This window comes from uncultured Aquitalea sp., assembly GCF_945957525.1.
In the GTDB taxonomy this organism is placed as follows: Bacteria; Pseudomonadota; Gammaproteobacteria; order Burkholderiales; family Chromobacteriaceae; genus Aquitalea.
Map to the genome: position 1 here is coordinate 56,172 of NZ_CAMFLA010000010.1, position 57,671 is coordinate 113,842.

Annotated in this window: 51 protein-coding genes and 2 tRNA genes (2 of these 53 cut by a window edge); 29 read left to right on the forward strand and 24 right to left on the reverse strand. The window is 60.9% G+C overall.

Annotation, left to right across the window (positions count from 1 at the left end):
- From Q0P52_RS11240 to Q0P52_RS11270, 7 genes are all read right to left on the reverse strand, one after another.
- Positions 1-93, reverse strand: partial view of a fimbria/pilus periplasmic chaperone gene (locus Q0P52_RS11240; protein ID WP_293762376.1) — the 5' portion only. 660 nt of this gene lie to the left of the window's left edge; 93 of the gene's 753 nt are visible here — the first part of the coding sequence; the start codon lies at positions 91-93; its stop codon lies off the left edge, out of view.
- A gap of 69 nt (positions 94-162) precedes the next feature.
- On the reverse strand, positions 163-690 hold the full coding sequence (locus Q0P52_RS11245) for a fimbrial protein (protein WP_293762374.1): 528 nt from the start codon (positions 688-690) through the stop codon (positions 163-165).
- Between the two features lie 766 nt (positions 691-1,456).
- Positions 1,457-1,533 (reverse strand) — tRNA-Met (locus tag Q0P52_RS11250).
- A 372-nt stretch (positions 1,534-1,905) separates the two neighbouring features.
- A complete protein-coding gene (locus Q0P52_RS11255; RefSeq protein WP_293762369.1) occupies positions 1,906-2,520 on the reverse strand; it encodes a VC0807 family protein in 615 nt (204 codons plus the stop codon).
- Between the two features lie 132 nt (positions 2,521-2,652).
- Positions 2,653-2,838 carry a hypothetical protein gene (locus Q0P52_RS11260; protein ID WP_293762367.1) on the reverse strand — a complete coding sequence of 62 codons (186 nt, stop codon included), beginning with the start codon at positions 2,836-2,838 and terminating at the stop codon, positions 2,653-2,655.
- Positions 2,839-3,076: 238 nt separating this feature from the next.
- Positions 3,077-5,137 (reverse strand): methionine--tRNA ligase, encoded by a 2,061-nt coding sequence (gene metG, locus Q0P52_RS11265; RefSeq protein ID WP_293762365.1) that lies wholly within the window; start codon positions 5,135-5,137, stop codon positions 3,077-3,079.
- Between the two features lie 164 nt (positions 5,138-5,301).
- Positions 5,302-6,549: an MFS transporter gene (locus Q0P52_RS11270; RefSeq protein WP_293762363.1), complete on the reverse strand. Its 1,248-nt coding sequence runs from the start codon at positions 6,547-6,549 to the stop codon at positions 5,302-5,304.
- Between the two features lie 341 nt (positions 6,550-6,890).
- Between Q0P52_RS11270 and apbC the strand changes: the two genes are divergently transcribed.
- The 4 genes from apbC to Q0P52_RS11290 are packed head-to-tail and all read left to right on the forward strand — an operon-like array spanning position 6,891 to position 9,559.
- Complete coding sequence (gene apbC / locus Q0P52_RS11275) at positions 6,891-8,045, forward strand: iron-sulfur cluster carrier protein ApbC (RefSeq protein ID WP_293762360.1); 1,155 nt, start codon at positions 6,891-6,893, stop codon at positions 8,043-8,045.
- A 10-nt stretch (positions 8,046-8,055) separates the two neighbouring features.
- Positions 8,056-8,841, forward strand: coding sequence for a glutamate racemase (gene murI / locus Q0P52_RS11280; protein WP_293762358.1), 786 nt, complete (start codon positions 8,056-8,058; stop codon positions 8,839-8,841).
- The gene (locus tag Q0P52_RS11285; protein WP_293762356.1) at positions 8,838-9,290 is read left to right on the forward strand and encodes a ribonuclease domain-containing protein; all 453 of its coding nucleotides are present in this window, start codon (positions 8,838-8,840) and stop codon (positions 9,288-9,290) included. Before murI ends, Q0P52_RS11285 begins: the two co-directional genes overlap by 4 nt.
- Positions 9,281-9,559: a barstar family protein gene (locus Q0P52_RS11290; RefSeq protein ID WP_293762354.1), complete on the forward strand. Its 279-nt coding sequence runs from the start codon at positions 9,281-9,283 to the stop codon at positions 9,557-9,559. Before Q0P52_RS11285 ends, Q0P52_RS11290 begins: the two co-directional genes overlap by 10 nt.
- 117 nt (positions 9,560-9,676) lie before the next feature.
- Here the strand turns inward: Q0P52_RS11290 and Q0P52_RS11295 are convergent, their stop codons facing one another.
- The gene (locus Q0P52_RS11295) at positions 9,677-10,828 is read right to left on the reverse strand and encodes a pyridoxal phosphate-dependent aminotransferase (RefSeq protein WP_293762352.1); all 1,152 of its coding nucleotides are present in this window, start codon (positions 10,826-10,828) and stop codon (positions 9,677-9,679) included.
- A 436-nt stretch (positions 10,829-11,264) separates the two neighbouring features.
- Here Q0P52_RS11295 and Q0P52_RS11300 point away from each other — a divergent pair, with 436 nt between their 5' ends.
- From Q0P52_RS11300 to Q0P52_RS11335, 8 genes are all read left to right on the forward strand, one after another.
- On the forward strand, positions 11,265-12,494 hold the full coding sequence (locus Q0P52_RS11300) for a dicarboxylate/amino acid:cation symporter (RefSeq protein ID WP_293762349.1): 1,230 nt from the start codon (positions 11,265-11,267) through the stop codon (positions 12,492-12,494).
- Positions 12,495-12,570: 76 nt separating this feature from the next.
- Positions 12,571-12,660: transfer RNA gene (locus tag Q0P52_RS11305), tRNA-Ser, on the forward strand.
- 265 nt (positions 12,661-12,925) lie between these two features.
- On the forward strand, positions 12,926-14,290 hold the full coding sequence (gene mauJ / locus Q0P52_RS11310) for a methylamine utilization protein MauJ (protein ID WP_293762346.1): 1,365 nt from the start codon (positions 12,926-12,928) through the stop codon (positions 14,288-14,290).
- A 585-nt stretch (positions 14,291-14,875) separates the two neighbouring features.
- Positions 14,876-15,865, forward strand: coding sequence for a ParA family protein (locus Q0P52_RS11315; RefSeq protein ID WP_293762343.1), 990 nt, complete (start codon positions 14,876-14,878; stop codon positions 15,863-15,865).
- A gap of 762 nt (positions 15,866-16,627) precedes the next feature.
- Positions 16,628-17,401, forward strand: coding sequence for a hypothetical protein (locus tag Q0P52_RS11320; protein WP_293762341.1), 774 nt, complete (start codon positions 16,628-16,630; stop codon positions 17,399-17,401).
- 210 nt (positions 17,402-17,611) lie between these two features.
- The gene (locus Q0P52_RS11325) at positions 17,612-17,812 is read left to right on the forward strand and encodes a hypothetical protein (RefSeq protein ID WP_293762338.1); all 201 of its coding nucleotides are present in this window, start codon (positions 17,612-17,614) and stop codon (positions 17,810-17,812) included.
- A 120-nt stretch (positions 17,813-17,932) separates the two neighbouring features.
- A complete protein-coding gene (locus Q0P52_RS11330; protein WP_293762336.1) occupies positions 17,933-18,727 on the forward strand; it encodes an alpha/beta hydrolase in 795 nt (264 codons plus the stop codon).
- Positions 18,728-18,729: 2 nt separating this feature from the next.
- Complete coding sequence (locus tag Q0P52_RS11335; protein WP_293813713.1) at positions 18,730-19,332, forward strand: GNAT family N-acetyltransferase; 603 nt, start codon at positions 18,730-18,732, stop codon at positions 19,330-19,332.
- 8 nt (positions 19,333-19,340) lie between these two features.
- On the opposite strand, the gene Q0P52_RS11340 is transcribed toward Q0P52_RS11335, so the two are convergent.
- Entirely contained in the window at positions 19,341-21,566 is a 2,226-nt protein-coding gene (locus tag Q0P52_RS11340; protein ID WP_293762330.1) for an EAL domain-containing protein, read from the reverse strand.
- Positions 21,567-22,069: 503 nt separating this feature from the next.
- Between Q0P52_RS11340 and Q0P52_RS11345 the strand changes: the two genes are divergently transcribed.
- The 3 genes from Q0P52_RS11345 to alkB all read left to right on the forward strand — a co-directional run bounded on the left by Q0P52_RS11345 (position 22,070) and on the right by alkB (position 24,981).
- Entirely contained in the window at positions 22,070-23,098 is a 1,029-nt protein-coding gene (locus Q0P52_RS11345) for a porin (RefSeq protein ID WP_293762327.1), read from the forward strand.
- Positions 23,099-23,260: 162 nt separating this feature from the next.
- Positions 23,261-24,337 carry a bifunctional DNA-binding transcriptional regulator/O6-methylguanine-DNA methyltransferase Ada gene (gene ada, locus Q0P52_RS11350; RefSeq protein ID WP_293762326.1) on the forward strand — a complete coding sequence of 359 codons (1,077 nt, stop codon included), beginning with the start codon at positions 23,261-23,263 and terminating at the stop codon, positions 24,335-24,337.
- The gene (alkB, locus tag Q0P52_RS11355; RefSeq protein WP_293762325.1) at positions 24,334-24,981 is read left to right on the forward strand and encodes a DNA oxidative demethylase AlkB; all 648 of its coding nucleotides are present in this window, start codon (positions 24,334-24,336) and stop codon (positions 24,979-24,981) included. The genes ada and alkB overlap by 4 nt, the downstream gene beginning before the upstream one ends.
- A 45-nt stretch (positions 24,982-25,026) precedes the next feature.
- Here alkB and Q0P52_RS11360 read toward each other — a convergent pair whose 3' ends face one another.
- The 8 genes from Q0P52_RS11360 to Q0P52_RS11395 form a co-directional block, all read right to left on the reverse strand.
- Entirely contained in the window at positions 25,027-26,253 is a 1,227-nt protein-coding gene (locus tag Q0P52_RS11360) for a beta-ketoacyl-[acyl-carrier-protein] synthase family protein (protein ID WP_293762324.1), read from the reverse strand.
- Complete coding sequence (locus Q0P52_RS11365; protein ID WP_293762323.1) at positions 26,250-26,489, reverse strand: acyl carrier protein; 240 nt, start codon at positions 26,487-26,489, stop codon at positions 26,250-26,252. Before Q0P52_RS11365 ends, Q0P52_RS11360 begins: the two co-directional genes overlap by 4 nt.
- Before the next feature lie 225 nt (positions 26,490-26,714).
- Complete coding sequence (locus Q0P52_RS11370) at positions 26,715-28,142, reverse strand: HDOD domain-containing protein (protein WP_293762322.1); 1,428 nt, start codon at positions 28,140-28,142, stop codon at positions 26,715-26,717.
- Positions 28,143-28,192: 50 nt separating this feature from the next.
- On the reverse strand, positions 28,193-29,293 hold the full coding sequence (aroC, locus tag Q0P52_RS11375; RefSeq protein ID WP_293762319.1) for a chorismate synthase: 1,101 nt from the start codon (positions 29,291-29,293) through the stop codon (positions 28,193-28,195).
- A gap of 64 nt (positions 29,294-29,357) precedes the next feature.
- Positions 29,358-29,999 (reverse strand): 2OG-Fe(II) oxygenase, encoded by a 642-nt coding sequence (locus Q0P52_RS11380; RefSeq protein WP_293762316.1) that lies wholly within the window; start codon positions 29,997-29,999, stop codon positions 29,358-29,360.
- 59 nt (positions 30,000-30,058) lie between these two features.
- The gene (locus Q0P52_RS11385; RefSeq protein ID WP_293762313.1) at positions 30,059-30,979 is read right to left on the reverse strand and encodes an alpha/beta fold hydrolase; all 921 of its coding nucleotides are present in this window, start codon (positions 30,977-30,979) and stop codon (positions 30,059-30,061) included.
- Positions 30,980-31,128: 149 nt separating this feature from the next.
- Positions 31,129-33,753, reverse strand: a complete 2,625-nt coding sequence (gene pepN, locus Q0P52_RS11390; protein WP_293762310.1) for an aminopeptidase N — start codon at positions 33,751-33,753, stop codon at positions 31,129-31,131.
- Positions 33,754-33,890: 137 nt separating this feature from the next.
- Complete coding sequence (locus tag Q0P52_RS11395; protein WP_293762308.1) at positions 33,891-35,672, reverse strand: PDZ domain-containing protein; 1,782 nt, start codon at positions 35,670-35,672, stop codon at positions 33,891-33,893.
- Between the two features lie 457 nt (positions 35,673-36,129).
- Here Q0P52_RS11395 and ccoN point away from each other — a divergent pair, with 457 nt between their 5' ends.
- From ccoN to Q0P52_RS11430, 7 genes are all read left to right on the forward strand, one after another.
- The gene (gene ccoN, locus Q0P52_RS11400; RefSeq protein WP_293762305.1) at positions 36,130-37,557 is read left to right on the forward strand and encodes a cytochrome-c oxidase, cbb3-type subunit I; all 1,428 of its coding nucleotides are present in this window, start codon (positions 36,130-36,132) and stop codon (positions 37,555-37,557) included.
- Positions 37,558-37,576: 19 nt separating this feature from the next.
- Complete coding sequence (gene ccoO, locus Q0P52_RS11405; protein ID WP_293762302.1) at positions 37,577-38,191, forward strand: cytochrome-c oxidase, cbb3-type subunit II; 615 nt, start codon at positions 37,577-37,579, stop codon at positions 38,189-38,191.
- 3 nt (positions 38,192-38,194) lie between these two features.
- Positions 38,195-38,389 (forward strand): CcoQ/FixQ family Cbb3-type cytochrome c oxidase assembly chaperone, encoded by a 195-nt coding sequence (locus Q0P52_RS11410; RefSeq protein WP_293762299.1) that lies wholly within the window; start codon positions 38,195-38,197, stop codon positions 38,387-38,389.
- Entirely contained in the window at positions 38,386-39,300 is a 915-nt protein-coding gene (ccoP, locus tag Q0P52_RS11415; protein ID WP_293762296.1) for a cytochrome-c oxidase, cbb3-type subunit III, read from the forward strand. Before Q0P52_RS11410 ends, ccoP begins: the two co-directional genes overlap by 4 nt.
- A gap of 150 nt (positions 39,301-39,450) precedes the next feature.
- The gene (ccoG, locus tag Q0P52_RS11420; RefSeq protein ID WP_293762293.1) at positions 39,451-40,905 is read left to right on the forward strand and encodes a cytochrome c oxidase accessory protein CcoG; all 1,455 of its coding nucleotides are present in this window, start codon (positions 39,451-39,453) and stop codon (positions 40,903-40,905) included.
- Between the two features lie 3 nt (positions 40,906-40,908).
- The gene (locus Q0P52_RS11425) at positions 40,909-41,436 is read left to right on the forward strand and encodes a FixH family protein (protein WP_293762290.1); all 528 of its coding nucleotides are present in this window, start codon (positions 40,909-40,911) and stop codon (positions 41,434-41,436) included.
- A gap of 23 nt (positions 41,437-41,459) precedes the next feature.
- On the forward strand, positions 41,460-41,828 hold the full coding sequence (locus Q0P52_RS11430) for a YbaY family lipoprotein (RefSeq protein WP_293762287.1): 369 nt from the start codon (positions 41,460-41,462) through the stop codon (positions 41,826-41,828).
- A 78-nt stretch (positions 41,829-41,906) separates the two neighbouring features.
- Here the strand turns inward: Q0P52_RS11430 and Q0P52_RS11435 are convergent, their stop codons facing one another.
- The 4 genes from Q0P52_RS11435 to Q0P52_RS11450 all read right to left on the reverse strand — a co-directional run bounded on the left by Q0P52_RS11435 (position 41,907) and on the right by Q0P52_RS11450 (position 45,777).
- Complete coding sequence (locus Q0P52_RS11435; RefSeq protein WP_293762285.1) at positions 41,907-43,298, reverse strand: tryptophanase; 1,392 nt, start codon at positions 43,296-43,298, stop codon at positions 41,907-41,909.
- Between the two features lie 470 nt (positions 43,299-43,768).
- Positions 43,769-44,272 carry a TPM domain-containing protein gene (locus Q0P52_RS11440; protein ID WP_293762282.1) on the reverse strand — a complete coding sequence of 168 codons (504 nt, stop codon included), beginning with the start codon at positions 44,270-44,272 and terminating at the stop codon, positions 43,769-43,771.
- Complete coding sequence (locus tag Q0P52_RS11445; RefSeq protein ID WP_293762279.1) at positions 44,272-45,126, reverse strand: TPM domain-containing protein; 855 nt, start codon at positions 45,124-45,126, stop codon at positions 44,272-44,274. The genes Q0P52_RS11440 and Q0P52_RS11445 overlap by 1 nt, the downstream gene beginning before the upstream one ends.
- Before the next feature lie 3 nt (positions 45,127-45,129).
- Positions 45,130-45,777, reverse strand: a complete 648-nt coding sequence (locus Q0P52_RS11450) for a LemA family protein (RefSeq protein ID WP_293762277.1) — start codon at positions 45,775-45,777, stop codon at positions 45,130-45,132.
- A 215-nt stretch (positions 45,778-45,992) separates the two neighbouring features.
- On the opposite strand from Q0P52_RS11450, the gene Q0P52_RS11455 reads away from it, so the two are divergent.
- The 5 genes from Q0P52_RS11455 to Q0P52_RS11475 all read left to right on the forward strand — a co-directional run bounded on the left by Q0P52_RS11455 (position 45,993) and on the right by Q0P52_RS11475 (position 51,351).
- Complete coding sequence (locus Q0P52_RS11455; protein WP_293762275.1) at positions 45,993-47,369, forward strand: peptide MFS transporter; 1,377 nt, start codon at positions 45,993-45,995, stop codon at positions 47,367-47,369.
- A gap of 296 nt (positions 47,370-47,665) precedes the next feature.
- Positions 47,666-49,141, forward strand: a complete 1,476-nt coding sequence (locus Q0P52_RS11460; protein WP_293762273.1) for a glycosyltransferase family 39 protein — start codon at positions 47,666-47,668, stop codon at positions 49,139-49,141.
- A 13-nt stretch (positions 49,142-49,154) separates the two neighbouring features.
- Positions 49,155-50,162: a glycosyltransferase family 2 protein gene (locus tag Q0P52_RS11465; protein WP_293762271.1), complete on the forward strand. Its 1,008-nt coding sequence runs from the start codon at positions 49,155-49,157 to the stop codon at positions 50,160-50,162.
- Positions 50,159-50,545 (forward strand): GtrA family protein, encoded by a 387-nt coding sequence (locus Q0P52_RS11470; protein WP_293762269.1) that lies wholly within the window; start codon positions 50,159-50,161, stop codon positions 50,543-50,545. Before Q0P52_RS11465 ends, Q0P52_RS11470 begins: the two co-directional genes overlap by 4 nt.
- Positions 50,542-51,351 (forward strand): ChbG/HpnK family deacetylase, encoded by an 810-nt coding sequence (locus Q0P52_RS11475; protein WP_293762266.1) that lies wholly within the window; start codon positions 50,542-50,544, stop codon positions 51,349-51,351. The genes Q0P52_RS11470 and Q0P52_RS11475 overlap by 4 nt, the downstream gene beginning before the upstream one ends.
- Before the next feature lie 43 nt (positions 51,352-51,394).
- Here the strand turns inward: Q0P52_RS11475 and Q0P52_RS11480 are convergent, their stop codons facing one another.
- Together Q0P52_RS11480 and Q0P52_RS11485 are read right to left on the reverse strand one after the other, a co-directional pair.
- Positions 51,395-52,084, reverse strand: a complete 690-nt coding sequence (locus tag Q0P52_RS11480; protein WP_293762263.1) for a TIGR01621 family pseudouridine synthase — start codon at positions 52,082-52,084, stop codon at positions 51,395-51,397.
- A gap of 105 nt (positions 52,085-52,189) precedes the next feature.
- A complete protein-coding gene (locus Q0P52_RS11485) occupies positions 52,190-52,678 on the reverse strand; it encodes an acyl-CoA thioesterase (RefSeq protein ID WP_293762260.1) in 489 nt (162 codons plus the stop codon).
- A 74-nt stretch (positions 52,679-52,752) separates the two neighbouring features.
- Here Q0P52_RS11485 and Q0P52_RS11490 point away from each other — a divergent pair, with 74 nt between their 5' ends.
- Together Q0P52_RS11490 and Q0P52_RS11495 are read left to right on the forward strand one after the other, a co-directional pair.
- A complete protein-coding gene (locus Q0P52_RS11490; protein ID WP_293762257.1) occupies positions 52,753-54,504 on the forward strand; it encodes an ABC transporter ATP-binding protein in 1,752 nt (583 codons plus the stop codon).
- Between the two features lie 350 nt (positions 54,505-54,854).
- Positions 54,855-55,484, forward strand: a complete 630-nt coding sequence (locus tag Q0P52_RS11495) for a putative metalloprotease CJM1_0395 family protein (RefSeq protein ID WP_293762255.1) — start codon at positions 54,855-54,857, stop codon at positions 55,482-55,484.
- A 38-nt stretch (positions 55,485-55,522) separates the two neighbouring features.
- Here Q0P52_RS11495 and Q0P52_RS11500 read toward each other — a convergent pair whose 3' ends face one another.
- A protein-coding gene (locus Q0P52_RS11500) for a heavy metal translocating P-type ATPase (protein ID WP_293762253.1) crosses the window boundary here: on the reverse strand, positions 55,523-57,671 show its 3' portion. Its footprint extends 209 nt past the window's final position; the window shows 2,149 of its 2,358 coding nt (coding positions 210-2,358); its start codon lies off the right edge, out of view; the stop codon is at positions 55,523-55,525.

Sequence of the window (57,671 nt, forward strand, 5' to 3'; positions counted from 1 at the left end):
GGAAAGCACTACGCCCGCAGACGCCGAGCCGGCTCCCAGAAGGGAAATGGCCGTCAGCAACACAACTACCCCGTTAACTGCTTTTTTTCTCATTTTTCAACCTGCTTTTATGGGATGGAACCGGTTGGCCGCGCCAGTCATGCGGCCAACCGGACACATCGATTACTGGTAGGTCATCGAGTACTGCACGCTGGTGCTCACGGTACCGGCAGTAGATGCGCCGCCAGTAGCGATGTACTGGGCGTAGTAGTTCATGGTGGCCGCGCCGCTGCTGATCGGGACCAGCTGCGAGTTGGTGTTGGTGGTCACGTTGATGGCCTGGAAGGTGTTGTTCAGCAGCTGGACTTCCACGTTGGTGGCGGAGCCGGAGGCGGTGCTGTTCAGCAGGTTGCCGGTAGCCGGATCAACAGTGGGGCCAACTTCAAAGCGGGTTTGCGCCTTGTTCAGACCAGCCGGGCAGCTGCTCAGGCTGATGGCGAACGGGGTGGCGCCGGCAGTTTGGCCGGCGGTGGCCAGTGCGGCGGTACCGACGGTCGGCAGGGTCACGGTCACGTTCTTGCCGGAAGTGCCGGTGATGGTGCAGGTATTGGCCACGATATTGCCGTTGATGGTGATGGTGCCGTCAGCAGCCATCGCACCAGCGGAGTAAAGGCCCAGCCCGATAACCAGTGCGGATACGATCTTCTTCATTTTGTAAGGCTCCATTGCGATTTGCGTGCCCGAATCCGGGCGGACGTTCAACGATCTGCCGGCCAGCCTGGCGCTGTCTTCGGCAAACTTGCTTGCCAGCCGTCCCAGAGGGTGGCTGCTGGTCAACCTGAGAAAAGATCCTGTAGTCACATCAGAATATTCAACAGATTCTTTAATCAGATTTCAGGTTGTATTTTCAGACAAGTCCGATGCCATTGCAAGTTTAAATGTTTAAATACCTAAAACAAATAATTTAAGATGTGGATACAATGTGTCCGCACCCAAGGCATGAATTGCGAGAAAAGCCAGACAGGACGGGCGTTTTAGAGATATTCCCAGGTCGTGCCATCCCCTGTTGCGCCAGTGCAAATGGGGGCAAAAAAGCCGATTGCAGGACAGTCCAACGCCTGAATCCAGGCTCTATTGGCAGCAGCACGCCGGCCGAACTGACAAAGTTCGACAAGTGACCGACCAGTGGTCAGCTAACGGGAATGAAAGGCAAAGTAGTGCTAATCAGTACAAAAATGCGGCCAGGCTCAAAACAAATGACCGGCAGACACCCAACAAAACAACCAAGCACAGGAGAGGGAAACCGAAGAGAACGCAGGCGAGAAGTGAGAAGCCGCTTGCCGTGCCATGCCCCCAAGCAAAGCAAGAAAACTTCAAAGAGATGAACAGCGACATGAGGCAGCACGCGCGTATTGCGTTTCTGGCGTACAAATGCAAAAAAGCCAACTTCGTGTGAAGTTGGCTTTTTTGTTCTTGCTGGTTGCGGGAGCAGGATTCGAACCTACGACCTTCGGGTTATGAGCCCGACGAGCTACCAGACTGCTCCATCCCGCGTCTGTTCTGTCGCTTGCTGCGTTGCAGCGAGGAATCGAATATTACCCTTGCCTGCCAACCTCGTCAACACATTTATGAAAAATATGCTCAAGTCGATATCGGGGCCGAAAACGAAAACATATTCATTAACATTTAGCCCTCTGCAAGACACAACTTCACAACACCCGGCATCTATAGTTGAACACAGGTTATCGCGAAACGGTTTCGCCCCACGAATCGTTTTCGTCTCTCTTCGGTGTGCTCCAGAGCGGGACATAGCCTGTGTAGTCTGAATCGTGCAGAAACCACGCCGCAAGGCGAGCTTGATACACGTATTCTCCTAAGTGTTCATCACGGAAATTAAGGGCCGCCCAGCGCGGCCCTCTTTTTTTGTCAGGCGGACACCCGGCCGCGCATGGTGCGGCGCATAAGCAGCGTCCCGCCAACAAGCAAGCCGACAAAACCATAGCTGACGATGGGCGACAGCACCAGAAAGCGGTCTGCCGACATATTCCAGGCCATCCAGGCGCGAATCGCGGTTTCCGCCACTAGCCCCACACCCCACAGGCAAGTCATTCTGCGCAAACCCCGACGGAAGATTTCCTGCTCCCACAAAGTATCGAAACGCGTCCGTCCGGCGCTGGACTCCCGCTCCAGGGTGGCCCGGGCCAGATAGAACACCAAGGGTTTGCCGAAGCACAGCGAACCAAGAAACACCAGCCCGATCAGCCCTGATACCAAGGACTCCCGCATCAACAGCATTCGTGCGTCGCCCCCCAGCAGCATGACCAGCAAAGACAGCGCGATGCCGGCCACAACCGTCAGACTCAGGGCATCCACTTTGCGTGTGTGCCACAGTTCCCACAGGCTCCAGACGATGGGCGGCAGCGCTGAAGCGATCAGCCCCCCGCTCTCCCCCCATGACGGCGCAGCCAAACGGTACGCGGCCCACGGCAGGACAAAATTGACGATGATTTCAAGCAGCAGGCGCGGCGACAGTCTCGGCATGAACGTTCCAGCCATCACAAGAGGCGGATCAAAAGGCGGATTGTAATGCAAGGGGTTCGTGGAATGCGAAACCCCGCCGGTTGGCGGGGTTTCTGTTGTGTGGCGAAGGTCCCGTGAGATGGACCGTCCGGATCAGGCAGCAGCGCTGATAAAGGCGTTTGCCGGATAAAACGCGCTGGCAAGACCCAGCACGGAACGGAAGGTTACTTCAAACATCTTGCCTACCTGGCGGATGCTGACCACTTCGTAGTGGATCACATCGCCGCTGTCTTTATGCTCGAGAATGGTGTAACCCGGTTTCAGTTGAGAAATTTTCATTTGATTTCACTTTCTTTGTTGTTGTTTTCATTGCCAGTACGGAAACGATAAAATTGATTCAATGTAAAGATTTACCACGCAATGGACTGATTTGCCAATCATTAGTTCCGATTTGTTTAGCAGAACTCTAGCAGCGGCACATGACAGGTCTGTGAAGCTTTACCGCCATTTACCTTGCGCAATGAAAAACGCCCCGCCGGCAAAACACCGGCGGGGCGTTCTCGCACAAGGGTCGGGCTTAGCCGATGCGCATGCCCGGCACGGCGCCTGCGTCCACGTCCAGCAGGAACAGGCCGCTGCCGTCATCCACGCCGGAGGCGCAAACGATCATGCCTTGCGATACGCCAAAGCGCATCTTGCGCTCGGCAAGGTTGGCCACCACGATCACATGGCGCCCCACCAGCTTTTCCGGTTCCTGATAGGCAGAACGGATGCCGGAGAAGATATTGCGCTGTTCAAAGCCCAGATCCACTGTGAACTGCAATAACTTGTTGGAGCCTTCCACAAACTGGCAGGCCAGCACCTTGCCCACGCGCAGGTCGATCTTGCCGAAATCGTCAATCTTGATGGTCTCGGCCAACGGTTCGTAAGCGGCGGCGGCCGGAGCGTCTTGAGTAGCTTGCATATTCTGTTTGTTCGCTTCGATCAGTTTGTCGATGAGGATGGGGTCGATGCGCTGCATCAGGTGCTGGTAGGGCTTGATCTCCTTGCCCAGCAGCAGGCTGCGGCTGTCGTCCCAGGCCAGCGGGGCAACGTCGAGGAAGGCTTCCACGCCTTCGGCCAACTTGGGCAGCACCGGCTTCAGGTAAATGGTGAGCAGGCGGAAGGCGTTGATCAGCACGGTGCAGACTTCCTGCAGCCGCGCGTCCTGCCCTTCCTGCTTGGCCAACTCCCACGGCTTGTTCGCGTCCACATAGCCGTTTACCACGTCGGCCAGCGCCATCACATCGCGCAGGGCCTTGGCGTATTCGCGGGCTTCAAACGCGGCAGCCAGCTCATCGGCAGCCGCCTGCAGGCGGGACAGGATGTCGGCATCCGCCACGCTGTCGGCCAGTTTGCCGCCGAAGCGCTTGCTGATGAAACCGGCGGAACGGCTGGCGATGTTGACGAACTTGCCCACCAGGTCGGAATTCACACGGGCAACGAAGTCATTGAGATTGAGATCGATGTCTTCGATGCGGCCATTCAGCTTGGCCGCCATGTAATAGCGCATCCATTCCGGATTCAGGCCGCAATCCAGATAGCTCTTGGCCTGGATAAAGGTGCCGCGCGACTTGGACATCTTCTGGCCATCCACGGTGAGGAAGCCGTGGGCGAACACGCCGTTGGGGGCGCGGATGCCGGAATAGTGCAGCATGGCCGGCCAGAACAGCGCATGGAAATACAAGATATCCTTGCCGATGAAGTGGTACATCTCGGCATCGGAGTCCTGCTTGAACCAGGCGTCGAAATCCATGCCGGTGCGATCGCACAAATTCTTGAAGCTGGCCATGTAGCCGATGGGGGCGTCCAGCCAGACATAGAAATACTTGCCCGGGGCATCCGGAATCTCGAAACCGAAATACGGCGCGTCGCGGCTGATGTCCCAATCCTGCAGGCCGCCGCCGATCCACTCGTTCATCTTGTTGAGAGATTCCGGCTGCAAATGCGCCTGGCTGACGCCGTCGGCCCGCACGCTGCTGCCGCTGGTCCAGGCCTTGAGGAAGTCGGCGCATTCGCCCAGACGGAAGAAGTAATGCTCGGAGGTTTTCAGCACCGGCTTGGCGCCGGACACCGCCGAATAGGGGTTCTTCAACTCGGTGGGGTTGTAGGTGGCGCCGCACACTTCACAGTTGTCGCCGTACTGGTCCTTGGCGCCGCACTTGGGGCACTCGCCCTTCACGAAACGGTCCGGCAGGAACATCTGCTTTTCCGGATCAAACAGTTGCTCGATGGTGCGGCAGGCAATCTTGTCGTCGGCGCGCAGCGCCTTGTAGACGCGCTCGGCCAGTTCCTTGTTTTCCGGGCTGTTGGTGCTGTAGTAGTTATCGTGGCCGATGAGGAAGCCCTGCGAATCCGCCACGTGCAATTCACGCACGTTGTTCACCAGCTGTTCCGGAGTGATGCCCTGCTTTTCGGCGGCCAGCATGATGGGCGCGCCGTGGGTGTCATCCGCGCAGACGTAGTAGCACTCGTGGCCGCGCATCTTCTGGAAACGCACCCAGATATCGGTCTGGATCTGTTCCAGCATGTGGCCAAGGTGCAGCCCCGCGTTGGCGTAAGGCAGCGCGCTGGTCACCAGAATCTTGCGTTTGCTCATTGGGAAGTCCCTGTAAACGATCTTGTGCGGGCAGCCGGAACAGCTGCCGAAAGCCCATGATTATAAAGCCGGATGCAGACGCGGTCACGGCAATGGGCGACAAAAAACCTGGCGGAAGACGTCGTCGACATCCTCCAGCCAGGCTTGGCTGGGTCAAGACGGCGTCAGGCGCTTTGCGCGGCCAGTTCGCCCACGGGCTCGGCGCGCTCCGCCATGGCTTGCGGCACAGTGCGGCGCGCCAGCACAACGAACAACAGCGCGGTACACACCGAGGCCACGGCAAAGCCGGCCATGCCGCCCGCCACATAGGCCAGACGGAAGGCTTCGATGCCCACTGCGTAGCCCGCCATCGACAGCATGCTCATGCCGGCCGACACCGTGCCCTTGGCGATATCGGACGCCATCAGGGCAAAACGGTACAGCACGCCAAAGCTCATGCCTTCGCCGAAAGTCATCAGGCTCATGCCCGCCACCATCAGCCATACCGGCTCTTCGGCAAACAGTACGCCGGCCAGCATCAGCGACAGGCCGCCGACGATGGGCAACATGCCGACAAACACCGAACGGCCAAGCGGCCAGCGGTCGGCCAGAAACACCAGCGCCAGATTGCCGGCGATCAGCCCGCCGAACACCGGCAGCTGCATCAGGCCGTAAGCCATGGTGCTCATGCCCAAGTCTTTTACCAAGAGCACCGGCGACAGCGCGATCCAGCCCATCAGCGGCAGCGCCAGCAACGGAATGCACAGCGCGGATTGCACAAAGCGGCTATCGCGCAGCAAGGCGAGGTAAGCACCGCCCATACGCAGCAGCGGGGTCTTGTCGGCGCCGGCTTGCACGGTTTCCGGCATTTTCCACCACAGCCCCACCAAGGACAGGCCGGACAGGGCGGCAATCACCACGAAGCAACTGCGCCACGGCGCAACTTCCACCAGCGCGGCGCCGGCCAGCGGGCCGACCAGCGGCGCAATCAGCGCCACATTGGCCATGAGGGCGGTCACCTTGACGGCGGCCTTCTCTTCAAAGGCCTCCTGCACCGCCGCATAACCCACGGCATTGATAAAGCACAGACCCACACCCTGCAGCACGCGCAGCAGCATGAAGGACTCGATGGAGTTGACCCACCAGGTGGCAAGGCAAGCCAGGGTGAAATACACCACGCCGCCCAGCAACACTGGGCGACGGCCGATGCGGTCGGACAAGGGGCCGGTCAGCCAGGGCAGCAAAGCGCCGCCGATGAGAAAGGCGGTCATGGCGGCAGGCACCCAGGAGGCATCCACCAGAAACTCGCGGGTTACCATCAGCATGGCGGGCTGCACCATGTCGTTGGCGATGTAAACGGAAAATTCGAACAGCACCAGCGCCAGGGGAAACAAGAGGTTGGCGGGACTGAGCACGGCATGACGGGACTGCATGGAGGGTAAAGCCTTTCGTAACCTAAAGATCGTGGCCTGCGGCCTGACGGGGCCGAGCCTGACGCCGCGCAAACGCTATCGCGTCGCGGAAGAAAAAACGATCAATTCTACGCGTCTGCGTCCGGCCCGGCAAGAAAACTCCAGATGAAGCTATTTGGCGAGAGCATGAGCAAGGCCAATAGCCATGCCGGCAGCGCGGGAGTAACATGGCGCATCCGACCGACGGAGAACCGATGCCAAACCGCGACTGAGCGACCTCTGCGGCGGCTTGGCCGGCGCCTGCCAGGACGACCGGCGAAAAACAGATTAAAATAGTCGGGTATTCACCCGGAACACCCACCATGCTTTCCAAATTGACCCAATGGTTCGGCGGCAAGCCGGACTCAGCCAGCGACAATACCGCCATGAACCTGACCGACGCTCAAGTGATCGAGGCCGTCTCCAGCCTGATCGACGACAACACCGGCAAGCCCTACACCGCCGCCAAGGCCGTGCGCAACATCAAGCAGAGCACCGACGCGCTCTCTCTGGACGTGGTGCTGGCCTACCCCGCTAACAGCCAGTTCGACAGCGTGCGCCAGCGCTTCATTGACGCGCTGACACCGTTGGCCGAAGGCCGCCGGGTGGAAGTGACGGTCAGCAGCCAGATCACCAGCCATGCCGCCCAGCGCGGCGTGCCGCTGCTTGACGGTGTGAAAAATATCATCGCCGTGGCGTCCGGCAAGGGCGGCGTGGGCAAATCCACCACCGCCGTCAACCTGGCGCTGGCTTTGGCCGCGGAAGGCGCGCGCGTGGGCATTCTGGACGCCGACATCTACGGGCCGTCGCAACCCTTGATGATGGGCCTGCAAGGCCAACGCCCGGAAACGACGGACGGCAAAAGCCTCAAGCCCATCGAAAATTACGGCATCCAAACCATGTCCATCGGCTATCTGGTGGACACCGACCAGGCCATGGTGTGGCGCGGCCCCATGGTTAGCCAGGCATTGCAGCAGCTGCTCAACGACACCCGCTGGGACAACCTCGACTATCTGGTCATCGACATGCCGCCAGGCACCGGCGACATCCAGCTGACGCTGTCGCAAAAAGTACCGGTTACCGGCGCGCTGATCGTCACCACGCCGCAGGACATCGCCCTTCTGGACGCGCGCAAGGGCGTCACCATGTTCAACAAGGTAGGCGTGCCGATTCTCGGCATGGTGGAAAACATGGCCATTCACGTCTGCAGCCAGTGCGGCCATGCCGAACACATCTTTGGTGAAGGCGGCGCGGCGCGCATGGCGGCGGATTTCGGTGTGGACGTGCTGGGCTCGCTGCCGCTGGACATGGGCATCCGCCTGGCCGTGGACGAAGGCAAGCCCACCGTGGCTGCCGATCCGGATGGCGCCGTGGCCGCGCTCTACAAAGACATCGCCCGCAAGGTGGCGGTGAAAGTGGGCGAGAAGGCGCAGGATTTCTCCAGCAAATTCCCCAAGATCGTCATTCAGAACAACTGATCGCCGCCGCATGATCGCAATGCACGACTCGGGCCTGGGCGGGCTTTCCATCTGGCGCGCGGTGCGCGCCGCCCTGCCCCGCTGGCCCATTACCTATCTGGCCGACCAGGCCTACTGCCCCTACGGCCCGCGCAGTCGGCAGGAGATCATCGACCGCAGCCTGGCCATCGGCCATTACCTGATGAGCCAGGGGGCCACCATTCTGGTGGTGGCCTGCAATACCGCCACCACGGCGGCCATTACCGCCTTGCGGCGCGAGTTGCCCATCCCCATCGTTGGCGTGGAGCCGGCCATCAAACCGGCCGCCGCCGCCAGCCGCACGAGACGCATCGCCGTGCTGGCCACCCAGGCCACGCTGGCCAGCGAGCGGGTGCAAACCTTGCTGGACACCCACGCCAACGGCGTGGAAGTGTTGCGCCGGCCCGGCCACGGCTGGGTGGAACAAGTGGAAGCCGGCGAGCTGGACAGCCCCCTCACCCGCCAAGTGGTGGCCGAGGTGGTATCGCCGCTGCTGGCGCAAAACATCGACCACATCGCACTGGGCTGTACCCATTACCCCTTTCTCGCGCCTTTGATCCGCGAGCTCACCGGCGACGCCATTGCACTCTACGACCCGGCCGAGGCTATCGCTCGCCGTGTGGTGTCGCAGCTGAAACAGCATGCCAGTGACAGCCAGGCCGATCATTGCTACCGTTTCATCACCACCGCCGACGATGCCGGGCCGATGGCGCGCATGCTGCCCATCCTGATCGGTCGACACGACGCGGTGGAATCCCATCCTCTGGAGACGCCATGACACGCCTGCCCGCCCTGATCGCCTCGCTGATGCTGTTTTGCCTGCCATTGACGCCGGCGTTTGCCGCCAGCTGTACAGACGTGGCGGTGGACGTGAACCGGCAAGCCGGCAACCGGCTGGACAACCAAGAACTGGCCAGCGTGATTGCCAGCCTGGGCAAAACCGGTCGCCTGCCGGACAAATTCGTCAGCAAACGCCAAGCCCAGGCCGCCGGCTGGCAGCCCGGCCGCAGCCTGTGGAGCGTGCCGGGCCTGCAGGGCAAGTCCATCGGCGGCGACCGCTTCGGCAATTTCGAAAAACGTTTGCCGAAAGGGCAATGGCAAGAGGCGGACCTGAACTATAAAGGAGGCAAGCGCGGCGCTTACCGCATCGTCTTCTCCCGCGACGGCCAGCGCTTTGTCACCGTCGACCACTACAACCGCTTCATCGAGGTGCCGGCATGCCAATGACCACCTGCCACTTGCAGCACATCGCCACCATCGACCAGTTCTATGATGAACTGACCAAACAGCTCAAGCTGCCGTCGCACTTCGGCCGCAATCTGGACGCGCTGTACGATAGCCTCATCGCCGACGTCAAAGGCCCGTTCGAGCTGGTATGGCGCGAAACCGATGCCTCGCGCCAGTCGCTGGGCATTGATCTCTACTCCACCTTGCTGGAGATTCTGGAATCGGTCGCAGAAGAACGCGGCGACGTGATTCTGGACATCCATCACTAAGAGCCGCCAACCAAGCTTCGCCGCACGCCTGAGCCAAGGCAGGCCCAAGCCGCCGTCCATCTTCCCCCTCCATGCAAAAGGCGCCTTTCGGCGCCTTTGGTGTTTCATGCCCGGCAATCAAGCCAGCTTGCCGATGCGGGCCACCGCTTCGGCCAACCTGTCGATGCCGGTGGTGTAGGCCACCCTGACATAACGCTCCGGCTGATTAAAGCCAAAATCCGCACCCGGCGTTATCGCCACATGCCCCTCTTCCAGCAAGCGCCGGCAATAGGCAAAGCTGTCGTCGGTCACTGCGCTGACATCCGCGTACACATAAAACGCGCCTTCCGGCGCGGCAGGCAAGCGCCAGCCCAGTTGCGGCAAGGCCTGCAGCAGGTAATCACGCCGCCGGCCAAACTCCGCACGCCGCGTTTCCAGCTCGTCCAGCACCTCTGGACTGAAGGCCGCCAATGCTGCGCGCTGCGCCATGGACGGCGGGCACAGAAACAGGTTTTGCGCCAGCCGCAGGGCCGGCTCCACCAACTCCGGCGGCACCACCAGCCAGCCCAACCGCCAGCCGGTCATCTGGAAATATTTGGAAAAACTGTTGATGACGATGGCGTCCGGCGCCACCGACAACGCCGTAGGCGCGTCGCAACCATATGTCAGCCCGTGGTAGATCTCGTCCACGATCAAGGCCCCGCCTCGGACGCGACACGCCTGCGCCAACGCCGCCAGTTCACCAGCGGACAACAAAGTGCCGGTGGGGTTGGCCGGGCTGGCCACCATGGCCGCCACGCTGCGCGGCGTCCATGCCTGCGCCACATCGCTGGCCAGCAACTGGAACCGTTGTTCCGACCCCACAGCCACGCCCAACGGCCGGCCACCAAGCAGGCTGACAAAATGGCGGTTGCACGGATACGTGGGGTCGGCCATCACGACCTCATCGCCCTCGTCCACCAACAGGCTCAACGCAATCTGCAAAGCGCCCGAAGCGCCGGGAGTGACAATCACCCGTTCCGGCGCCACCGCCACACCGTAACGTTGCTGGTAAAAACCGGAGATGGCCTGACGCAGCTCGGGCAAGCCTTGCGCCGCCGTATAAAAAGTATGGCCGTCGCTCAGCGCCTGGCGACCAGCATCCACGATGGCTTGCGGCGTGGGGAAGTCGGGCTCCCCCACTTCCAGATGAATGACGTCATGACCATCGGCCTGCAACTGGCGGGCACGCTCGAGGATGGCCATAACCTGAAAGGGCCCGATATCGCCCATGCGGCTGGAGAGTTTCACTGATGACTTTCTTTGTCCTGGCGACAGCCGGCTGCGGCATTCCGGCAACGCTTTCGCGCCCGCTGTCTGTCTTCTGATCCCGCCTGCCAGTTTACCCCCCGCCCCAGCCCCGCTCCAGTCGGCAAGCCGGCGCGCAGCCTGCGCTTGCCCGCACGGCATGCGGCTTCTCGGCAAGGCGCGCCAGGACAAATCCGAACCGCAGGTTTCGAAAAATGACATTTTAAGGCAGACAGCTTGTCCCACCTTCTCTATAATCACGCCCTTCTTTAGCTCATTGTCTTTTAATAACAATGAGATGCAGAAAAACGGCTCACGATTTCACAGAAAATCAACACAACAACAAAGCCGGTTTCGAATCCAACGGCATCGTTTTCGATCAGACAACACGCCGCGGATTCCTTGACGCTCCCCCTTACAAACACTGCAGAGACACTCTATGAAGTCCAAGAAACTGACTACCTTCATTCTGCTGGGCATGGTGCTGGGCATTCTCACCGGCTATCTGGTGCGCGAACTGGCAGGCACCGAATCCGCCATCAAGTCTTTCGCCGACACCATCTCCATCCTCACCGATATCTTCCTGCGCCTGATCAAGATGATCATCGCCCCGCTGGTATTCTCCACGCTGGTGGTGGGCATCGCCAAAATGGGCGACGGCAAAGCAGTAGGCCGCATCGGCGGCAAAACCATGCTGTGGTTCATCTCCGCCTCGCTGATGTCGCTGACACTGGGTCTGATCATGGTGAACCTGCTGCAACCGGGCGTAGCGCTCAACCTGCCCTTGCCGGACCTGCACGCGGACAGCGGCATCAAGGCCAGCGCCATCTCCCTGAAGGACTTCGTCACTCACGCCATCCCCAAGAGCGTGTTTGAAGCCATGTCCAACAATGAAATCCTGCAAATCGTGGTGTTCTCCGTCTTCTTCGGCAGCGCTATGGCCGTGCTGGGCGACGTGGCCAAGCCGCTGATTCACATCATCGACGTGGTGGCCCACGTGATGCTGAAGGTGACGTCCTATGTGATGAACTTCGCCCCGCTGGCGGTATTCGGCGCCATCGCCGCCACCGTGGCCAAGGAAGGCCTGGGCGTGCTGGGCGTGTACGGCAAATTCATGGCCGAGTTCTACCTGGCCATCGGCGTGCTCTGGCTGCTGCTTATCCTGGCCGGCGCCATGTTTGTCGGCCGCCGCGTCTGGAGGCTGATCGGCATGATGCGCGAACCGCTGCTGCTCTCCTTCACCACCGCCAGCTCCGAAGCCGCCTACCCCAAAACGCTGGAACAACTGGAACGCTTCGGCTGCTCCAACAAGATCGCCAGTTTCGTACTACCCATGGGCTACTCCTTCAACCTGGACGGCTCGATGATGTACTGCACCTTCGCCGTCATCTTCATCGCCCAGGCCTACGGCATCGAGCTGACGCTGGCGCAAGAAGTCACCATGCTGCTTATCCTCATGCTCACCTCCAAGGGCATGGCCGGCGTGCCGCGCGCCTCGCTGGTGGTCATCGCCGCCACGCTGGCGCAATTCAACATTCCGGAAGCCGGCCTCTTGCTGCTGCTGGGCATCGACCACTTCCTGGACATGGGACGCTCCGCCACCAACGTGGTAGGCAACTCCATCGCCACCGCCGTGGTGGCCAAGTGGGAAGGCGAGCTCAAGCACTGAGCGGCGCCGGCAGATTCTCTTCGGCCAACGTCTTGACAGCCGACGGGACCCTGCCTACAATCGCCTGCTCTGAGTCGGAGAGGTGGCAGAGTGGTCGAATGTACCTGACTCGAAATCAGGCGTAGGTGCGAGCCTACCGAGGGTTCGAATCCCTCCCTCTCCGCCAGACCACGCAATTAAGCCCTTGAGAAATCAAGGGCTTTTTTGTTTTCCAATCTCAAGAAATTTACAATTTCTGTCGCAGACTCCCTTCTACAAAACGCATTTTTCTTCTACAAAACCACTTCATTGATGACTTACATGTAGCTGATTTCTTTGAAATTAGTCGCTGAAATCAGTCAGGTAGATACGATCCGTTTTTTGTAGAATGCCAATTGGATCACCCTACCCTACTTGACCTTTGAACTCTCTACTCGAGGATGCGAATAATATTGGGCACGGCTAAATTCAAGACTCCTTACATTCCGCATTACTTCAAAGATAAGGCTCAGGAGTTCATCGGCAATCGCCTTGGGTGGTTTACCGCAGGAGTCTCCTCGTCCATCGCATGGCCACAAGAGGATGTTCTTGTTGTCTACGACGGAACAGAGTTCTTGTTGCGTGGTTGTGCGGTAGGTGGCAAGCAGGAACCGCCCTGCATCAGCACTCCTTGCCCTAGTGACAACTTCGACGATGCCTTTGCCCGAATACTTCGATTTGTGTCAGTTCTGGGCTGGTTTAAAGGTGGCTATGTTGATGTGTCGGGCTACACATGGAGTACCCATCCTATTCGCTATGGCCACCTACAAAACTCCTTCACAACTATGACTCAGGGTGGTCCACATTGCTTCGACTGTACCTACATGCCCATCATCGAGGACGACCGGGTCCGCAAAGCGCTGGCGTTTTGTAGGGAAGGTCGCAGACTAAGGTATGCGCACGAGGCGTACTCATTCCTGAGTTTTTTCAAGGTGCTGGAATCGCAGTTCAAGAAAAAGGAAGCAAAAGATAGAGTTGCTTGGATCGAACGCAATCTCGACAAACTAGATGGTCATGCAGCAAAGCGCGTCGCCGAATTACGATCTCAAGGTGTCAACGTGAGCAAGCATCTCTTCGACTCAGGACGCTGCGCGGTGGCGCATGCCAGCCTTGATGGGGACATTGTTGACCCCGACATTCCAGCAGACCGCAGGCAAATCGGCGCAGATCTTGACATCATCGAAGGCTTAGCCAATCGGTATCTCGCTGAGGAAGTCTGCGTGCCCACAGAGATGACGGTCTACCGCACGCGTGACAGATTGGAACCTTGGTACCCCCTGATGGATGCTGATGGACTGGTGAAGCTGAAGGCTGGCGAGGAAATCACTGACGCAGCTGAGCTTGGGCAATTGGCGGGTGCCAAAGTCACTGTTCGACTTTGGCCGCGTGAGCCTGATGAGAACCTTAAGGACATGACCATAATTCCTTTCGAATCTGGGCCTAGCCTAGTGAAGTTCTACGCCGTTAATCAGCGAGAAACAATTCTCCTGACATTCGGCCTAGATGCAAACGAAACACGTATGCATGCGCTACTTGATGAAGGAGGAATAACCGAACAGACCAATGAACTCACAGAGGATGAGGTTGCCACATACACCCGCTACTTGCACAGCGTGGTGGGTAATGCGCAAGTTGAACTGTTGATTGATGGTGTCGAACCAGTCCGCTGTGAAATCATCATCCCCACGAACATCTTCCCACGCAACCCAGAAGAGGCCGTGCTAGAGTCGGTTGAAGCCTTTCGGCACAAACGAGGACACCAAAAATCCCAAGCCTAAATTCCTTGCCAGACCCTTCTACAAAATTTAGCGCACCCACGCAAAATAAGGCAGAAATAGGTAGCAAAGGTGGTATTTTGTAGAATGAAAATTGAGATAACAACCTGATTCTGTTGAATTTGCAACCAAACTCGAAATCAGGCGTAGGTGCGAGCCTACCGAGGGTTCGAATCCCTCCCTCTCCGCCAGACCACACATCTAAGCCCTTGAGAAATCAAGGGCTTTTTTGCTTTTCCCGCTCCAGGAAACGCCGGTTTCCGTCCCTAATTCCGTTCTACAAAATCTACAAATGTTCTACAAAAACTGTTCGTAGCCACCATTCAAGGCATTGATTTTCAAGAAATTGTTACCTGAAAATCAGTCAGGAGCATGCATCAGGCACAGACAACAAGAAAAATCAATCCTTTGCATGCATCCAATCACCCGCCCTTAAGTTCAAATCAGTCATGCCAATGCGCCATCATGGCAGCTCTCGGCCAGCAGTAGTCATTCCTAGAATTTGTGGTTAATAGAAGGCCGCCCCATGATGTCTTATTCGTTTTTGGTGCTAAGCTTGCGCTTGTCATTAACATGCAAGGAGCGTCGATGCACACCCTAACCTTCTTCAACCACAAAGGAGGGGTCGGCAAGACTACCCTCACGCTAAATGTCGCAGATATGTTGGTGGATCTTGGACTACGTGTCTTGATGATCGATGCTGACCCACAGTGCAACCTGACATCGTTTTACTTGACTGAAGACGAGCTTGACACCCTCCTTGGCGAATCAGACGACGTCAACGGAGGAACGTTGTGGTCAGCCATTAAGCCAGTCGTAGATGGTAAAGGCCCCATCAAACAAATCGATGCATACGAGATTAGGTCGGGCCTATACCTGTGCCCAGGTGACGTACTACTTGCTGATTACGAGGAAGAACTTCCCGCAGCCTGGACCGGTTCTTTTGCGCGCAAGGAGCGAGACTATGACGTCATGTGCGCGCTGTCCCGAGCAGTACGAGAGATGGGGGAACGCTACAACGTCGACATCGTCATGTATGACATAGGACCAAATGTCGGGCCACTGAACCGCGCAGTTCTGCTTGACTCGGATTTCTTTGCTACGCCTGTTGCGGCAGACTTATTTTCACTCCGAGCCCTGTCAACCGTGGGACGATCCGCCACACGCTGGATCACCGATTGGAAGACTATTCGCGGCCTAGCAACACCCGACAACCAGAAAACACTATTGCACGGCAACCCCGTCTACCTCGGCTACATTACTTCGGCCTACAAGGTCTCTTCTGGTAGAAGCTCCACTCGCCCACACGAGTATTGGGAGAGCAAAATTGCGCCACGCGTAAGTACGCGAGTTGTCAGCGCACTCCATACGATCGATCCCGCTCTTGTTCCGTTCTCCTCGAACAAGCTGGCTTCAATCAAAGACTTTCACAGTCTCTCGCCTCAGGCTCAAGACTTCGGCTTGGCAATTGGGAAGCTGCGCGGCAAGGTGAACTCCGGATACAACGCCCAGGTGGCAGAAGCCGCCGACGAATTCCTTGGGTTGGCCAACGAGATTAGGAGCCGGATGAACGTGTAAAACCTGGCTAGACGTGTATTAGAGAATACCGGACGTACATTCTTTGAGCACGATCTGGCTCTGATCAGGTATCGACCAGACAACAAAAAAGCCAACCGGACTCGGTTGGCTTTTCTTTTTTGTCCGATATGGCGCTGGTCAAGTATCGCGATGAAAAGCCACTCTACTCAGACATCGGCCATTGCGGCCTCGATGCTGTGCACACTCTCTCACTCGTTAACATCTACTTCTTCATGCGGGCGTGTACTGAATTTTGTGTAAACGGACATTTGGCAGGAAACTGCCACCTAGTCTGGAGACACAATGAGTTCGAAGAAACACGACGTACCTGACACACTACTGGATAGCTTGCTGGCCGACTACCAGAAGCCCGAAGACCTCATCGGCAAGAGCTGCCTGTCCACTAGTGGGTGGAAAACAACTGGATTACACAGAATTATGGACAGGCTCCTAGTAGCTGCCCAAAGAAAAGCCCTAAACCTTCTAATATTTTCCCCAGAAGCCAGCTATAGCGTGGCTTTCATGGCTATTATTTTCGTTTTTATTAGAAGGTAAAGCACCTCAAGTCTTTGAAATTGTTGCATTTTCAACCAAACTCGAAATCAGGCGTAGGTGCGAGCCTACCGAGGGTTCGAATCCCGCCCTCGCCAGACCACGCAACTAAGCCCTTGAGAAATCAAGGGCTTTTTTGTTTACCCCGGTCTAACCTCTTGTACTGCCATCCCGCCTGCGCGCTACCGGATTTGCCTGTATCCTGCTCCGATGAATTTGCTTGTCTTCAAACTGATCGTCACTCCTCTGTTACTGCTGTGCGCCACGCTGGCGGTAAGGCGCAGGGGGGAAGCGTTGGGTGGTTTCATGGTGGGTTTGCCGCTCACCTCCGGGCCGATCTCCGCTTTTCTGGCCCTTGAGCACGGACAGGACTTTGCCAGACAGGCCACTACAGGTTCCTTGACTGCCACGGTGGCGCAAGCCGGCTTCTGCCTGACCTACTGCAAACTGGCCCGGCGCGGTTGTTTGCCGGCGCTGGGCGGGGCATGCCTGGCATTCACAGCCATAGCGCTGCTGCTGCGCGCTAGCGGTGTGGGTCAGACGGCCTTGTTTGTCATGTCGGCGGCGGCGGTATCTCTGGCCTTGCGGTTCATTCCCAGGCAGCTGGCCGGCATAGGTGGGGCTGCATCGCCTTGGTGGGATTTGCCCGCCCGCATGGTGCTGATTGCCGGACTGGTGGCCGGCGTCACCGGCCTTGCGCCCTTGTTGGGGCCGGATTTCAGCGGCGTGCTGGCGTCCTTCCCCTTTATGGCCATCATCCTGACGGTGTTCGCCCATCGCGCTTCCGGCCACGCCGCAGCGTGTGCGGTGATGCGCGGCATGGCTGCCAGTTTGTTCGGTTTTGCCTGTTTCTTCTACGTGACCTGCCTGACGCTGGGCTGCCTTGAGTTGCCGCTGGTCTACGGCAGCGCCACGCTTTGCGCGCTCTGCACCCAATGCCTGTCACTGCGCCGTTTGAGCGCAGTCGGGACCGCGCGCGCCTGACTTCGCGCCCGGCATCTGTACAGCCCAGCCCGCGCCCATGAATGCGAGCTGAACGCCATGCGATGTCAAGAAACGTAAATGTCATTAATTCCCATCTGGCCTATACTGCCGGAACGCGACGAACGGTCGCTGGCTGGCCTGCTGGAAATGGCGGCATTGACTCCGCCCCGCGCGCACCGGCACAACAATGACACAGCAAAGGAACGGATCATGCTCATCGGCGCACTGGGATCCTTCATGAACACTGTCGGCTCGGCGGCCCTGAGTGCCGCCTCCGCCGTGGCGGAAGATGCGGCGGCGCTGGTGGAGACGCATCCCACCGCCGCGCTGATTGGCGCCGGCGTGCTGGCTTACGAAGCCTACAACAACAATCCGGCGCATCTGGGCAACCTTATTGATACGCTGATCTGACACCACTCCAATTTGTGTTGCACGCCACGCCAGCGGCGTTTTGCATTTTGGCGCATCGCGGCTTGCGCATGACGTCACTATTGCCTACCCTAGCCTTTGCCTTTTATTCCGGATCCGGCAATGGCCACCCCCTCCGTGCGGGATCACCGCATCAATACCCCTCTGGGCGAAGCGCATGCGCGCCAATGGCTGACGGTTGATGCCGCCGGCAAGGCGCCTGTGCTCTTGCTGCACGATTCACTGGGCTGCACGGCGCTCTGGCGGCAATTGCCCCTCTTGCTGGCGCAAGCCAGCGGGCGCAGCGTCATCAGCTATGATCGCCCGGGCTTCGGCCAGTCCGCGCCGCGCACGGCCCCGCCCTCCTTGGAGTTCGTCGCAGAAGAAGCAGAGCAGGTGTTGCCGGCGCTGCTCGCTCACTTTGCGCTGGAGCGCTTCATCGCCATGGGGCACAGCGTAGGCGGCGGCATGGCCGTGCATTGCGCCGCCCGCTATCCCGCCAACTGCGAGGGCCTGATCACTCTTGCCGCCCAGGCATTTGTCGAGCCGCGCACGCGTGAGGGGATTGCCGAAGCCAAGCGCCAGTTTGACGACCCGGCGCACTTTGCGCGGCTGGCCCACTATCACGGCGACAGGGCGCGCTGGGTGCTGGACGCCTGGACGGCATCCTGGCTGTCGCCCGGTTTTGACGATTGGTCGCTGGATGCGACTTTGCCGGCGGTACGTTGCCCTGCGTTGGTGATTCATGGCAAGGAAGACGAATACGGCTCCACCGCGCAAGCGCAGCGCATCGCCAGTCTGCTGGGCGGCCCGTCCCGGCTCTGGCTGCTGGACGGCACAGGCCATGTGCCGCACCGCGAGCAGGAGGCCTTGGTCCTGGACGGCATCGTCCGCTTTCTGGCCGCCTTGCCGGCATGAGCATGCAGTCCCATCAGGATGACAAGCTGCCGGCCTCCGGCTGGCCCGGCGTGGCAGTCCGCGTGCTGACATCTGCGGATATCGCCTTGCTGCAGGGTTTCTTTGACGCCAACCCCGCATACTTTCTCACCGTATTCGGTCGACCGGCCCTACTGGACGAAGCCGCGCAAGAATTCCACGAACGGCCGCCTGCCAGTCTGCCCTTCGGCCAACATTGGCTGTTGGCTTATCTGGATCAGGGCGGCTCGTTGATTGGCGTGGCCTGCGTGCTGTCCGATCTGCCTGCCCCCGCCATCTGGCACATCAGCCTGTTCATGTTGGCCGAAGCGCTGCATGGCAGCGGCGCAGCGCAAGCCATGCATGCGGCGCTGGCGGACTGGGCCTGTGCGCGAGGCGCACAATGGCTGCGACTGGGCGTGGTAGAGGGCAATGCCAGAGGCAAGCGCTTCTGGCTGCGACAGGGATATCTGCCGGCGCGCCAGCGACACGGCATAGAGATGGGCGGGCAGACTCATAGTCTGACTGTGATGTGCAAGCCGCTGACCGGCGGCGATATCGCCGGCTACTACGCGCTGGCGGCGCGAGACAGGCCCGACGGCGACTGAAACTGGCCTCAGTCCCGCACAGGCCACGCCGCCAGTAAGACGGCAAACTCACCGGCCGGCAAGGGGCGGGAATAGTGATAGCCCTGTACTGCGTCGCAGCCAGTAGCGCGCAGGCTGTCCAGCACGGCCTGATCTTCCACGCCCTCCGCAATGGTAAACAGGTTGAGCGTGTGGCCCATCTGCACAATGGCGGTGACAATGGCGGCGGCGTCGCTGTCGCTGGCCATGTCGCGCACGAAAGATTGGTCGATCTTGAGGCTGTCCACGCGAAATTGCTTGAGGTAGGCAAGGCTGGAATAGCCGGTGCCGAAATCGTCGATGGACAAGCGCAGGCCCAGCGCCTTGAGGCGGGCGATCAGCGCCGGCATGCGCTCCATATCATGCAACAGCGCCGATTCGGTCAGCTCGATTTCCAGCCAGCGACTCTCCAGCCCGCTGTCCGCCAGCGCACGCGCGATGGTGTCTTCGATATTGCCGCGCCTTAGTTGCACGGCGGAAAGATTCACCGCCACCATCAGCGGCGGCAGCCCGGCAGCCTGCCAGGCAGCTGCCTGACGGCAGGCTTCGGCCAACACCCACTCGCCCAGAGGCACGATGGCGCCGGTCTGCTCGGCCAGCGGAATGAAGGCGGCCGGCGACATCATCCCGCGCGATGGATGCCGCCAGCGCACCAGCGCCTCCGCGCCGATCAGCCGGCCGCTCGCCAGATCCACTTGCGGCTGGTAATGCAACACCAGCTGTCCGGCACCGATGGCTTCGCGCAGTTCGTGCGACAGGCTGAGATGCTCCAGACTGTTGCCGTCCATGTGCGGCTCGTAAAAACACCAGACGTTGCGTCCCATTGCCTTGGCGGCGTCGCGCGCCTTGCCGGCCCTGGGCGTCAGCGCATCCACGTGATCGCCATCGCGAGGACAACGCGCCACCCCCAGCGAGCAGGACAGCGACAGCGGCCGGCCGTCCAGCAATATGGGCATGGCAACCAGTTCCTGCAGCTTTTGCAGCCGTGACTCCAGCGCCTGCCCATCTTCCAGCATCATGCCCAGCAGAAACTCGTCCCCTCCCTGCCGGCAGGCGATGTCCACCTCGGCACAGGCGGTAATGCGCTTGGCCACTTCCACCAGCAGGCTGTCGCCGGCGGCATGCCCCAGCGAATCGTTCAGCAGCTTAAAATGATCGATGTCCAGCGTCACCAGCGCCGCGTCGGCCCCAGTGGCAGCGGCCTGACGCAACAAGGCGGCAAAGCGTTCGCGAAACTGCTGTCGATTGGGCAGGCCGGTGAGCGCGTCGTGGGTGGAAAGAAAGCTGATGCGCTGCTCGGCATGCTTGCGCTCCGAAAGGTCGCTGAAAATGCCGATGTAGTGGCTGATCACGCCGTCGTCATTGCGCACGGCGGTGATGTTCAACCACTCAGGAAATATTTCACCGTTGCGGCGCCGGTTCCATATTTCACCGCGCCAGTGACCCGCGCTGGCCAACTGGCGCCACATGTCTTCATAGAAGCCGGGCGCATGACGGCCCGAGGAAAAGATGCGCGGCTGACGCCCGATGACGTCTTCTTCGGCAAACCCCATCAGACGGCATAGCGCCTGATTCACATAGAGGATGTCGGTGAGCGCATCGGTAATGAGGATGCCTTCTTCGCTGCCCTTGAACACCTGCTCGAACAATTTGAGCGAGGCTTCCGATTGCTTGCGCTCCAGTGCAATGCCCACCAGCGCGGCGCCGATCTCCAGCAGTTTGCGATGGAAGGGCGCAGGCTGGCGGTGCTCGAAACTGGACAAGGCAAAACTGCCCACCACCTCGCCCTGGGCAGAAAACACCGGCATGGACCAGCAAGAGCAAAGATTGAAATCATGCGCGAGGTGGCGCAGGTCGCGCCAGCGCTCATCGGTGAAGGTGTTTTGCACGAATTGCGGCTGGCAACTGTAAACCGCGTTGCCGCAAGAGCCGGCATGCGGCCCCGGGCGCAAGCCGTTGAGGCGGGACGCGCTATCCGCCGGAATGCTGGGGGCGGCGTAAACATTGAGCGCCTGCCGGTTTTTATCCAACAGCATCACCGTGCCGACCGAATTGGGCAGCAGCTGTTCTTCCAGCTGACAGAGGCGGCTGATTACGCCATGCGCCTCCCCGCCCAGGGCCATCGCCTCCAGAATAATCTGCTGCACCTGCAGGATATGCACCTGCTCTTCACTGCTTAGCTCGCTGTACTCGCTACTGGCGATGGCTGCGCTCACCTTGATCATCCCGCTTCGGCCAACCTTGTTGTCCGGTTGGTCCGGTTGTCTGATTTGTTTTTATACGACGCTTATCGTCCTTTAAACGACATCTTACCGCAGCAGCCCGTTTGGAAAAGTGATTTCTGCACCGGCCTTGTGGTTTTTTACAACGAATGCAATGCATGTTGCACTGCAAAAATCAAGCTATCGCGGCAAAATTTCACCCCTTCGTAGCAACTTTCCAACAAGGCATTTTTCACAAGTAAAATGACAAAGACAAGCATTAAATACCCATCAAATTGGAAAAGCGAGCATTCTGCATTTACCAAATAAGTAGTTTTATTACTACACAAAAACCATGCTCAATGTAGTAACTTTACTACAAAAACATTTGTTGACCCGTTAACATCTGCTCACAAAAATGTCCGTGCCATGACAGCCATTTGACAACGCTGTAACACAGCAACAGAAATGGCTGCCAAGTAGCAAAACAACATAACGAGACAGTTCGGAGACAACAGATGCAACGCAAACTCATCGCCCTGGCCGTCATGGCGGCCGCCTCCCATGCCTATGCCGATACCGCCAGTGATTCCGGGGTCGTGATTTCCGGTTACGTGCGTGCCGGCGTCCTGGTGCAAAATGCCGCCGCCAACAGCGTTTGGGGCTATACCTCCACCCCTAGCGCTGTTTCCACCACCAACGTGGTAGGCCGCGCCAACATCAACTTCAACGGCACCGAAAACCTGGGCAACGGCCTGAGCGCCATCTGGCAGGTCAACAACCGCTTCTCCCCCACCGGCAGCAACTACAGTGAAAACGGCCTGCAGGCCAACGGCTTCGCCACTGACGACAGCTTCCTCGGCCTGAAGGGTGGCTTCGGCACCTTGCGCATGGGCAAGGGCACCGGCAACGTGGAAGACGGCAAGTTCGACTACAGCATCTGGGCAGGTCCGGACAACCGCCTGGGCTGGTTCGGCGGCGGCACAGGCAACAATATGGTGCGCTATGACCTGCCGGAAAACTTGGGCGGCTTCTATGGCTCGCTGCAATGGTCCACCGACGAAAACAAGACCAGCAGCTTCGGCGGCACCAACCGCACGGCAGTGCAAGCCGGCTTCGCCGGCAGCATCTGGACCATCTCCGGCAACTACGCGGTCGTCACCAACCAGACCAACCAATACGCGCTCAACCCGACCCACCTGGGCAGCAACAAGCAGATTCACCTCACCGCCAACGTCAAGCCGATCGACGCGCTGGAACTGGCCGTGGAATACCAGCGCAACAAACTGCCTGACGACAGCACCCAGACAGCCACCGCGCTGTACGCCTACTACACCCTCGGCAACACCCAGCTGGGCGTGCAAACCGGCGTGCGCAAGGACAACTCCCCGGGCCTAGTATCCGGCAACGAGAAGTTCGTCAACCTGCTGGTGCACTACAACTTCAGCAAGCACACCATGGGCTATATCGAAATCCTGAACGACAAGCCGCAAGACGGCGGCAGCAGCCGCAACGGCACCCTGGTGGGTCTGGTGAAAAACTTCTGATCATTTCAACGCGCCATTCCTTTCTGCGTTCGGCCTGCCCTCCCGGCAGGCCTTTTTCATGCCAGAATGGCCGCACTCCCCGGATTTGACCGCAAGCAGCGGCAAGACCATCCCGTTTGCCATCGCTAGGCTGGGAACCTCCAACACCACGGAGCGCGCGTCATGACCCTTACCCCACCCACCGCCGAAGACCCTCGCTGGCAACAAGTGCTGCAACGGGACCGCGCCGCCGACGGCCAGTTCTGGTATGCGGTAAGCACCACCGGCATCTACTGCCGCCCTTCCTGCCCTTCCCGTCACGCGAAACCGGAACATGTCCGCCTGTTCGACAAGGTGGAAAGCGCACGAGATGCCGGCTACCGCCCGTGCAAGCGCTGCAAACCGGACGATGCACCGCTGTGGCAACGCCAGCTGGCGCTGATTGAGCAAGCCTGCCGCCGCATTGAACAAGCGGAAACGCCGCCGCCGCTGGACAGCCTTGCGCAAGAGGCCGGCTTGAGCGCCTGGCACTTTCATCGCCTGTTCAAGGAGATCACCGGTCTCACCCCGCGCGCCTACGGACGCGCCGGTCGGGCGGAGCGCTTGCGCAGCCGCCTGCAAAGCGGCCGCAATGTCACCGAGGCAATGTACGATGCCGGCTATCAATCCAGCGGCCGCTTTTATGCCGAGGCCGAGTCCGTTCTGGGCATGCCGGCGCGGCAATACCGCGAGGGCGGGAAACGCAGCAGCATCCACTTTGCCCTCGCCCAATGCAGCCTGGGTTCGGTACTGGTGGCGCAAAGCCCGCTGGGCTTGTGCGCCATCTCGCTGGGTGATGACCCCGCCCTTCTGCTGGAGGAGCTGCAAGCGCGCTTTCCGCATGCCGAGCTGATTGGCGCCGACCCGGGCTTCGAAAGCACGGTGGCCCGCGTCATCGGCTTCATCGAGCGCCCTTCACTAGGGCTGGATCTGCCGCTGGACATTCGCGGCACGGCCTTCCAGCAACAGGTATGGGAGGCGCTGCGTCGCATCCCGCCAGGCGAAACCATCAGTTATGCGGAGCTGGCGCGACGCATCGGCAAACCCGCCGCCGTGCGTGCGGTAGGCAGCGCCTGCGGAGCCAACGCGCTGGCGGTGGCCATCCCCTGCCACCGGGTAGTGCGCACCGACGGCGACCTGTCAGGCTACCGCTGGGGCCTGCCGCGCAAGCGCGAGCTGCTGCTGCGCGAATCGGCGCAGAAAGAAGAAAGCACGCCATGATGGAGGATCTGTTCGCCAGCCAGACCGACAACCCGACGCCATTGCGGCTTGGGGAGGGCGTGATGCTGCTGCCAGGCTACGCCAGGCAACTGGCGGATGACTTGCTGGGCGACATTGATCTGCTCACCGTCACAGCCCCCTTCCGTCACATGCTGACGCCGGGCGGGCAGGCCATGTCGGTGGCAATGAGCAATTGCGGCGAATTAGGCTGGATCAGCGACCGGCGCGGCTACCGCTACAGCCCCATTGATCCGCATAGCGGCCTGCCCTGGCCCGCCATGCCCGCCCACTGGCGCGACTTGGCCGCCACTGCCGCCCAGCTGGCGGGCTTTGCCGGCTTCAACAGCAATGCCTGTCTGATCAACCGCTACGCGCCCGCTTGCCGCATGGGCTTGCATCAGGATCGGGACGAACGCGACTTCAATCACCCCATTGTCACCGTCTCGCTGGGCCTGCCGGCGCGCTTCCTGCTGGGCGGCATGACCCGCAGCGGCCCCACCAGCAAAATCCCCCTGCTGCATGGCGACGTGATTGTCTGGGGCGGCGTTGACCGCCTGCGTTTTCATGGCATCGCGCCCTTGGCCGAAGGCCTTCACCCGCGGGCCGGCGCGTACCGTCTCAGCCTCACTTTCCGACGGGCATGAAAAAACCCCGCTGCGCGGGGTTTTTTCATGATCAATGCCTTTGGCTCAGGCATCAAAGCGACGCAACACCAACGTGGCGTTGGTACCGCCGAAAGCAAAAGAATTACTGATGGCCGCGCACAGATCCGGCGCATCCACACCTTCGCGCACATGATTGACCGCGCACTCGTCATCCAGCTGCTCGCTATTGGCGGTGGGCGGTACGCGGCGCTGATGCAGAGCCAGTGTGGTGAGCAAGGCCTCCAGGGCGCCGGTGGCGCCAAGAAGATGGCCATGCACCGACTTGGTGGAGCTGACGCGCAAGCCCGGAGTACCTTCACCCCAGATCGCGTTCAATGCCGCGCACTCGACGCCGTCGCCCACTTTGGTGGCCGTGCCGTGAGCGTTGCAGTAGCCCACTTCTTCCGCCCCGATGCCAGCGTCGCGCAGCGCGGCGCGCATGGCGCGCTCCTGCCCGACGGCATCCGGCTTGGTAATGTGAGTGGCATCACAACGGTTGGCGTAGCCGTCCAGCGTGGCGTAAATACGCGCGCCGCGCGCCACGGCGGCATCCAGCCGTTCCAGTACGAAAAAGGCAGCGCCTTCGGCCAACACCAGCCCGGAACGACGCACGTCGTACGGACGGCAAGAGGCTTCCGGACGCTCCGCATCCGGCGTAGCCAGCACTTGCATGGATTGCCAAGCTCCGATGATACCGGGCATCAGCATGGCTTCCGTCCCGCCGGCGATGGCGCACTCCACCTCGCCGGAGCGGATGGCGCGCATGGCTTCGCCCAACGCAATGGCGGAGGACGCGCAAGCAACGGAATAGGTCATGCCGGGGCCGGTAATGCCCAGGCGCATGCTGATGTGGCCGGCCGGCGCATTGGCCATGCTGGCGATCACGGTAAGCGGCGAGATGCGGCTCTTATCCGCATAAAAACTCTGGAAACCCTTGTCCAGGCTGCCTGCGCCACCCATGCCGCAACCCACGTAAACGCCAACAGCGCTCTTGTCTTCCGGCAGGGTGATGCCTGCATCGTCCATCGCCATCAGGCTGGAGGCCACCGCCATCTGACTGACCTTGTCCAGACCGCTCAACTGCATGCGGTTGAACCACGGCGCCGGATCAAACGACACTTGCGCGCCGACGGTCGGCTTGGAACCGGCCAGCGATTCATCCAGCAAGGCGATGCCCGACTCGCCGGCCATGGCGCGCTCGAAAGCCTGGGCAGGATCGTTGCCCAGCGGCGAAATCAGCCCGAGGCCGGTAATGGCGACGCGATGACTCATTGTTTGGCCGCCAGGTGGCGGTCAACCAGATTGGCCAGCTCTTGCAGATTGGCCACATGCGCTTCGGCTTCGGGAATTTCCACGCTGAAGTGTTCTTCGATGGCGAACAGCAGTTCAATCTGACCCAGCGAATCCAGGCCGTACTCGGCCAGCGGACGCTCGGGGCTCAGTTCGTCGGCACTAACGCCGAACTTGCTGCTGATCACGGAATTGATTTGTTCAAGTGTTGTAGTCATCAAGGAAACCCTGATTGCGCCGATTCCCGTCTTGCCTTTGCCCGGGCCGGCGTCGTTGATTTGAGTTGAGGTGGGCGACCTGCATTTTACCTATCCTCCTGCAGCCCGGCACGGTATTTCTATAGGACTATTGTGGCAATTGATGACAGTAGCCACTAATGACCTACACGGAGGATTGACGGGATGATCGCCGCAGCGCGGTCGGCACCCCGCCGTTTCACTGCGTCACACCGATTCGACGTCGTTATGAACTTCGCTTTCACGCAACACTTCCTGCGCCCAGACCACGGAATCCAGATAATAGCGGTTGGCCTGGTCCACTTCGAAATTCAGCACCTTGCACAAGGCCCCGATACGCGCGTCGTCGCCTTGTTCACAAGCCACGGCCAAGGCGAGATAGGGGCTGAAAATACCCTTGTTGTCTATCACCGCGTCGCGCACCGTGGGCGGCAGTTCCAGCGCATCCAGCACGTCGGGGAAAGGCAGGTGGAGCAACACATCCAGCAGGCTGAACATGCCGGTCAGGAACAAGTGCTCGGCTTCGACGCGGTTGCCGCGATAACTGCCCAGCCGCTCGAGAAAACGCGCGCGAATCAGCGACTTCTCCAGCAAGGCCAAGGCACTGCCATCTTCTTTCTTGGCTGTAAACAACAACATGGACAGCCACTTGAACAAGGTATCCCGACCCAGCAGCATCAGGGTTTCCTCGATGGTCTGCACCTTGCGCGACAAACCGTTGACCGGCGAATTGATGAAGCGCAGCAGCTTGAACAGCAACACCGAATCCAGCTTGAACTGCCCTTCGATTTCCTTCGGGTCCGCATTGGCGCGCAGGAGCCGCATGATATGCAGCACGCGCGTCTGGTTGGTGTCCACCTTGCCGCTTTCCAGTGTGCGCACCATGGAAAGGAAAGGGCCGTGGAACAAGGCAAACCGGTTGCTGCCGGGCGCGCGCAGACAGACGTCCAGATCTTCCGCGGTGCCCACATTGCAGGCCATCCAGCGGGCATTGGGATAACGACGGGGCAACTGATCCAGAATAGGCGCCAGCACACGGGTGGACGGCGCGGCAAAATCCAGCAGCATGAAATCCACGCGGTTGAACAGTTCCGGCTGCAAGCGCTCCACCAGCACCGAACCGTCGAAAGCCGCCGGCTCAATGGCGAAACGCAGGCCCTTCACCTTGAGATCGTCCAGCTTCTGGATGGTTTGGCTGGTGATGGGTTCGTTCTGATCCGGCTCCAGCACAAAGATGACGCTCTTGAGCGGCATCTGCTGCAGCATGGGTTCGTCCAGCGAACTGATGGACACATGAACGAAGGCGCGACGGTAAGCCAGCAGGCGGAACACTTCCATGTTGAGCATGGTGTTCAGCATCAGCCGGTCGAACTCCTGACGCTTGGCCGTGCCCTGCTTTTGACCCGATTTGACAAAGAACTGGTAGGCCACCACGCGATGCTGTCTATCCAGCACCGGCTGGTGTGTGACGAAGCCGAGAGTGGGAGGCAGTTCGCCAACCGGCTCTTCGGCCGAATCGCGTCTGCCGTTTTCCATGGCCTCCAGCTCACGCTCGACGGCGGCGGTTTCATCCGCTTCGGCGTCCTCGCTCTTTTTCAATCGGCCGGCAAGACCGCCAATCAGGTTCTTCAACATGGTTTTGGTCTTTCAAGTGGGCTGGGGGCCTGCCAGCCCCCTGTCATAGTCTAGCTGATTCGACCAGGAATTTTCGGAGTATCCACCACCACATCGCCGCACTGGGCGCGATGACGGAGGGCATGATCCATCAATACCAGCGCCAGCATGGCTTCGGCGATGGGCGTGGCGCGGATGCCGACGCAAGGATCATGACGGCCATGGGTTTCCATTTCTACCGGATTGCCGTGCAGATCGATGGAGCGGCGCGGTTGGGCGATGGAGGAAGTGGGCTTGATGGCGATGGAAACTTCGATGTCCTGACCGGTGGAAATACCACCCAGAACGCCACCGGCGTGATTGCTGGCGAAGCCTTGCGGCGTCAATTCGTCGCCGTGCTCGCTGCCGCGCTGGGTCACGCAGCCGAAGCCGGCGCCGATTTCCACGCCCTTGACCGCGTTGATGCTCATCATGGCGTAGGCGATGTCGGCATCGAGGCGGTCGAATACCGGCTCGCCCCAGCCCACCGGCACGTTTTCCGCCACCACGCGCAGTCGCGCGCCAACCGAGTCAAGGCTCTTGCGGATGCTGTCCATATAGGCTTCCAGCGCCGGCACCACGCTGTCGTCGGCGGCAAAGAAGGGGTTGGCCGAAACCTGCTCCCAGCTGGCGAAAGGAATGGCGATGTCGCCGATCTGGGTCATGTGGCCGCGCACCACTACACCGTAACGTTCTTTCAGCCACTTTTTGGCGATGGCGCCGGCCGCCACGCGCACCGCGGTTTCACGGGCGCTGGAACGACCGCCGCCGCGCGGGTCGCGAATGCCGTACTTGTGCCAGTAGGTGTAATCGGCATGACCCGGACGGAATGTCTGGACGATATTGCCGTAATCTTTCGAGCGCTGGTCGGTGTTGCGGATCAACAGCGCGATGGGGGTGCCGGTGGTTTTGCCTTCATAGACCCCGGACAGGATTTCCACGGTGTCCGGCTCGCGACGCTGGGTGACATGACGACTGGTGCCGGGCTTGCGGCGATCCAGTTCCAGCTGGATGTCGGCCTCGGTGATGGCCAGCCCGGGCGGGCAGCCATCCACCACGCAGCCGATGGCCGGGCCATGGCTTTCGCCGAAGGAGGTTACGGTGAACAGCTGTCCCAGGGTGTTGCCTGACATCGTGTATTGTCCCTTGTCATGTGGTTTTGCCGTTTGATTCTAACACGGCGAAACCCGGAACAAATTACCATGACAAGTCGCCGAGCCGGCGGCGGAACCAGCCCGTAACGGAAAGGCGTTGATGCCCGGCCGGCAGTACTTCATGCCAGAAGCGGTCCGACAGGAACAACACCAGCGTGCCGGCTTCGGGGCGCACATCAAGATGGCGCACGCAGGTGTCGTCCAGATACAGCCGCATCTCTCCGCCGGCGTCCTCCGGCCAATCCTGGTTGAGGTACAGCACAGCCGTGAGGGTGCGCGCGTCGTCATTGCGAAAGCGGTCCAGATGTTTTTTGTAGAAGGCGCCCCGGGGGTAAACGGCAAAGTGGGATTCCAGATCCTCCAACCCCAGATACAGGCTGCGATTGACCGCCTGCCGCACCTGATCCAGCCGGTCGAAATACAGTTGCACCGCCTCGCCCCCGCGCCCCGGCTCCAGCCACAATACGGAGTCGGAACGAATTTCGATGCGCCGGTCTTGTTGCATCCCCTTGCCTACCGCCGCTTCGTGGAAACGACCCTGCTCCCAATCGGCCAGGCAGGCTTCGCGCAAGCGGGCGATGTCCTCAGCGGAAAAAATACTGCGATCTACAATCCAGCCCTTGTCGGCCAACGTATCCACCACGCTGTCCAGAATGTCCTGCGAAATGATTTTGCTATCAGTCATGGATGATTCTCCCGGTGCGGCTTTCTAACACATGCACTTGATCCGGAGAATGACTTTGCTCAGAAATTGCTGATGATTTTGTCAAAATTGCCTGACAACCAATGCAGCACCAGCGGAAAGTGATCTCGCGCCGCGTCCGGATGCGTCAGCAGGGAAACGTGATCGTAGTTGTGCCAGTGCCCCTTGGCTTTGCCCAGCAGCCGCAAGCGCGCCAGATGCGGGCCGGACTCTTCGGCAAACCTTTTCACATCCTCCGCGTGGCCGCGACAGGGATCGTTCACGGCGGCGAAATACAGCGCCGGCGGCAAGGACAAGCGCCGGGCCGCCGCGGCGTAATCAAAGCCGTCGTCGCTGTCCGTCCAGGGGTTCTGCTTGGCCCAGACCTTGCTCTGCTGGTGGCTCTTGTCGGTTTCATCATCCGCCCCCAGGCCCAGCTTTCTCGCCGGCAGATAGCCGCAGCAACGGATGGCTATGCGGGCCAGCAGATTCCACACCAGATCCACTTCGACGAGTTTGTTCAGATTGCGCACGCCGATGCTGCGCTTGGAACCGAAGTACACCAGTGAAGCGACGTCGGCATTGATGTCGGGAAAGCGCAGCAGGCTGCTGCTCATGTGCACGCCGCCCCAGGAATGCGCCATCCAGTGCACCGCGGCGTCAGGTCGCAGGCGGCGGATATGCCGATGCAACGCGGGCAGGTCTTCGCAGATGATCTCGGTCTGGCCATGCTCGGCCCCGCGCGCTATCTTCGGCCAACTTTTGCCCCTGCCGCGCAGGTCCGCGACAAACACGTCGTAGCCGGCCTCGGCCAGGAAGTGTGCCAGTCCCTTGCCGCTCTCGGAATAGAAAATGCGTCCATTGGCCATCACGCCATGCGCCATCAGGATGGCAGGCCCGTCCTGCCGCCTGCTGATGCGCTTGAGGTAGAGCTGCTCGCCCTGCCCCACACTGACGAAGATATCCTGCTCCTGTTTATCCACGCTGTTATCCACGCTTGTTGCGCCTCAGAATTCAAGCAAACGCTTGAATAATTCACACAAGCACGCAAAGCGGTCAAGCGCCTTGAGGCTTGCCATGAAAAACGGGCCGCACATGGCGACCCGTTGCTGTACTCCCGCGTTGCGCCGGATCAGGCATTGAGGTTCTTGTAGACGATCTCGTACACATCCTTGGACAACCGGGCTTCCAGCATGCGCTCCAGCTCGGCCTTCATCAGCGCCTGACGCGCAGGCTCCAGTTTCTTCCAGCGATTGAAAGCGCGCACGATGCGGCTGGCCACCTGTGGATTGATGGCGTCCAGCGCCAGCACCTGATCCGCCAGGAAGCGGTAGCCGCTGCCGTCTGCGGCATGGAAGTGAGCCATATTGTTGCCGAAGCTGCCAATCAGGGCGCGCGCCTTGTTAGGGTTCTTCAGGTTGAACGCGGGATGAACCATGGCGGCGCGCACGTGATCCAGCGTGCCTTCCAGCTGGCTGGAAGCCACCAGCATGAAGAACTTGTCCATCACCAGCGCATCATGCTGCCAACGCGCGGCGAAATCGGTGTAGCACTCGTCGCGCTCTTCGCCGTCGCGATCGCGCAAGGCTAGCATCGCCCCCATCTGGTCGGACATATTGTCCGCCTCCAGTGCCTGCTTGCGCGCAGCCTCCAGCGGCCAAGCCACGTCCAGGCGGGTCAGCATCTGCAAGGCACGGTTTTTCAGGTCGCGCTTGCCGGCGTCTTCAGGACGATACTCGCGTGTCTGGTGCAGGTTGAACGCTTCATGCCATTCGCCGCGCAAGGCTTGCGCCAGTTCGTCCAGCACAAATTCGCGCAGGCTGTGGATGAGGCCGGGGTCGGCGGCGTCCACCATCTCCAGGATTTCGGCTTCGGACGGCAGCGTCAGCATCAGCGCCTTGAAGGCCGGATCGGCGGCATGGTCCTTGAGTACGGCGCGGAAAGCAGACACATAGGTATCCGGCAGACGCGGCTCGACGCCGGACGCCGCATCGGCGATGAGCTGGCGGAACAAACGGGCGGACAAGGTCTGGCCGGCTTCCCAGCGGCAGAAACTGTCGCTGTCGCTGGCCATGAGGAAGGCCAGCTGGTCGTCGCGCCAGTCGAAATCCAGCCGCACCGGCGCGGAAAAACCGCGCAGCAGCGAGGGCACCGGGGTCTCGGCCACATCGACGAAGGTGAAGGTTTGCTCGGCCGCCTTGATGTCCAGCACGCGGGTGCCCGCCACTGCTTCCGCCTCACCTTCCAGACGCAGCGGCAGATCGCCGCCATCCGGCCCCACCAGCCCCATGGCCAGCGGAATGTGCATCGGCAGTTTGTCAGCCTGGCCCGGCGTGGCGGGGATGGACTGCTTCACCGTGAGGCGATACGTGCGGGTGACCGGATCGTGTTCGCCGGCCACGCTCAGCACCGGGGTGCCGGCCTGGCTGTACCACAGCGCGAACTGGCCAAGATCGACATCATTGGCGTCGGCCATCGCGGCGCGGAAATCGTCGCAGGTGACGGCCTGACCATCATGGCGCTTGAAGTAAAGCTCCATGCCCTTGCGGAAGCCTTCACGGCCCAGCAGGGTGTAATACATGCGCACCACTTCCGCGCCCTTTTCGTACACCGTCATGGTGTAGAAATTGTTCATCTCGATGTAAGAGTCGGGACGGATGGGGTGAGCCGTGGCGCCGGCGTCTTCGGGGAACTGCAAGGCCCGCAGCGACTTGACGTCGTCGATGCGCTTGACCGCGCGGCTGCCCAGATCGGAGCTGAACTCCTGATCGCGGAACACCGTCAGGCCCTCCTTCAGCGACAGCTGGAACCAGTCGCGGCAGGTGACGCGGTTGCCGGTCCAGTTGTGGAAGTATTCGTGAGCGATGATGGCCTCCACACGCTGGAACTCAGCGTCGGTGCGGGTGTCCTGGCGCGCCAGCACGGCGGAGGTGTTGAAGATGTTGAGGCCCTTGTTCTCCATCGCGCCCATGTTGAAGTCGCTTACCGCAACGATCATGTAGATGTCGAGGTCGTACTCCAGACCGAAGCGTTCTTCATCCCACTTCATGGCGCGCTTCACCGCGCCCATGCCGAAAGCCACCTTGTCCTGATCGGCGAGCTCGGTCCAGATTTCCAGCGTCACTTCGCGGCCGTGCAGGGTGACGAACTTGTCGCGACTGACCGCCAGCTTGCCTGCCACCAGGGCAAACAGATAGGAAGGCTTGCGATACGGATCCACCCATTTCACCCAGTGGCGCTTCTTGTCCAGCGTACCCTCGCCCACCTTGTTGCCGTTTGAAAGCAGCACGGGGAATTTGTGCTTGTCCGCCACGATGGTGGTGGTGAACTTGGCCATCACGTCCGGACGGTCCATGTAATAGGTGATCTTGCGGAAACCTTCCGGCTCGCATTGGGTAAACAGATTGCCGTTGGAAGCGTACAGCCCCATCAAGCTGGTATTGGTGGCCGGGTCCAGCTCGGTTTCCACCTCGAGGATGAAACTGTCCGGCACGCTTTCCAGCAGCAGGCCATTGTCGTCCTGCCGGTAACGGTCGCTGGTCAGACGCTCGCCGTCCAGCGCCAACGACACCAAGCTGGCCGAACCATCCAGCCAGAGACTGCCGCCGGGAGCGGCCTTGTCGTTGCGATTGATCACCAGCCGGGAGTGGACGCGAGTGGCCTCCTCGCCGATGTCGAACTTCAGATCGACGCGGTCGATCAGGTAGGCCGGTGCGGCGTAGTCTTTCAGGTAATGGACTTGCGGCTGCTGCGCCATATGCTTCTCTCTATTCAGATTTCGTCAGCCGGTTGGTACCGGTCTTGCTCGCATGACAGGGCGGGATCGCCGCCCCTGTCATCCCTCCGGCCGCCGGCGACATGCACGGCGGCCCGCCCGGAGAGCCGGGCCGTGATTCAGTCTTCCAACCACTTCGCGCCGCCCTCGGCAACGCTCAAGCGGCAGGTGTCGGCTTCGGCCGACTTGAGCGTCAGCTCGAAGGTTTTCAGTTCGTCCCGGCGGAAAGCATGCACGGTAATCTTGTCGCCAGCGCGGAAACGGGCCAGCGCCTTGTCGGGATCGACAGCCCTCAGACCATCGAAAGCAATGACGACATCGCCGCCCGACAGACCGGCATGTTGCGCCGCGCCGCCATCCAGCACATTGACCAGACGCAGACCCAGCGCATCCGGCACAGTCTTTGCGCCCAGTGTCAGCCGCGGCTTTTTGCCGGCCTTCGGCACGCCTGTGCCGCCGCTGTCGGCGGCAGAGTCCGCCGTATCCCACTGCATGCTTACTTGCTGCTGGGCCAACAGTTCAACCAGAGGCAGATCCTGCGTTGAGCGCAACGCATTGTCGAAAAACGCTTGCAGATCCAGGCCGGTCACTTCCCCGGCGATGCGCTCCCACTCGTCCTCGGCCAAGCCTTGGCGATCTTTTGCCCACTTGGCGTACAGCGCGCGCATCACATCGTCCAGCGAGCGCTTGCCGTCACTTTCCCGACGGATGGTCAGGTCCAGCGCCAGCGCCGCCAGCGAACCCTTGGTGTAATAACTGACGATGCTGTTGGGGCTGTTCTCGTCCTGACGGTAGTACTTGATCCAGGCATCGAAGCTGGATTCCTCCAGCGTCTGCTTGAGACGACCCGCGCCGCGCTGGACGCCGGAAATCGTCTGCGCCAGCAGGCCCAGATAGCGTTGGGCATCGATGAGTCCGCAGCGCACCAGCGTCAGATCATCATAGTAAGAAGTGATGCCCTCGAAGGCCCACAGCAGGCGGGTGTAGCCTTCGCTGCGCAGGTCGTAGGGAGCGAACGCGGCCGGCTTGACGCTTTTTACATTCCAGCTATGGAAATACTCGTGGCTGATCAGGCCCAGCAACTTCAGATAACCGTCACTGATGGCCTCCTCGCCCTCGGCCGGCAAATCATCCCGATTGGCCACCAGCGCGGTACTGGCGCGGTGCTCCAGCCCGCCATAAATATCCTTGCCCACATACAGCATGAAAACGTAACGGTCGAAAGGCGCAGGTTTGCCGAAGAACTTGATCTGGTATTCGCAAATGCGTTTGGTGTCGCGCGCCAGGCGCTTGAGGTCAGCCTTGAAACGGCCGGAGACAACGAATTCGTGCGGGATGCCGCAAGCCTTGAAACTGATGCGCTCGAAACAGCCCAGCTCTACCGGGTGATCAAGCAGCTCGTCGTAATCCGCCGCGCGGTAACGCCCGAAGCCGCTCTTTTTCACCTCCGCCACGGGCAGGCTGGTAGCGACTTTCCAGTCGTCAAAGCGCTTGCCCTTGGGCGGCAGGATATCCACGCTGCAAGCACTGGATTCGTAGCCCTCCGCCGCCAGAAATACAGAACTGGCATTGAAAAAGCCGCGATCCTCATCCAGATAAGCGCCGCGAACAGACAGATCGTATGCATAAACCTGATAGCTCAGACGCAACGGGCCCTTGCAGGAATCCGCCTGCCAGGTGTGCTTGTCCAGCTTTCGCACCCCCACTTCGCCCTCTGCGGAACGGGCGGAAACCGCCCCGATGTGGCGGGCGAATTCACGAATCAGATAACTGCCTGGAATCCAGGCTGGAAGCGAAAACACCTGCCCCTTCTTGGCCGGCTTAGCCACTTCGACCACCACCTCGAACAGGTGGGCGGCGACGGAAACGGGGCGGATGCTGTAATGGACTGGCGCGATCATGGAAGTAGGCCTGCGGAAGATGGCGTAAACCTCAGATTTTATCACTCCAACCCGACTAGGGAAGCGCCGTTGTCGGTTTGATCCAAGTCAAGGGACTCGCCAAGCATGACAATATAATTCGCACTAAGCCGCATCAGGTTCACCAACCCTGGCGCGGCGCGCTTGAAATGACAGTCAAGGCAGACAAAAAAATCCCGCAGACATTCAGTGATCAACTGGCCGCTACTGGGCAATTGATTTAGAATGACCTGTTGAATTGTGGGGAATTGCGTGTGCATCAAACCAGCCGGCCGGCACGATGGGGCGGGGTCTGGGCAGCACGGGTCAAACGCATCGGTCTCACCCGGGACCATCCCCGACGACTTGCAGCCAATTGATCAGGTTGGGGCGGTTGGCTGGGAAAACAAGTCACCCTGGTTTGTCACGTTCTGAGTTAGCAACCTTGGAGAAAACCTTAATGGAAACGCAATCCACTTATAACTATAAGGTGGTGCGCCAGTTTGCCATCATGACCGTTGTATGGGGCATTGTAGGCATGCTGGTGGGCGTCATTATTGCGGCCCAGCTAGTGTGGCCAGAGCTCAATTTCGGGCCCTGGTTTCACTTTGGCCGCCTGCGCCCGCTGCACACCAACGCCGTGATCTTCGCCTTTGGCGGCTCTGGCCTGTTCGCCACGTCTTACTACGTGGTTCAACGCACCTGTAACGTCCGCCTCATCTCGGACAAACTGGCTGCTTTCACCTTCTGGATGTGGCAGCTGATCATCGTGCTGGCCGCCATCACCCTGCCGCTGGGCATCACCTTCGGCAAGGAATACGCCGAACTGGAATGGCCGATCAAGCTGATGATCGCCATCACCTGGGTGGTGTATGCGATCGTGTTCTTCGGCACCATCGCCATTCGCAAGGTTAAGCACATCTATGTGGCCAACTGGTTCTACGGCGCCTTCATCCTGGCCGTGGCCCTGCTGCACATCGTGAACAGCGCCTTCATCCCGGTCAGCCTGACCAAGTCCTACTCCGTGTACGCCGGCGCAGTGGACGCCATGGTGCAATGGTGGTACGGCCACAACGCCGTGGGCTTCTTCCTGACCGCCGCCTTCCTGGGCATGATGTACTACTTCGTACCGAAGCAGGCTGGTCGTCCGGTGTACTCCTACCGCCTGTCCGTCGTGCACTTCTGGGCCCTGATCTTCACCTACATGTGGGCTGGTCCTCACCACCTGCACTACACCGCCCTGCCTGACTGGACCCAGTCGCTCGGCATGGTGTTCTCCCTGATCCTGCTGGCTCCGAGCTGGGGCGGCATGATCAACGGCATCATGACCCTGTCCGGCGCCTGGCATAAGCTGCGCACCGACCCGGTGCTGAAGTTCCTGGTGGTGTCCCTGTCCTTCTACGGTATGTCCACCTTCGAAGGCCCGATGATGTCCATCAAAACCGTCAACGCCCTGTCGCACTACACCGACTGGACCATCGGTCACGTACACTCCGGCGCTCTGGGTTGGGTAGGCTTCATCACCATCGGCTCCATGTACTATCTGCTCCCGCGTCTGTTCGGCCGCGACAGCATGCACAGCACCAAGCTGATCGAAGCCCACTTCTGGCTGGCTACCGTCGGCGTGGTTCTGTATATCGCCGCACTGTGGATTTCCGGCGTGACCCAAGGCCTGATGTGGCGCGCGCTGAACCCGGACGGCACCCTGACCTACGCTTTCGTTGAAGCGGTCAAGGCTACCTATCCGTACCACTTCGTACGCTTCCTGGGTGGCTTCCTGTACCTGTCCGGCATGCTGCTGATGGCTTACAACACCTTCCGCACCGTTGCTGGCGGCAAGCCGGTTGACGCCAAGATCCCGGCCGTGAACGCATCGGCTCACGCTTGAGCGGAAAGAGGTAGATAACATGGAAAAGATCCAGAAACTCATTGAAGAACACGTTGGCTATCTGATCGTGTTCACGCTGATCGTGATCAGCTTCGCCGGTCTGGTGGAAATCCTGCCGCTGGCCTTCCAGAAGTCGACCACCCAGCCGGTAGCGGGCGTCAAGCCGTACACCGCCCTGCAACTGGCCGGTCGCGACATCTACATCCGAGAAGGCTGCTACAACTGCCACTCGCAGATGATCCGTCCGTTCCGCGCTGAAACCGAGCGTTACGGTCACTACTCCGTTGCCGGCGAATCGGTTTACGACCACCCGTTCCAATGGGGCTCCAAGCGTACCGGTCCGGACCTGGCCCGCGTGGGCGGCCGCTATTCCGATGAATGGCACCGCGTTCACCTGACCAATCCGCGCGACGTCGTTCCCGAGTCCAACATGCCTGCCTTCCCGTGGCTCTCCAAGAATCTGGTAGACGCTGAAATCCTGCCGAAGAAGATGGAAGCCCTGCGCACTGTAGGCGTGCCGTACACCGACAAGGACATCGCCGAGGCCAAGGCTCAGGCGGAAGGCAAGTCGGAAATGGATGCCCTGATCGCCTATCTGCAGGGTCTGGGTCTGGCGCTGAAGAACGTTCGCTAAGTCATGGACTGGGTAACTGTAGGGCGCTCCCTGTTTACCGTGATGTGCTTCACCTTCTTTGTGCTGGTGTTGTTCATCGCCTACAGCAAGCGCTCGAAAAACCGGTACGACGAGGCGGCCAATGTGCCGTTCCTCGACGACGACAAGGTGCAGGAGGCCGACAACCATGACGCGGCCTCTCACGGAGCAAAACAATGAGTGATTTCGTAAGCGATTTCTGGAGCATCTGGATCACGGCCATCGTGATCGCAGGCATCGTGGGCCTGGCCCTGCTGCTGTTCACCCAATCCAAGACCACGGTCAAAAAGGGCGAACAAGTCGGCACTACCGGTCATGTCTGGGACGACAACCTCGAAGAGTACAACCATCCCCTGCCCCGCTGGTGGATGCTGATGTTCTTCATCACCCTGGCGTTTGGCGCTGTCTATCTGGTGCTGTACCCGGGCCTGGGCAAGTGGCAAGGCATCCGCGGCTGGACCTCCGTGGGCCAGTACAAGGAAGAGCGCGCTCAAGCCGAAGCCAAGTACCAGCCGCTGTACGACAAGTACCTGAAGCAGGATCTGAAGGCTGTTGCCGCTGACCCGCAAGCCAAGGAAATGGGCAAGCGCCTGTTCCAGACCTACTGCGTGCAGTGCCACGGCTCCGATGCTCGCGGCGCCAAGGGCTTCCCGAACCTGACCGACAACGACTGGCTGTGGGGCGGCGATCCCAAGACCATCGAAACCACCATCGCTGGCGGCCGTCACGGCCAGATGCCGGCCTGGGGCGCCGCTTTTGGCGAAGAGAAGGTCAAGGATGTGGCCAACTACGTGATGTCCCTGTCCGGCAAGAAGCATGACGCCGAACGCGCCGCTCGCGGCAAAGAGACTTTCACCACCGTGTGTTCGGCTTGTCACGGCCCGGACGGCAAGGGCAACCAGCAATTGGGCGCTCCCAACCTGACCGACAACATCTGGCTGTATGGCGGTACTGAAAAGACCATCATCGAGACCATCACCAATGGTCGCAACAACCAGATGCCGGCATGGAAGGACTTCCTCGGCGACGGCAAGGTGCACGTTCTGGCCTCCTACGTCTGGGGTCTGTCCAACAACACCCAGGCTCAGTAAGCCTTGTTAGACATACTGCCCGCCTTGTGCGGGCAGTATTCTTTCCGCAATACAGTATATGTTTTGATATAATAAATTCTCAGCGAGATGCTTGCGTAAAGCTCATTTTCCGGGTGAGCTTTACGAAATCCTCTTCATAGGGAACAAACCATGTCCGATTCACTAAAAGAAATCAGCGTAAAGGTTGAGCACACTCCTCCCGACCCCAACAGGAACGGGCAAGACAAGGAGACTGTCTCTCTTTACGAAGCGCAGAAAAAGATCTACCCCCGCAGTGTCAAAGGGGTGTTCAACAACTGGCGCGTTCTTTTCGTGCTCGGCACTCAACTGGTGTTTCTTGGCCTGCCCTGGCTGACCTGGGGAGGCCGTCAGGCTGTGCATTTCGACCTCATCAGCCGTAAATTCTTCATTTTTGGCCTCACCATCTGGCCGCAAGACTTCGTCTATCTGGCCGCGCTTCTGATGAGCTGCGCATTCGGGCTGTTTGTCTGGACTACCATTGCCGGACGTCTCTGGTGCGGCTATTCCTGTCCACAAACGGTCTATACGGAAATCATGCTGTGGATCGAGCATTGGGTGGAAGGCGACCGCAACAAGCGGATCAAGCTCGACAAAGAACCGATGAGCCTGCGCAAGGCGCGCCTCAAGCTCACCAGTCACGGTCTGATGATCCTGTTCTCGCTGTGGACCGGTTTCTCGCTGGTGGGCTATTTCACCCCCATCCGCGATCTGGTCCGGGCCATGCCCACCTTTGACTACGGTCCGTGGGAAAGCTTCTGGATGTTCTTCTACGCCGGCTTCACCTATCTGCTGGCTGGCTTCATGCGCGAGCAAGTATGCAAATACATGTGCCCGTACGCCCGTTTCCAGAGCGTGATGTTCGACGAAGACACACTGGTCATCTCCTATGACGAAAAGCGCGGCGAACCGCGCGGTGCGCGCAAAAAAGGCGCCGACTTCAAGGAAATGGGGCTGGGTTCCTGCGTCAACTGCGGTATTTGCGTGCAGGTATGTCCAGTAGGCATCGACATCCGCAATGGTCTGCAATACGAGTGCATCGGCTGTGCGGCCTGTATCGACGCCTGCGACGAGGTAATGGACAAGGTGGGCTACCCGCGCGGACTCATCCGTTACACCACAGAAGGCGCAATGGAAGGCAAGTATCCGGAAAAAGACATTCCGAAGCGTCTCAAGCGTCCACGCGTAGTGATGTACATGCTGGTGCTGATGCTGGTGCTGGGGGCTGCCGCCACCTCCCTGGCGCTGCGCAAGCCTTTCAAGGTGGACATCATCCGCGATCGCGCCAGCCTGGTGCGGGAAACGGATGCCGGCTGGCTGGAAAACAGCTACACCATCAAAATCATCAATACCACGGAACGCGACCAGCAATTTAAAATCTCAGTCGAAGGCCTGCCCGACATCAAGCTTGCCGCCGACACCCGACAGGTCAAAGTGAAGGCCACGGAAACGGAGAGCGTCGGCGTCCGGGTGCAGGCCGATCCCCAGTACGCCACCAAGGGCAGCCATGAAATCCACTTCATCGTGGAAACCGTAGCCACCCCGCCCCTGCGCGTAGAAGAAAAATCCAGCTTCATCGGAGAGTAAGACATGCAGCATGCCCAGCACACGCCCCGCCCGTGGTACAAGGAGCCTTGGCCGTGGATCCTGATCAGCCTCCCCCTGACGGCGGTGATCGTCGGCATCTACTTCCTCAATATCGCCATCAAGACTGATGACGGCTTGGTGGTGGACGATTACTACAACAAAGGCAAGGCCATCAATACCGAGCTGCGACGCGACAAGGCCGCAGCCGATCTGGGCATCACGGCACAGGTGATGTTCGCCCCCGATGGCCGCACCGTCACCATCAACACCACCTCGACCAAGCCGCTGCCCGATACGCTCACCCTGCGCATCGTGCATCCGGCGCAGGACGATTTCGACGCTATTACCGAGGTGCACAAGTCCGCCGGCAATCAGTACACCGGCAGTTTGCCGAAGGGGCTGGCCAAGGCCAACCACTGGTATGTGCAACTGGAGGACAAAGCCAATCAGTGGCGCGTGCAAAGCGAGTGGAAGCCGGGGGATGGCCCGGTGGCGATGCTGGGCCGCCCCAAGCTGGAGCCGGTGAATTGAGCCCGCGTCGCCTGGCAGCGATATTGAGCATTGCAACCATCACCGGCCTTGCCGGTTGCGCCTCGCATGCTTACCAGCCTGGCTACGTCAATGGCACGGTATCGCTGCAACAGGCTTTGCCGCTGCCGCCGGCCACTACCACGGTGCGGGTGCGCCTGCTGGACGCCAGCGGCGATGTCAGCAGCCTGCTGGGCGAGCAGACGCTGGAAAAACCCGCCCGTTTCCCGCTGGCTTTCTCGCTGTGCTATGACAAGCAGGCCGTCAAGACCGGCGGTCGCTACGTGATCCAGTCGCAAGTGTATGTAGACGGTGAATTGCGCCTGCAAAACGCGCAGCCGGTGGAAGCCTTCAAGGCCGAGCATCCAGAAGTGAAAGTGGAGCTGATCCGCTGATCATCCGTACAGGCATAAAAAACGGGGCAGCCGCGCTGCCCCGTTTTTTATTGCCGCCAGCAGCCGGCTATCCCGTCATCAGGCTACCGGCCGCAAACGCGCAGTGAAATGGCGCAGGATGGGCGGTTCGTAATCAAAGGTCAGACCCTTGATCTCGCCGGCGCGACGTTTTACGTCGATCAGGCAATCGGCGATGTAGTCCATGTGGTCGTTGGTGTATACCCGGCGCGGGATGGTAAGACGCAATAGCTCCAGCGGCGACGGCTCCTGCTCGCCGGTTTGCGGATTGCGACCAAGCAGCAACGAACCGATCTCCACCCCGCGAATTCCCCCCTCCAGATACAGCTCGCAGGCTAGCGCGTGCGCCGGGAACTGTTCGGCCGGGATATGCGGAAGCAAGCGCTTGGCGTCGACAAACACCGCGTGGCCACCGGTAGGCGTCTGGATCGGCACGCCGCCTTCGCGCAAACGCTCGCCCAGATAAGCCACCTGACCGATGCGATAGCTCAGATACGATGCGTCCAGCCCTTCTTTCAGCCCGATGGCCAGCGCCTCCATATCGCGCCCGGCCAAGCCGCCATAGGTGACAAAACCTTCCATCGGCACGCAGCGCACCTGCACCGCGCGGAACAGGTCCTCATCCTCGCGGAAACAGCACAGACCGCCGATATTCACCAGACCGTCCTTCTTGGCCGACATGGTCAGCATGTCGCCGTAGCTGAAGATTTCCATGACGATCTCGGCAATGCTGCTGCCGGCGTAATCCGGATCGCGCTCGCGGATGAACCAGGCGTTTTCGGCAAACCTTGCCGCATCGATGATCACCGGAATACCGTTTTCCCGCGCGATGCGACTGGCGGCGCGGATATTGGGCATGGACACCGGCTGACCGCCGGCGCTGTTGCAGGTTACCGTGACGATGAGGCCGGCCACATTGTGCGCGCCCTCCCGGCCAATCGCCGCTTCCAGCGCCTCCAGATCAAAATCGCCCTTCCAGTCGTAAGCCGTCTCGGTGTCCAGCGCCTTGGGCGTCAGCACATTGACGGCGCGGGCGCCGGCAATTTCCACGTGGGCCTTGGTGGTATCGAAATGGTAGTTGGACAGAAACAGCGGCTTGTCGCCGCGGCAACGCTTTACCAACTCGGGGAACAGTATCTGTTCCGCGCCGCGCCCCTGGTGAGTCGGGATGGTGTGACGATAGCCGAACAACGCCTGCACCGTGTCGGCCAGGTGGTAGAAATTGCGGCTGCCCGCATAGGCCTCGTCACCCATCATCAGTCCGGCCCATTGGCGGTCGGACATGGCGCCGGTGCCGCTGTCGGTCAGGAGGTCGATATAGACATCTTCGCCACGCAGCAGGAAGGGGTTCCAGCCGGCAGCCTGCAGAGCTTCGCGACGGTATTCGGGGGTGGTCTGCTTGATGGGCTCAACCATTTTGATGCGGAACGGTTCGGGAATGCGACGTGCCATGATGCTCTCCTTGCCCGGACGGGTAGCCGCCTGCGCGCGCAATGGGCGCGACAAGCGGCCCGGGTGCGGGCAGTGTCAATTCAATACTGGATGAAAACGAATGGAATGACGTTGGCCGAAGGCGGCCAAAGGGAGATCAGGCGCGGGGGAAGTCGTACGCCAGTACGATATCAACGGTGAACCAGCTTTGGGGCAGGCTACCTAGGTTGGCAGCCGCCCGGTCCAAGCTTGCCAACGTGTTCATGGGAAACACCTCAGAAAAATCTTGCCGGATGGCGGGAAGAAGATTAACCCCACTCCCCGCCGCCCCGCAAGCGGCGCATTGCGGCGGTGCCAGTTGGCGTGGCAAAGCGCCGACAAGCGGGCCTTGCCGCCTTGCGCGCAAGGCAGGCCGCCAGCGGATTCGCCACGATGCATAACCAGAGCCCCAACACCCCGTGCCAGCCGCGCAAGACGGCGGGGCAGGCGCGCTAACGGACGATAACCGTGTTCGACAATTCGTCGCCCGGCAACACGCCATGCTGCGGCGCATACCGCACCAGCAGCGCGTGCAAGCGCCACAGCCCCTCCTCCAGCCCGGCCACATGGTTCTCGGCCACGAAAGCGCGTCCCATGACATCGCAAACCTCCTGCCAGGCCGCAGCCGGGACCCGGCGGGCGATACTGCGATCCGCCACGATTTCTATCTTTCTTTCGGCCAACAGCAAATACACCAGCACACCGCAATTGTGCTCGGTATCCCATACCCGCAGCTGGCCAAACCATTGCAGTGCGCGCTCCCGCGCCCCCATGCCGGCCAGCGCATCGCGCCAGTGCAAGGAGGACTCGATGACGAAACGCAATTGCCCGGCATGCTCCTGCTCCGACTCCTGAATACGGCGCTCCAGCCGCGCCAGCTCTGTGGCCGGAAAGCAGCGGCGCGCCTCAGCGCTGCTGGTGAATGCGTGTTTCAACGCTCTGGACCACATAGCCATTACCAATCTCCCGATGCGCCGCCGCCGCCAAAACCGCCGCCGCCGCCCGACCAGCCGCTGCCGCCGGAGCCGCCACCCGACCCGCCGCCGCTCCAGCCGCCGCCTCCGCCGCCCCAACTAATGCCGCCGGTACTGGCGATCAACTGGCTAAGCAGCACCGACAACACGCCGGCCGCCAACGAAAAAGCCACCATCGCGCCCAGATAAAGCGTAACGGCCACCACCCCGGCACCGAGAATGAAGCTGCCGACAGCGCGGCCAAACAGCCCGTTGAGCACACCGCCGCCCACCGTGGCGGCAATAACGCAAACCACGATCATGAAGCCGTAGTCCGGTTCATGGTTGGCCGAAGCCGACGGCGCCGGCAGCGCTTCGCCCTTGATCAGCCCCTCTATCTGAATCACCGCCGCCTGAATGCCGCCCAGCCGATCGTTCTGCTTCAGCCGTGGCTTGAGCGTGTCTTGCAAGATGCGCTTGGCGTACGCGTCCGGAATCGCCCCCTCCAGCCCGCGCCCCACCAACAGCTGCGTTTTGTGCTCATCGGCCACGATCAGCAGCAACACGCCGTCGTCCACGCCTTTGCGCCCCAGCTTCCAGCTGTCCATCACCCGCGCGCCGTAATCAAACGGCGTTTCAGGCGCGATGGCGGGCACAATCAGCACCGCCACCTGGCTGCCTTTTTCACGGCTGAAATCCAGCAGCTGTCGCTCCAGCGCGGCGCGGTCGCTGTCCTGTAGAAATCCGGCCAGATCCACAACCGGCGAGCTGGCAGGCGGAATCGCCGTTTCCGCCCGCGCCAACAGGCAGCAAAAAGCCAGGCAGGCCAGCAGCATTACCCGCAGCAAGACTGTCATCGCTTACTGCCCGGCCGAGGCCGCGCCGCCGAAATTGACTGTCGGCGCGGTGGAAATGGCTTTCTCATTCTCCACCGTGAAGTTCGGCCGCGGTGCCAGGCCGAACATGCGGGCAGTCAGGTTGTTGGGGAAGGTGCGCACGGTGCTGTTGTATGCCTGCACCGCCGTGATGTAGCGATTGCGCGCCAGCGCAATGCGGTTCTCGGTGCCCTCCAGTTGCGCTTGCAGGTCGCGGAACGCGCCATCGGCCTTCAGCTGCGGGTAGTTTTCCGACACCACCAGCAGCCGGGACAGCGCCGAACCCAGATCGCGCTGGGCGGACGCGTACTCTTTCAGTTTCCCCTCGTTGGTGGCCATGGCCGGGTCCACCTGGATACTGCCCACCCGTGCCCGTGCTTCGGTCACCTGCGTCAGCACCTCCTTCTCATGCGTGGCGTACCCCTTTACTGTATTCACCAGATTGGGGATGAGATCGGCGCGCCGTTGATACTGGTTCACCACTTCGGACCACGCGGCATTGGCCGCTTCGTCCTGTGTTTGCATCGCGTTGTAGCCACAAGCGCTGAGTGTGGAAGCCAGTACCACGCCCGCAATGAATTTCGACAAGATGCGGCCCAAACCACGTACAAATGCCAAAGAAGGATTGCTCATGTTTTTCCCTTTACATTGAAAGACTTGCACACTGGCACATTTCAAATATGTGTATGTACTTATAAAGCCAAATGCATGCTTTATTTGCCAAAAAAATTTTCACATCCAAACATTTAATAGCTATTATCGAATACTCGCCACCAGAAGATGGCAATAAAAAAACAAACGCGTCCTCGATGACGCACTGGTCTCAAGCCACACAAGGAAAACAAGACATGACAACCCGATCGCATCCCAAGGGGCTTTATCTGCTCTTTGTGACCGAGATGTGGGAGCGCTTCAGCTATTACGGCATGCGCGCCATCTTTGTCCTTTTCATGATCAAAGCGCTGATGTTCGACAAGGCTCACGCCGCCGACATCTATGGCACCTACACCGGTCTGGTTTACCTCACCCCGCTAGTGGGCGGCTACATTGCCGACCGCTACTGGGGCAATCGCCGTTCCATTCTCGTGGGCGGCGTGATGATGGCCATCGGCCAGTTTATGCTGTTCCTTTCCGGCAACCTGCACAATACCGACGTGCAAAGCGCCACCTGGTTCCTTTACGGAGGACTGGGCATGCTGATTGCCGGCAACGGCCTGTTCAAACCCAACATCTCGTCGATGGTGGGCCAGCTGTATGAACCGGGCGACAAGCGCGTGGATTCCGCCTTTACCATTTTCTACATGGGCATCAATACCGGTTCGCTGATGGCGCCGCTGATCTGCGGCACACTGGGCGACACCGGCCACCCGGACGACTTCAAGTGGGGCTTTCTGGCCGCCGGCTTCGGCATGCTGCTGAGTCTGGCCGTGTTCAGCCTGTTCAAGAACAAGTATCTGGTGACCCCGCAAGGCGCGCCCATAGGCATGGCCCCCAAGCGCGTGCATGAGAGCGGCGAGAAAGTGGTGCATGCGCCGCTGACCCGCATCGAAAAAGAACGCCTGGCTGTGATCCTGATCGTATCGGCCTTCGTGATCTTCTTCTGGTCCGCCTTTGAACAGGCCGGTGCTTCGCTGACCTTCTTTGCCGAAGAACAGACCAACCGCAATCTGCTGGGCTTCACTGTGCCAGCGTCCTACTTCCAGTCGCTCAACCCGATCTCCGTGGTGATCTTCGCGCCGATTTTCGCCATGATCTGGACCGCGCTGGGCCGCAAGGGCATGGAGCCTTCCTCCCCGGCCAAGATGGCTTTCGGCCTGCTGTTTCTCTCCATCGGCTATCTGGTGATCGCCTTTGGCGTGGACGGCCTGCAGCCGGGCGTGAAGGTCAGCATGCTGTGGCTGGTGAGCCTGTACGTGCTGCACACCTTCGGCGAACTCTGCCTGTCGCCCATTGGCCTTTCGCTGGTGGTGAAACTGTCGCCGGCCCGGTTCACCGGGCTTATGATGGGCGTGTGGTTCCTCTCCACCGCCGCCGCCAACAAGTTTGCCGGCACGCTGTCCGAGTTGTATCCGGAGGCCGGCAAGGCCGCACCGCAGCTGTTGGGTTACACCATCAACAATCTGCACGACTTCTTCATGGTGTTTGTCTTCATGGCCGGCGCGGCATCTCTGGTGCTGTTTCTGCTGTCCAGCCAGCTGAAGAAAATGACCCACGGTCTGCAGTAACAACGCTCGTGCCATCTTCTGTTGACCACGCCGCCCACTGGGCGGCGTTTTCTTTGCGTCATCACCGTTGTGCGGATTAAACGCGGCTAACAGAATCAGCATTACGGCTGAGACAAGGCGCGCCGACGCGGGCAGTACTTGAGTACGGCAAGGAGGCGCAACGCAGCATCAGGCGTTTTGTTAGCCGCGCCAAGGCGGCGTTAAGACTTGAACGGCCCGCTCATGATAAGCTGTGCGCATTTTTCGCCACCGCCGAACGACTGTTTGCCAGACGCTTCGGCCAACCTAGCACCACGATGAAACCGGCTTCCCGATACGACTGGCAACGCACTGCCATTTACGTCCTGCTGGCCTTGCTGGCCCTGCGCCTCTTGTCCATGTGGGCCATCCCGCTGACGGACACCACCGAGGCGCGCTATGCGGAAATCGCCCGCAAAATGCTGGAGACCGGCAACTGGGTGACGCCGCTGCATGATTACGGCGTGCCGTTCTGGGCCAAACCGCCGCTGTCCACCTGGCTGTCCGCTGCCGCCATGGGCCTGTTTGGCGTCAACGAACTGGCCGCGCGCCTGCCCAGCCTGCTCCTCTCCATCGCCACGCTGTGGCTGACCTGGCACGCGGCCTCGCGCCGCAGCGGCCGGGAAGCCGGCATGGCCGCGGCACTGATGCTGGCCGGCTCGGCTCTGTTCCTCGGCGCGGCCGGTACGGTAATGACCGACCCGTCGCTGATGTTCTGCGTGGCCCTGAGCCAGATCGCCTTCTGGCGCGCCATGACAGACGACAGCCGGCTGTGGCGCTATCTGTTCTTTGTCGGACTGGGGCTGGGGCTGCTGGCCAAGGGGCCGCTGGCGGTCGTGCTGGTGGGCATGCCCATTTTTGTCTGGGTGCTGGCGCGCAACGCCTGGCTGGATCTCTGGCGGCGTTTGCCGTGGATCAGCGGCACAGCGCTGATGTTGGCCATCGCCCTGCCCTGGTATTTGTGGGCCGAGCACCGCACGCCGGGCTTCCTCAACTATTTCATCATGGGCGAGCACGTCAGCCGCTTTCTGGATTCGGGCTGGAAGGGCGATAAATACGGCTTTGCCCACGCCACCCCGCGCGGCATGATCTGGCTGTACACGCTGGGTGCCATCTTCCCCTGGTCGGCCGCCATGCTGGTGTGGTTGGCGCGCCACGGCAAGCAGGCTTGGCGCCTGCGCAAGGATAACGACGGCTGGCTGTTTTACAGCCTGCTGTGGACGCTGATGACGCTGCTGTTCTTCACCCTGTCCGGCAACATCATCTTTCCCTACTCCTTGCCCATGCTGCCCGGCTTCGCCTTGTTTGCCGCCGAGCTGTGGCAACGCGCCCGCCAACCGTCCGACATCAGCCGGCTGCCGCTGATCGCACTGATTACCGGCGCGCTGCTGCTGGTCCTGACCGTGCTGCAATGGACACATGGCAATCGCTATTTCCGCACGCAAAAACAAGTGATCGCCGCCTGGGAACAACAAAAGCCCGCCGCCGACCGACATCTGGTGTACTGGGACAGCCGGCGCGAGTTTTCCGCCGAGTTTTACGGCCATGGCGCGGTGCGCACCACCGACAAGCCGGAAGCACTGCGCGCCAGTCTCGCCGCCGGCGATGTCCATTTCATCGTCACCGAACAGCGCGACCTGCCCTCGCTGCCCGCCGATATCCGCGAACGCTTCGCCCCCACGGCCAGCTTCCCGGTGATGAAAGACACCATGCTGCTGCTGCGCGACAAAACATTCGTCGCCCCGGCGCAATGATCAAGGAGACACGATGCCCAACGCTGCCGACAGCGCCTTCGTTCCCCCTTTCCTGCTCAGCCAGCGCTCGGCCGAACGGCCGACGGACCCGCTGATCAGTTGCATCCTGCCCGCTTACAACGAGAGCGAAAACATCGTGCCGATGTTGCAGACCCTGCACGCGCTGCTCGCCGATGCGGGTTATCGCCACGAATTCATCGTGGTGGACGACGGCAGCCGCGACGATACCGTCGCCAAGGTGGCTGGCCAACTGGAGCTGCTGCCGGTGACGCTGGTGCAGCTGTCGCGCAACTTCGGCAAGGAAATCGCCCTCACCGCCGGCATCGACCACGCCCACGGCGACGCGGCGGTGCTGATAGACAGCGATTTCCAGCATCCGCCGGAGATGGTGCCGGAATTCCTGCGCCAATGGCGAGCCGGCTACGACATGGTGTACAGCGTGCGCTCCAGCCGGGACAACGAAACCTTCGGCAAACGTCTGTTCACCCGCGTGTTCTACACCCTGCTCAACAGCGGGGCCAAACATAAGATTCCGGAAAACACGCAGGACTTCCGCGTACTGGACCGCCGCGTGCTGGACGCGCTGCGCCAGATGCCGGAGCGCAACCGTTTCATGAAGGGGCTCTACAACTGGGTGGGTTTTACCCAGTTGCCGGTGGAAACCCACACCCAGGACCGCCGCGCCGGCAAGAGCAGCTTCAACTTTTTCAGTCTGCTCAACCTCGGCCTTACCGGGCTCACCGCCTTCTCCAATGTGCCCTTGCGCATGTGGACGCTGATTGGCAGCAGTATTTCCTTCGCCTCCATCCTGTATGCGGTGTGGGAATTCCTGCATACCCTGCTGTGGGGCAACGATCAGCCCGGCTGGCCCACGCTGGCGGTGGCCATCTTCTTCCTGGGCGGCGTGCAGCTGCTGTCCATCGGCATTCTGGGCGAATACATCGGCCGCATTTACAGCGAAGTGAAACAGCGCCCGATTTATCTAGTGAGCCAGGTGCATCGCAAGCAGGACCAGCGATGAGCCGCGAGCTGTTCTGGTTTGGCGTGGTAGGCGTCTCGGCCATGCTGGCGCATTTCGCGCTGGTGGCCGCCGTGCTGGTGCCCGCCGGGCTGCCGCCGCTGGCCGCCAATGTGGCCGCTTTTCTGCTGGCTTTCCAGATCAGCTACTGGGGCCACCGGCGAAAAACCTTCGAGGCCGATCACATCCCGCACCGACAGGCCTTGCCGCGCTTTTTCATGGTGTCTTGCAGCAGCTTCGCCCTCAATGAGCTGATGTACTTCCTGCTGCTGCGTTTCACCGCGCTGGACTATCGTGCGGCGCTGATCATCGTGCTGTTTGCGGTGGCGGTATTTACCTTTGTCCTCAGCAAGCTGTGGGCGTTTTCCTCGGCGAAACCGGCATGAATGGCAAAGCGCTCACCCTCTGCGCCGACGATTTCGCCCAATCGCCCGCCATCAGCGACGGCATTCTCGCCCTGCTGCAGGCCGGGCGCTTGAGCGCCACCTGCGCCATGAGTCAATCGCCGCACTGGTCGGCCCTGGCCGACAGCCTCAGGCAGGCAGCCGTCCGCGCCGACATCGGCTTGCACATCAATCTCACCCATGTCTTTCCCGCCAGCCGCGATAGCATCAAACCGCTGTCGCACTGGCTGCTGATGAGCCAGCTGCGACAGCTGGACGTGGCCGCGCTGACCGACGCCATGCTGCAACAGATAGACCGCTTTGCCGATGTCTACGGCGCGCTGCCGGACTTCCTCGACGGCCACCAGCATGTGCATGCCCTGCCGCAAGTGCGAACCGCCCTGTTTGCGGCCATCGGCCAACGTTGGCCGAAGACGCTGCGCCCCTGGTTGCGTGCGCCCGACAAACTGGGTCATGCCGGCGACAGCGCGCTCAAAGGGATGATCCTGAAAACTGTCTGCCACGGCTTCGCCAGACAGGCCACGGCGCAAGGCTTTGCCGTCCCTGCCTGGTTTGGCGGTTTGTATTCATTGACGGCGGAAGCGGATTTCCCCGGCCTGATGGCAAGCTGGCTGGCGGCCTGCCGCGGGCACAGCGTGATGATGTGTCACCCCGGCCTGCTGGCGGAAGACGCGGCAGACCCCATCGGCCCCGCGCGGGCGCAAGAATACGCCTACCTTGCCAGCGACAGGTTTGCCGAAGACCTCGCCCGCCATGGCGTATCGCTCAGCCGCTTCCTGCCGGCCTGAACGCGCGCGCAGCCCGGACTCGCCCCCGCAAGCAGGTTCACGATCAGCCCTTGCCCGGCAACGCCGGCCAGGGCAATTGCCAAGGGGCGGCCAGTTCGCCGCCCAATAAGAGCGCCAATTCGGGCAACTGGAACGCCTGCCCGATGGAGGGCGGACAAACAAAGGCAAATGCCTCCTCGCCCAGCGTGAAGCGCAAGGCGTAAGCGTGCAGATAGCCGCGATCCGCCGCCTCGCCGCCATACAGCACATCGCCGAGAATGGGCGCGGATTGCGATTTCATCGCCACCCGCAATTGATGTGTGCGCCCGGTGCGAGGACGCAGCAAAAACAGCCGCAGCCCAGGCCGCAGCGAGTAGCTGAAAAACTGCGTCACGGCCGGCTGTTCCAGCGAAGGCAGCAAGCGCCAGGCACCGCCCCTCCCTTTCAACATGTCGCCGCGAATCAGTCCCTGTTTTTTCTGGGGTTTGCGCTCGCTCAGCGCCAGATAGTATTTTTCCACCTCGCGCCCAGCCAGCGCCTCCCCCAACTCTCGCGCCACCTCGGCGGAACGCGCCAGCAGGATCAAGCCGGAAGTGATGCGGTCCAGCCGGTGTACCGGCCACACCGCCGCGTCGCCCAATTGCGCGCGCGCCGCGTCCACCAAGCCGGCCTCGCCGTCTTCGCGGTGAAAGCTGACGCCCGGATGCTTGTCCAGCAAATAAAAACGCGGATCGGTGTGGACGAGAGTAAACATGGCCGGGCCTGATGGGGAAAAGCGGCGATTGTAGCCCAGATCCGCCGCCTGCACGCTGCGGCGGCCCGGCTGATCGCCTGTAAGGCGCGGCCCGCGCCGCGCCGTCTAGCTGCTGGCTTGTGCGGTTTTTTGCTGTGCTTCGATGCGCGATTTCTTGCGGATTTCCGCATCGCGGAAACGCTTTTGCTGCTCGGCGCTGTCCAGCGACAAGGGCGGCACCGGCACTGCCTTGCCGTCTTCCCAAGCCACCATGGTGAAGTAGCAGCTATTAGTGTGGCGCACCGTGCGCCGCGCAATGTCCTCCGCCTCCACGCGAATGCCCACCTCCATCGAGGTGCGGCCCACATGATTGACACAGGCGCGGAAGGTAACCAGCTCCCCCACGTGAATGGGCTGCTTGAACAGCACCTGATCCACCGACAGCGTGACTACATAGCAGCCGGCGTAGCGGCTGGCGCAGGCGTAGGCCACCTGATCCAGCAGCTTGAGCAAGACGCCGCCGTGCACATTGCCGGAAAAATTGGCCATATCCGGCGTCATCAGCACCGACATCGTCAATTCGCGCTGATTGCCCGTCTGCACCTGATTCGTCATATCCCTGCTTTCATTCCGGTTAAAAATGGCGACGTCATCGCTTACACTGGCGGATTGCCTTTACGGTTTCCGCCATGCACGCCCTGACACGCCTGTTTCATCACGCCCGCCAGCATCGCAAGGACGCGCTGCTGGCCAGTCTCTATTCTGTACTCAACAAATTCTTCGACATATTGCCGGAAGTCCTGATTGGCGTGGCGGTGGATGTGGTGGTGAACCGCAAAGCCTCCTTCCTCGCCTCGCTGGGCCTGACCGACACCTTGACCCAGCTGTGGTGCCTGGGCCTGATCACCATCCTGATTTGGGGCGGAGAATCCTTCTTCGAATACTGCTACCAGATCAAATGGCGCAATCTGGCGCAGAGCCTGCAACACGGCCTGCGGCTGGACGCCTATCGCCATGTGCAGCAGCTGCCGCTGTCCTATTTCGAGGACAAGAGCACCGGCAATATGATGTCCATCCTCAACGACGACATCAACCAGATGGAGCGCTTTCTCAACGGCGGCGCCAACAGCATCATCCAGGTGCTGTGCTCCACGGTGATGGTGAGCGCGGTGTTCTTCTGGCTGGCGCCGCAACTGGCCGTGCTGGCGCTGGCGCCGGTGCCGCTGATCCTGTTCGGTACTTTCTGGTTCCAGAAGCGGCTGGCACCCCGCTACGCCGCCGTGCGCGAGGCGGCCGGGGTGGTTAATGGCCGGCTCAACAATAATCTGCTGGGCATCGCCACCATCAAGGCCTTCACGGCGGAAGCCTTCGAAGCGGCGCACATCGACGACGCCAGCCAGCGCTACCGTTCGGCCAACGCTCACGCCATCCGCCTGTCGTCCGCCATCATTCCGGTCATCCGCATGGCGATTCTGGCCGGCTTTGTGGTGACGCTGGTCTATGGCGGCTATCTGGCCGTGCACGGCGGCATCGGCGTGGGCAGCTACTCGGTGCTGGTTTACCTGACCCAGCGCCTGCTGTGGCCGATGACAGGGCTGGCCGACATCGCCGATCTCTACCAACGCTCCATGGCCTCTATCGAACGCGTGCTGAGCGTGCTGGAAACCCCCATCGCCATCCCTTACCACGGCAAGGCACTGCCGCTGGGCCAGGTGGCCGGCGCGCTGACGGTAGACAAGGTGGATTTCGCCTATGGCGAAGCCCCGGTACTGAGCGGGGTGTCGCTCACCGTAGCACCGGGACAAACGGTGGCTTTTGTCGGCAGCACAGGGTCAGGCAAGAGCACATTGGTAAAGCTGCTGCTCCGTTTTTACGAACCCAACGCCGGCAGGCTGCTGCTGGACGGACAGGACATCCGCGAGCTGTCGCTGACCGACTTGCGCCGCGCCATCGGCTATGTGAGCCAGGACGTTTTCCTCACCGATGGCACGGTGGCGGACAATATTGCCTATGGCCAGCCCGACGCCAGTCGCGACGCGGTGATCGCCGCCGCCCGCGCAGCGGAAGCGCACGACTTCATCAGCGCCTTGCCCGAGGGTTACGACACCCGTATCGGCGAGCGCGGTCAGAAATTGTCCGGCGGCCAGCGCCAGCGGCTGGCGCTGGCACGCGCCATCCTGAAAAACCCGCCCCTGCTGGTGCTGGACGAAGCCACCAGCGCGGTGGACAACGAAACCGAAGCCGCCATTCAGCGCTCGCTGGACGTGGTGTCGCGCGGGCGCACCACGCTGGTGATCGCCCACCGGCTGTCCACCGTGCGTCACGCCCATGCCATCCATGTGATGGAGCAAGGACGCATTGTTGAATCCGGTACTCACGACGCCCTGCTGGAACGCAATGGCGTTTACGCCGCGCTGTGGCGTCTGCAAACCGGAGAGTAAACCCCTCCCATCCGACGGCTGGTGCCCGGCCCCTCCGGGCGCAGGCCTTTTCAACCCCGCCAGCACGCGGCACATCACGGGTTAAAGCCCTTCCACTGCGCGCCGTTCACAACGCAGCGCAGAAACCCTGAGCCAAGGCGCGCCGAGGCAGACAACACCCGGCGTACGACAAGTCTGCGCAAGGCAGGATCAGGGGGTTTGTTAACGGGTCTTGGCGGCCCTGCATGCCGGGCGACATACTGGCCGCCCATGCAGCCCTTGCGCTTCATCAAGCAGCTTTTCTCTTTCCATTCAGTGCATTGCGCCAATTTGGGCTACACTGAAGATACCCCTTCCCCCTTGACAGCATCATGAGCATTTCGTCGATTGGCGGCTCACATGGCTATCAGCCGGCGAGCTATGGCGGACATGGTTCCAACTGCAATTGCCCCGCGTGTTCGGCGGCAAGGCTTGCGGCTGTCGCCACGCCGGTGCCCGGCGTCAGTACGCCCGCCGGCACAGGGGCGGCCCCCGGCAAACCGCTGTCGCCCGACCAGCAAAAACAGGTCAACGAACTCAAAGCCCGCGATACCGACGTGCGCCAGCATGAACAGGCCCACATCGCCGCCGGCGGCGCCATCGTCAGCGGCGGCGCCAATTACACCTATCAGGAAGGACCGGACGGCAAACAGTACGCCATTGGCGGGGACGTCAGCATCCGCATGGGCAGCGGCGACACCCCGCAGGAGCAGCTGGATAACGCACGCAAGGTAAAAGCGGCGGCGCTTGCCCCCGTAGACCCGTCCGGGCAAGATCAGTCCGTGGCCGCGCAGGCCGATCTGCTGATCTCCCAAGCCGAATCCCAGGTCAATGCGCAGCAAGCGCAACAGTTGCAGCAATCACAGAACAATCCGGTGACCGCCACCGCTACGGCCATCTTCCAAGCCATTGCCAATCCCTCCGGCGGCAAGACCGGCAAATCGGTTGATACCTACGCCTGACCGGCGGCATTGCACCGCCCGCCTCGGCATTGTTTGGCTCAGGCCCCATCCGGCAGTTTTCGCGTCAGTCGCAAGCCGTTGCCGATCACCATCAAACTGGCGCCCACATCGGCAAACACCGCCATCCACAAAGTCGCCTCTCCGCTCAATGCCAGCCCAAAAAACACCAGCTTGATCAGCAAGGCCACCGCAATATTTACCTTCAGCACGCCCGCCGTGCGCCGGGCATGTTTGAGCAAGGCCGGCAACTTCTCCAGCCTGTCGTCCATCAACGCCACGCCGGCGGTTTCCAGCGCGGTATCCGAACCGGCCGCGCCCATGGCCACGCCCAGTTCCGCCTGCGCCAGCGCAGGCGCGTCGTTGACGCCGTCGCCCACCATAGCCACCTTGCCCTCGCCCTGCAGCTGGTGGATGCGCGCCAGCTTGTCTTCCGGCAACAGGCCGCCGTGCGCCTCGCTGACGCCGGTCAGTCTCGCCACGCGCGCCACTACCGCCGGATTGTCGCCGCTAAGCATGACGGTGCGCACGCCCATGGCCTGCAGACGCGCCACCGTGTCTTGCGCTTCCGGGCGCACGCCGTCGGCGACAGCCAACACCCCGAGAGCGCGAGCGCCCTCCAGCAGCACCAGCGCGCCCTCGCCCTGTGCGTCAAGGCTGTCCAGCGCCAAGCGCAAGGCATCGCTCATCGCGTCCTGCTCTTCGGCCAACCTAGCGCTACCCAAGGCCAGCGCGCGCCCAGCCACACTGCCGAAGACGCCGCGCCCCGCGCGTTCGTTCACCTCGTTGGCCGCCTGCGGCGTCATGCCGCGTTTGGCCGCTTCGTCCAGCACCGCCCGCGCCAGCGGGTGAGTGGAATGCGCATCCAGCGCGGCGGCCAGCGCGACAATCTCGCCCTCGTCCGCGGTCAGGGCCAATACCCGGGTTACTTGAGGTTGGCCGAAAGTGAGGGTGCCGGTCTTGTCAAAGCAGACCGTGTCGATGCGGGCAGCCACCTCCAACGGTGCCCCCCCCTTCACCAGCATGCCGGCGCGGGCTGCGGCGGCCAATGCGCTTACCACACTGACCGGCGTGGCTATCACCAGCGCACAGGGGCAAGCGATCACCAACATCACCAGCGCGTTGTAAACGGCTTCGCGCAGCGGCATCAGACCCAGCAACGGCAACAGCACGGCGCAGGCCGCGGCCAGCCCCACCACCACCGGCGTGTACCAGCGGGCAAAGCGGTCGATGAAACGTTGCGTGGGTGCTTTGCTGGCCTGCGCACTGCGCACGGTGTCGATAATGCGCGCCAGCACACTGCCCGAGGCCGCCGCCGTAACGCGCACTTCCACCAGCCCGCCGCCATTGATGCTGCCGGCAAACACGCTGTCGCCCACCCGCTTGTCCACCGGCAGACTCTCGCCGGTGATGGGCGCTTCATTGAAACTGCTGTCGCCGGCGACGATCGTTCCGTCCAGCGGCACGCGCTCGCCCGGGCGCACGCGCGCCACACTACCAATGCTGGCCCCGGCTACCGGCGTTTCGAGCCAGCCGCCATCGGCTTGTCGCAGCCAAGCGGTTTCCGGCGCCAGCGCCATCAGCTGCCGCACCGCTTCGCCGGCGCGGGCCAAAGACATAGCCTCCAGCTTTTCCGCAATGGCGAACAAGAACAGCACCATGGCGGCTTCCGGCCATTGGCCGATGGCCACCGCGCCGATCACCGCTACGCTCATCAGAAAGTGAATGTTCATGGCGCCGGAGCGCAGGGCAATCCAGCCCTTGCGCAAGGTGGGCAGGCCGGCAATCAGGATGGAGGACAGCGCCAGCGCGGCCACAACCACGCCCTTGTCCGCGCCGCTGAACCAGGCCCAGCCCTCGGCCCCGGCAGCCAGCAAGCCGGATGCCGTCAGCTTGAGCATGTCATTGCCAGCCGGCACCGGTGCGGCCGGAGCAACCCGATCACCCTCCAAGGACACGGCCTGCATACCCACCCGGCCAATGGCTGTCTGGATGGCCTCGGCATCCGCGCCGTCGTGACGCACGATCAGCACGCGCTCGATGAAGTTGAAGTCCAGCCCGGCCACGCCATCCACCTTGGCCAAGGCCTTTTCGATCAGCGCCGCCTCAGTGGGGCAATCCATGGCATCGATGCGGAAGCGGTAGCGTTGCGCCCCCGCAGCGCCTTCGGCCAACTGGCGTTGCAGCGTG

Bases quoted from the DNA above. Each gene is read 5' to 3' on its own strand.
- Q0P52_RS11255 (WP_293762369.1), bottom strand. From the start codon at position 2,520: ATGCCGAGACTGTCGCCGCGCCTGCTGCTTGAAATCATCGTCAATTTT.
- Q0P52_RS11300 (WP_293762349.1), top strand. From the start codon at position 11,265: ATGAAGTCCAAGAAACTGACTACCTTCATTCTGCTGGGCATGGTGCTG.
- Q0P52_RS11360 (WP_293762324.1), bottom strand. From the start codon at position 26,253: ATGAGTCATCGCGTCGCCATTACCGGCCTCGGGCTGATTTCGCCGCTG.
- ada (WP_293762326.1), top strand. From the start codon at position 23,261: ATGACCCTTACCCCACCCACCGCCGAAGACCCTCGCTGGCAACAAGTG.
- Q0P52_RS11370 (WP_293762322.1), bottom strand. From the start codon at position 28,142: ATGTTGAAGAACCTGATTGGCGGTCTTGCCGGCCGATTGAAAAAGAGC.
- Q0P52_RS11380 (WP_293762316.1), bottom strand. From the start codon at position 29,999: ATGACTGATAGCAAAATCATTTCGCAGGACATTCTGGACAGCGTGGTG.
- ccoG (WP_293762293.1), top strand. From the start codon at position 39,451: ATGTCCGATTCACTAAAAGAAATCAGCGTAAAGGTTGAGCACACTCCT.
- Q0P52_RS11435 (WP_293762285.1), bottom strand. From the start codon at position 43,298: ATGGCACGTCGCATTCCCGAACCGTTCCGCATCAAAATGGTTGAGCCC.
- Q0P52_RS11495 (WP_293762255.1), top strand. From the start codon at position 54,855: ATGAGCATTTCGTCGATTGGCGGCTCACATGGCTATCAGCCGGCGAGC.
- ccoP (WP_293762296.1), top strand. From the start codon at position 38,386: ATGAGTGATTTCGTAAGCGATTTCTGGAGCATCTGGATCACGGCCATC.
- murI (WP_293762358.1), top strand. From the start codon at position 8,056: ATGATCGCAATGCACGACTCGGGCCTGGGCGGGCTTTCCATCTGGCGC.
- Q0P52_RS11315 (WP_293762343.1), top strand. From the start codon at position 14,876: ATGCACACCCTAACCTTCTTCAACCACAAAGGAGGGGTCGGCAAGACT.
- Q0P52_RS11470 (WP_293762269.1), top strand. From the start codon at position 50,159: ATGAGCCGCGAGCTGTTCTGGTTTGGCGTGGTAGGCGTCTCGGCCATG.
- Q0P52_RS11345 (WP_293762327.1), top strand. From the start codon at position 22,070: ATGCAACGCAAACTCATCGCCCTGGCCGTCATGGCGGCCGCCTCCCAT.
- Q0P52_RS11480 (WP_293762263.1), bottom strand. From the start codon at position 52,084: ATGTTTACTCTCGTCCACACCGATCCGCGTTTTTATTTGCTGGACAAG.
- Q0P52_RS11365 (WP_293762323.1), bottom strand. From the start codon at position 26,489: ATGACTACAACACTTGAACAAATCAATTCCGTGATCAGCAGCAAGTTC.
- Q0P52_RS11450 (WP_293762277.1), bottom strand. From the start codon at position 45,777: ATGAGCAATCCTTCTTTGGCATTTGTACGTGGTTTGGGCCGCATCTTG.
- Q0P52_RS11395 (WP_293762308.1), bottom strand. From the start codon at position 35,672: ATGATCGCGCCAGTCCATTACAGCATCCGCCCCGTTTCCGTCGCCGCC.
- Q0P52_RS11425 (WP_293762290.1), top strand. From the start codon at position 40,909: ATGCAGCATGCCCAGCACACGCCCCGCCCGTGGTACAAGGAGCCTTGG.
- Q0P52_RS11475 (WP_293762266.1), top strand. From the start codon at position 50,542: ATGAATGGCAAAGCGCTCACCCTCTGCGCCGACGATTTCGCCCAATCG.
- Q0P52_RS11445 (WP_293762279.1), bottom strand. From the start codon at position 45,126: ATGACAGTCTTGCTGCGGGTAATGCTGCTGGCCTGCCTGGCTTTTTGC.
- aroC (WP_293762319.1), bottom strand. From the start codon at position 29,293: ATGTCAGGCAACACCCTGGGACAGCTGTTCACCGTAACCTCCTTCGGC.
- Q0P52_RS11285 (WP_293762356.1), top strand. From the start codon at position 8,838: ATGACACGCCTGCCCGCCCTGATCGCCTCGCTGATGCTGTTTTGCCTG.
- alkB (WP_293762325.1), top strand. From the start codon at position 24,334: ATGATGGAGGATCTGTTCGCCAGCCAGACCGACAACCCGACGCCATTG.
- Q0P52_RS11410 (WP_293762299.1), top strand. From the start codon at position 38,195: ATGGACTGGGTAACTGTAGGGCGCTCCCTGTTTACCGTGATGTGCTTC.
- Q0P52_RS11330 (WP_293762336.1), top strand. From the start codon at position 17,933: ATGGCCACCCCCTCCGTGCGGGATCACCGCATCAATACCCCTCTGGGC.
- Q0P52_RS11290 (WP_293762354.1), top strand. From the start codon at position 9,281: ATGCCAATGACCACCTGCCACTTGCAGCACATCGCCACCATCGACCAG.
- Q0P52_RS11465 (WP_293762271.1), top strand. From the start codon at position 49,155: ATGCCCAACGCTGCCGACAGCGCCTTCGTTCCCCCTTTCCTGCTCAGC.
- Q0P52_RS11270 (WP_293762363.1), bottom strand. From the start codon at position 6,549: ATGCAGTCCCGTCATGCCGTGCTCAGTCCCGCCAACCTCTTGTTTCCC.
- Q0P52_RS11460 (WP_293762273.1), top strand. From the start codon at position 47,666: ATGAAACCGGCTTCCCGATACGACTGGCAACGCACTGCCATTTACGTC.
- Q0P52_RS11335 (WP_293813713.1), top strand. From the start codon at position 18,730: ATGCAGTCCCATCAGGATGACAAGCTGCCGGCCTCCGGCTGGCCCGGC.
- ccoN (WP_293762305.1), top strand. From the start codon at position 36,130: ATGGAAACGCAATCCACTTATAACTATAAGGTGGTGCGCCAGTTTGCC.
- Q0P52_RS11485 (WP_293762260.1), bottom strand. From the start codon at position 52,678: ATGACGAATCAGGTGCAGACGGGCAATCAGCGCGAATTGACGATGTCG.
- Q0P52_RS11320 (WP_293762341.1), top strand. From the start codon at position 16,628: ATGAATTTGCTTGTCTTCAAACTGATCGTCACTCCTCTGTTACTGCTG.
- Q0P52_RS11440 (WP_293762282.1), bottom strand. From the start codon at position 44,272: ATGGCTATGTGGTCCAGAGCGTTGAAACACGCATTCACCAGCAGCGCT.
- Q0P52_RS11455 (WP_293762275.1), top strand. From the start codon at position 45,993: ATGACAACCCGATCGCATCCCAAGGGGCTTTATCTGCTCTTTGTGACC.
- pepN (WP_293762310.1), bottom strand. From the start codon at position 33,753: ATGGCGCAGCAGCCGCAAGTCCATTACCTGAAAGACTACGCCGCACCG.
- Q0P52_RS11245 (WP_293762374.1), bottom strand. From the start codon at position 690: ATGAAGAAGATCGTATCCGCACTGGTTATCGGGCTGGGCCTTTACTCC.
- Q0P52_RS11260 (WP_293762367.1), bottom strand. From the start codon at position 2,838: ATGAAAATTTCTCAACTGAAACCGGGTTACACCATTCTCGAGCATAAA.
- Q0P52_RS11490 (WP_293762257.1), top strand. From the start codon at position 52,753: ATGCACGCCCTGACACGCCTGTTTCATCACGCCCGCCAGCATCGCAAG.
- metG (WP_293762365.1), bottom strand. From the start codon at position 5,137: ATGAGCAAACGCAAGATTCTGGTGACCAGCGCGCTGCCTTACGCCAAC.
- ccoO (WP_293762302.1), top strand. From the start codon at position 37,577: ATGGAAAAGATCCAGAAACTCATTGAAGAACACGTTGGCTATCTGATC.
- Q0P52_RS11325 (WP_293762338.1), top strand. From the start codon at position 17,612: ATGCTCATCGGCGCACTGGGATCCTTCATGAACACTGTCGGCTCGGCG.
- apbC (WP_293762360.1), top strand. From the start codon at position 6,891: ATGCTTTCCAAATTGACCCAATGGTTCGGCGGCAAGCCGGACTCAGCC.